The 56,046-nt window shown below is 56.8% G+C and carries 54 protein-coding genes, 2 tRNA genes and 1 riboswitch (2 of these 57 running past the window's edge); of the genes, 29 read left to right on the forward strand and 27 right to left on the reverse strand.

Annotated elements, in window-relative coordinates; translation table 11 throughout:
* The 3 genes from BMZ40_RS01815 to BMZ40_RS01825 all read left to right on the forward strand — a co-directional run.
* Nucleotides 1–39, forward strand: partial view of an MFS transporter gene (locus BMZ40_RS01815; RefSeq protein WP_245750998.1) — the 3' end only. 1,197 nt of this gene lie to the left of the window's left edge; the window shows 39 of its 1,236 coding nt (coding positions 1,198–1,236); the start codon falls outside the window, past its left edge; the stop codon is at nt 37–39.
* Nucleotides 40–122: 83 nt separating this feature from the next.
* A riboswitch (cobalamin riboswitch) is annotated at nt 123–278 on the forward strand.
* Nucleotides 279–343: 65 nt separating this feature from the next.
* Nucleotides 344–982 carry an anaerobic ribonucleoside-triphosphate reductase activating protein gene (locus BMZ40_RS01820; protein ID WP_092372414.1) on the forward strand — a complete coding sequence of 213 codons (639 nt, stop codon included), beginning with the start codon at nt 344–346 and terminating at the stop codon, nt 980–982.
* Nucleotides 983–1,015: 33 nt separating this feature from the next.
* Entirely contained in the window at nt 1,016–3,076 is a 2,061-nt protein-coding gene (locus BMZ40_RS01825; protein ID WP_092372415.1) for a ribonucleoside triphosphate reductase, read from the forward strand.
* A gap of 81 nt (nt 3,077–3,157) precedes the next feature.
* On the opposite strand, the gene BMZ40_RS19420 is transcribed toward BMZ40_RS01825, so the two are convergent.
* From BMZ40_RS19420 to BMZ40_RS01835, 3 genes are all read right to left on the reverse strand, one after another.
* Entirely contained in the window at nt 3,158–3,304 is a 147-nt protein-coding gene (locus tag BMZ40_RS19420; RefSeq protein WP_177192965.1) for a hypothetical protein, read from the reverse strand.
* A gap of 160 nt (nt 3,305–3,464) precedes the next feature.
* On the reverse strand, nt 3,465–4,220 hold the full coding sequence (locus tag BMZ40_RS01830; protein WP_092372416.1) for a FlgO family outer membrane protein: 756 nt from the start codon (nt 4,218–4,220) through the stop codon (nt 3,465–3,467).
* Nucleotides 4,220–4,939, reverse strand: a complete 720-nt coding sequence (locus BMZ40_RS01835; protein ID WP_092372417.1) for a hypothetical protein — start codon at nt 4,937–4,939, stop codon at nt 4,220–4,222. Before BMZ40_RS01835 ends, BMZ40_RS01830 begins: the two co-directional genes overlap by 1 nt.
* 108 nt (nt 4,940–5,047) lie before the next feature.
* On the opposite strand from BMZ40_RS01835, the gene BMZ40_RS01840 reads away from it, so the two are divergent.
* The 8 genes from BMZ40_RS01840 (at nt 5,048) to trxB (ending at nt 13,211) form a co-directional block, all read left to right on the forward strand.
* The gene (locus BMZ40_RS01840; protein WP_143075501.1) at nt 5,048–5,620 is read left to right on the forward strand and encodes a FlgO family outer membrane protein; all 573 of its coding nucleotides are present in this window, start codon (nt 5,048–5,050) and stop codon (nt 5,618–5,620) included.
* A gap of 89 nt (nt 5,621–5,709) precedes the next feature.
* The gene (locus tag BMZ40_RS01845) at nt 5,710–6,582 is read left to right on the forward strand and encodes an ABC transporter substrate-binding protein (RefSeq protein WP_092372419.1); all 873 of its coding nucleotides are present in this window, start codon (nt 5,710–5,712) and stop codon (nt 6,580–6,582) included.
* Nucleotides 6,583–6,713: 131 nt separating this feature from the next.
* Nucleotides 6,714–7,406 (forward strand): ABC transporter permease, encoded by a 693-nt coding sequence (locus BMZ40_RS01850; protein ID WP_092372420.1) that lies wholly within the window; start codon nt 6,714–6,716, stop codon nt 7,404–7,406.
* Nucleotides 7,403–8,431 carry an ABC transporter ATP-binding protein gene (locus tag BMZ40_RS01855; protein WP_092372421.1) on the forward strand — a complete coding sequence of 343 codons (1,029 nt, stop codon included), beginning with the start codon at nt 7,403–7,405 and terminating at the stop codon, nt 8,429–8,431. Before BMZ40_RS01850 ends, BMZ40_RS01855 begins: the two co-directional genes overlap by 4 nt.
* Nucleotides 8,428–9,330, forward strand: a complete 903-nt coding sequence (locus BMZ40_RS01860) for a hypothetical protein (protein ID WP_092372422.1) — start codon at nt 8,428–8,430, stop codon at nt 9,328–9,330. The genes BMZ40_RS01855 and BMZ40_RS01860 overlap by 4 nt, the downstream gene beginning before the upstream one ends.
* Before the next feature lie 27 nt (nt 9,331–9,357).
* Nucleotides 9,358–9,810, forward strand: a complete 453-nt coding sequence (locus tag BMZ40_RS01865) for an Hsp20/alpha crystallin family protein (protein WP_092372423.1) — start codon at nt 9,358–9,360, stop codon at nt 9,808–9,810.
* Complete coding sequence (locus BMZ40_RS01870) at nt 9,803–12,223, forward strand: Lon protease family protein (protein WP_092372424.1); 2,421 nt, start codon at nt 9,803–9,805, stop codon at nt 12,221–12,223. The genes BMZ40_RS01865 and BMZ40_RS01870 overlap by 8 nt, the downstream gene beginning before the upstream one ends.
* A 40-nt stretch (nt 12,224–12,263) precedes the next feature.
* Entirely contained in the window at nt 12,264–13,211 is a 948-nt protein-coding gene (gene trxB, locus BMZ40_RS01875; RefSeq protein WP_245750999.1) for a thioredoxin-disulfide reductase, read from the forward strand.
* Between the two features lie 263 nt (nt 13,212–13,474).
* On the opposite strand, the gene BMZ40_RS01880 is transcribed toward trxB, so the two are convergent.
* The 6 genes from BMZ40_RS01880 to BMZ40_RS01905 all read right to left on the reverse strand — a co-directional run bounded on the left by BMZ40_RS01880 (nt 13,475) and on the right by BMZ40_RS01905 (nt 19,925).
* Nucleotides 13,475–13,550: transfer RNA gene (locus BMZ40_RS01880), tRNA-Asn, on the reverse strand.
* 85 nt (nt 13,551–13,635) lie between these two features.
* Entirely contained in the window at nt 13,636–14,262 is a 627-nt protein-coding gene (locus BMZ40_RS01885) for a hypothetical protein (protein WP_092372426.1), read from the reverse strand.
* Between the two features lie 39 nt (nt 14,263–14,301).
* A complete protein-coding gene (locus BMZ40_RS01890) occupies nt 14,302–15,603 on the reverse strand; it encodes a radical SAM protein (RefSeq protein WP_092372427.1) in 1,302 nt (433 codons plus the stop codon).
* Nucleotides 15,604–15,646: 43 nt separating this feature from the next.
* Complete coding sequence (locus BMZ40_RS01895; protein WP_092372428.1) at nt 15,647–16,723, reverse strand: TOBE domain-containing protein; 1,077 nt, start codon at nt 16,721–16,723, stop codon at nt 15,647–15,649.
* Nucleotides 16,724–17,357: 634 nt separating this feature from the next.
* Nucleotides 17,358–17,433 (reverse strand) — tRNA-Asn (locus BMZ40_RS01900).
* A 41-nt stretch (nt 17,434–17,474) separates the two neighbouring features.
* Nucleotides 17,475–19,925 carry a diguanylate cyclase domain-containing protein gene (locus tag BMZ40_RS01905; protein ID WP_177192966.1) on the reverse strand — a complete coding sequence of 817 codons (2,451 nt, stop codon included), beginning with the start codon at nt 19,923–19,925 and terminating at the stop codon, nt 17,475–17,477.
* 123 nt (nt 19,926–20,048) lie between these two features.
* Here BMZ40_RS01905 and BMZ40_RS01910 point away from each other — a divergent pair, with 123 nt between their 5' ends.
* The 9 genes from BMZ40_RS01910 (at nt 20,049) to proB (ending at nt 27,845) form a co-directional block, all read left to right on the forward strand.
* Nucleotides 20,049–20,678, forward strand: a complete 630-nt coding sequence (locus BMZ40_RS01910; RefSeq protein ID WP_092372430.1) for an MBL fold metallo-hydrolase — start codon at nt 20,049–20,051, stop codon at nt 20,676–20,678.
* Between the two features lie 59 nt (nt 20,679–20,737).
* On the forward strand, nt 20,738–20,914 hold the full coding sequence (locus tag BMZ40_RS19425; protein WP_177192967.1) for a hypothetical protein: 177 nt from the start codon (nt 20,738–20,740) through the stop codon (nt 20,912–20,914).
* Nucleotides 20,911–21,471: a flavodoxin family protein gene (locus tag BMZ40_RS01920; RefSeq protein WP_092372432.1), complete on the forward strand. Its 561-nt coding sequence runs from the start codon at nt 20,911–20,913 to the stop codon at nt 21,469–21,471. Before BMZ40_RS19425 ends, BMZ40_RS01920 begins: the two co-directional genes overlap by 4 nt.
* Nucleotides 21,465–22,190: a ComF family protein gene (locus BMZ40_RS01925; RefSeq protein ID WP_092372433.1), complete on the forward strand. Its 726-nt coding sequence runs from the start codon at nt 21,465–21,467 to the stop codon at nt 22,188–22,190. The genes BMZ40_RS01920 and BMZ40_RS01925 overlap by 7 nt, the downstream gene beginning before the upstream one ends.
* A complete protein-coding gene (locus tag BMZ40_RS01930; RefSeq protein ID WP_092372434.1) occupies nt 22,187–24,823 on the forward strand; it encodes a hybrid sensor histidine kinase/response regulator in 2,637 nt (878 codons plus the stop codon). Before BMZ40_RS01925 ends, BMZ40_RS01930 begins: the two co-directional genes overlap by 4 nt.
* 151 nt (nt 24,824–24,974) lie before the next feature.
* The gene (gene rplU / locus BMZ40_RS01935; RefSeq protein WP_015775576.1) at nt 24,975–25,286 is read left to right on the forward strand and encodes a 50S ribosomal protein L21; all 312 of its coding nucleotides are present in this window, start codon (nt 24,975–24,977) and stop codon (nt 25,284–25,286) included.
* Between the two features lie 15 nt (nt 25,287–25,301).
* A complete protein-coding gene (rpmA, locus tag BMZ40_RS01940; RefSeq protein ID WP_015775577.1) occupies nt 25,302–25,568 on the forward strand; it encodes a 50S ribosomal protein L27 in 267 nt (88 codons plus the stop codon).
* 101 nt (nt 25,569–25,669) lie between these two features.
* Nucleotides 25,670–26,707: a GTPase ObgE gene (gene obgE / locus BMZ40_RS01945; protein WP_092372435.1), complete on the forward strand. Its 1,038-nt coding sequence runs from the start codon at nt 25,670–25,672 to the stop codon at nt 26,705–26,707.
* Nucleotides 26,691–27,845: a glutamate 5-kinase gene (gene proB / locus BMZ40_RS01950; protein ID WP_092372436.1), complete on the forward strand. Its 1,155-nt coding sequence runs from the start codon at nt 26,691–26,693 to the stop codon at nt 27,843–27,845. The genes obgE and proB overlap by 17 nt, the downstream gene beginning before the upstream one ends.
* A 387-nt stretch (nt 27,846–28,232) precedes the next feature.
* Here proB and BMZ40_RS01955 read toward each other — a convergent pair whose 3' ends face one another.
* The gene (locus BMZ40_RS01955) at nt 28,233–28,871 is read right to left on the reverse strand and encodes a thiamine diphosphokinase (protein ID WP_092372437.1); all 639 of its coding nucleotides are present in this window, start codon (nt 28,869–28,871) and stop codon (nt 28,233–28,235) included.
* A 163-nt stretch (nt 28,872–29,034) separates the two neighbouring features.
* Here BMZ40_RS01955 and BMZ40_RS01960 point away from each other — a divergent pair, with 163 nt between their 5' ends.
* Both BMZ40_RS01960 and BMZ40_RS01965 read left to right on the forward strand, forming a co-directional pair.
* The gene (locus BMZ40_RS01960; protein WP_092372438.1) at nt 29,035–30,429 is read left to right on the forward strand and encodes an aminopeptidase P family protein; all 1,395 of its coding nucleotides are present in this window, start codon (nt 29,035–29,037) and stop codon (nt 30,427–30,429) included.
* A complete protein-coding gene (locus BMZ40_RS01965; protein ID WP_092372439.1) occupies nt 30,426–31,280 on the forward strand; it encodes a histidinol-phosphatase in 855 nt (284 codons plus the stop codon). The genes BMZ40_RS01960 and BMZ40_RS01965 overlap by 4 nt, the downstream gene beginning before the upstream one ends.
* On the opposite strand, the gene BMZ40_RS01970 is transcribed toward BMZ40_RS01965, so the two are convergent.
* From BMZ40_RS01970 to BMZ40_RS02000, 7 genes are all read right to left on the reverse strand, one after another.
* Nucleotides 31,260–31,700 (reverse strand): hypothetical protein, encoded by a 441-nt coding sequence (locus BMZ40_RS01970; RefSeq protein WP_092372440.1) that lies wholly within the window; start codon nt 31,698–31,700, stop codon nt 31,260–31,262. The two genes, BMZ40_RS01965 and BMZ40_RS01970, sit on opposite strands and share 21 nt — an antisense overlap.
* A gap of 114 nt (nt 31,701–31,814) precedes the next feature.
* Complete coding sequence (locus BMZ40_RS01975; protein ID WP_177192968.1) at nt 31,815–36,035, reverse strand: pilus assembly protein; 4,221 nt, start codon at nt 36,033–36,035, stop codon at nt 31,815–31,817.
* A gap of 61 nt (nt 36,036–36,096) precedes the next feature.
* Nucleotides 36,097–36,621: a pilus assembly PilX family protein gene (locus BMZ40_RS01980; RefSeq protein WP_092372442.1), complete on the reverse strand. Its 525-nt coding sequence runs from the start codon at nt 36,619–36,621 to the stop codon at nt 36,097–36,099.
* Nucleotides 36,596–36,997, reverse strand: a complete 402-nt coding sequence (locus tag BMZ40_RS01985) for a prepilin-type N-terminal cleavage/methylation domain-containing protein (protein WP_177192969.1) — start codon at nt 36,995–36,997, stop codon at nt 36,596–36,598. Before BMZ40_RS01985 ends, BMZ40_RS01980 begins: the two co-directional genes overlap by 26 nt.
* A gap of 13 nt (nt 36,998–37,010) precedes the next feature.
* A complete protein-coding gene (locus tag BMZ40_RS01990; protein ID WP_092372444.1) occupies nt 37,011–37,616 on the reverse strand; it encodes a PilW family protein in 606 nt (201 codons plus the stop codon).
* 14 nt (nt 37,617–37,630) lie between these two features.
* The gene (locus BMZ40_RS01995; protein ID WP_092372445.1) at nt 37,631–38,107 is read right to left on the reverse strand and encodes a GspH/FimT family pseudopilin; all 477 of its coding nucleotides are present in this window, start codon (nt 38,105–38,107) and stop codon (nt 37,631–37,633) included.
* 641 nt (nt 38,108–38,748) lie between these two features.
* Nucleotides 38,749–39,879: an IS3 family transposase gene (locus BMZ40_RS02000; protein WP_092372446.1), complete on the reverse strand. Its 1,131-nt coding sequence runs from the start codon at nt 39,877–39,879 to the stop codon at nt 38,749–38,751.
* A gap of 108 nt (nt 39,880–39,987) precedes the next feature.
* Between BMZ40_RS02000 and BMZ40_RS02005 the strand changes: the two genes are divergently transcribed.
* The gene (locus tag BMZ40_RS02005; RefSeq protein ID WP_092372447.1) at nt 39,988–40,446 is read left to right on the forward strand and encodes a hypothetical protein; all 459 of its coding nucleotides are present in this window, start codon (nt 39,988–39,990) and stop codon (nt 40,444–40,446) included.
* Here the strand turns inward: BMZ40_RS02005 and BMZ40_RS20135 are convergent.
* From BMZ40_RS20135 to BMZ40_RS02035, 7 genes are all read right to left on the reverse strand, one after another.
* On the reverse strand, nt 40,443–40,676 hold the full coding sequence (locus tag BMZ40_RS20135) for an integrase core domain-containing protein (protein ID WP_425429349.1): 234 nt from the start codon (nt 40,674–40,676) through the stop codon (nt 40,443–40,445). The genes BMZ40_RS02005 and BMZ40_RS20135 overlap by 4 nt on opposite strands.
* Entirely contained in the window at nt 40,600–44,460 is a 3,861-nt protein-coding gene (locus BMZ40_RS19850) for a pilus assembly protein (protein WP_245751000.1), read from the reverse strand. The genes BMZ40_RS20135 and BMZ40_RS19850 overlap by 77 nt, the downstream gene beginning before the upstream one ends.
* A gap of 20 nt (nt 44,461–44,480) precedes the next feature.
* Nucleotides 44,481–45,026: a PilX N-terminal domain-containing pilus assembly protein gene (locus BMZ40_RS02015; RefSeq protein ID WP_092372449.1), complete on the reverse strand. Its 546-nt coding sequence runs from the start codon at nt 45,024–45,026 to the stop codon at nt 44,481–44,483.
* On the reverse strand, nt 45,004–45,474 hold the full coding sequence (locus tag BMZ40_RS02020; RefSeq protein ID WP_092372450.1) for a type IV pilus modification PilV family protein: 471 nt from the start codon (nt 45,472–45,474) through the stop codon (nt 45,004–45,006). The genes BMZ40_RS02015 and BMZ40_RS02020 overlap by 23 nt, the downstream gene beginning before the upstream one ends.
* Nucleotides 45,475–45,482: 8 nt before the next feature.
* Nucleotides 45,483–45,980 carry a GspH/FimT family pseudopilin gene (locus BMZ40_RS02025; protein ID WP_092372451.1) on the reverse strand — a complete coding sequence of 166 codons (498 nt, stop codon included), beginning with the start codon at nt 45,978–45,980 and terminating at the stop codon, nt 45,483–45,485.
* A complete protein-coding gene (locus tag BMZ40_RS02030) occupies nt 45,977–46,726 on the reverse strand; it encodes a PilW family protein (RefSeq protein ID WP_092372452.1) in 750 nt (249 codons plus the stop codon). Before BMZ40_RS02030 ends, BMZ40_RS02025 begins: the two co-directional genes overlap by 4 nt.
* Nucleotides 46,727–46,914: 188 nt before the next feature.
* Complete coding sequence (locus BMZ40_RS02035) at nt 46,915–47,103, reverse strand: hypothetical protein (RefSeq protein ID WP_092372453.1); 189 nt, start codon at nt 47,101–47,103, stop codon at nt 46,915–46,917.
* Between the two features lie 253 nt (nt 47,104–47,356).
* Between BMZ40_RS02035 and BMZ40_RS02040 the strand changes: the two genes are divergently transcribed.
* The 4 genes from BMZ40_RS02040 to msrA all read left to right on the forward strand — a co-directional run bounded on the left by BMZ40_RS02040 (nt 47,357) and on the right by msrA (nt 50,161).
* A complete protein-coding gene (locus tag BMZ40_RS02040) occupies nt 47,357–48,697 on the forward strand; it encodes a sigma-54-dependent transcriptional regulator (protein WP_092372454.1) in 1,341 nt (446 codons plus the stop codon).
* An 89-nt stretch (nt 48,698–48,786) separates the two neighbouring features.
* On the forward strand, nt 48,787–49,059 hold the full coding sequence (locus BMZ40_RS19045) for a hypothetical protein (protein WP_143075502.1): 273 nt from the start codon (nt 48,787–48,789) through the stop codon (nt 49,057–49,059).
* A 34-nt stretch (nt 49,060–49,093) separates the two neighbouring features.
* Complete coding sequence (locus BMZ40_RS02045; RefSeq protein ID WP_245751003.1) at nt 49,094–49,561, forward strand: LEA/WHy family protein; 468 nt, start codon at nt 49,094–49,096, stop codon at nt 49,559–49,561.
* Between the two features lie 63 nt (nt 49,562–49,624).
* A complete protein-coding gene (gene msrA / locus BMZ40_RS02050) occupies nt 49,625–50,161 on the forward strand; it encodes a peptide-methionine (S)-S-oxide reductase MsrA (RefSeq protein WP_245751001.1) in 537 nt (178 codons plus the stop codon).
* A gap of 88 nt (nt 50,162–50,249) precedes the next feature.
* On the opposite strand, the gene BMZ40_RS02055 is transcribed toward msrA, so the two are convergent.
* The gene (locus BMZ40_RS02055) at nt 50,250–52,382 is read right to left on the reverse strand and encodes an acetate--CoA ligase family protein (RefSeq protein ID WP_092372489.1); all 2,133 of its coding nucleotides are present in this window, start codon (nt 52,380–52,382) and stop codon (nt 50,250–50,252) included.
* Between the two features lie 40 nt (nt 52,383–52,422).
* On the opposite strand from BMZ40_RS02055, the gene BMZ40_RS02060 reads away from it, so the two are divergent.
* The gene (locus BMZ40_RS02060; RefSeq protein WP_092372457.1) at nt 52,423–52,650 is read left to right on the forward strand and encodes a hypothetical protein; all 228 of its coding nucleotides are present in this window, start codon (nt 52,423–52,425) and stop codon (nt 52,648–52,650) included.
* Between the two features lie 407 nt (nt 52,651–53,057).
* A complete protein-coding gene (gene gdhA / locus BMZ40_RS02065; RefSeq protein WP_177192977.1) occupies nt 53,058–54,404 on the forward strand; it encodes an NADP-specific glutamate dehydrogenase in 1,347 nt (448 codons plus the stop codon).
* A 43-nt stretch (nt 54,405–54,447) separates the two neighbouring features.
* Here gdhA and BMZ40_RS02070 read toward each other — a convergent pair whose 3' ends face one another.
* Together BMZ40_RS02070 and BMZ40_RS02075 are read right to left on the reverse strand one after the other, a co-directional pair.
* A complete protein-coding gene (locus BMZ40_RS02070) occupies nt 54,448–55,308 on the reverse strand; it encodes a transglutaminase family protein (RefSeq protein ID WP_092372459.1) in 861 nt (286 codons plus the stop codon).
* A gap of 3 nt (nt 55,309–55,311) precedes the next feature.
* On the reverse strand, nt 55,312–56,046 hold the 3' portion of the coding sequence (locus BMZ40_RS02075) for a proteasome-type protease (protein ID WP_092372460.1). Its footprint extends 24 nt past the window's final position; 735 of the gene's 759 nt are visible here — the last part of the coding sequence; its start codon lies off the right edge, out of view — the gene reads right to left on this strand; its stop codon occupies nt 55,312–55,314.

Here is a 56,046-nt window from a genome sequence, read left to right on the forward strand (position 1 = left end):
AATTTTTTGCGCCATAACCGTTCGCATTCATTGACCTGAATTCTTCTTCCACACGGTAAAGACGCCCCTGTGGAAAAGGTTTTGGTTGATCCCGTTGTCTCGATGTCCTAATACTCGACCTGTTCTGCGAAACTACTTCAGGAGCAAGGGAACCCGGTGCGAGTCCGGGGCGGTCCCGCCACTGTAATCCCGATTTCGCGCGTTAAAGGCCGATCCCGCAAAGGGAGACGCCGCGTGCGGGGGCAAGCCAGAAAACCTGCCTGAAGCAATTCTCTTAACCCTCTGCACGCGGATGCAGGGCGTTGAGTTGTTCAGAAAAACGTCATCACAACTTCGAGCGAACATGACTGACACGATTCCTTCATGGGAACGCGTGCGTGGCATGGTGCCGGTGAGTCTCTGCGACTGGCCGGGCAAAATCACGTGCGTGCTTTTTGCCGGCGGCTGCAATTTGCGCTGCCCGACCTGCCACAACGCATCCCTGGCCTGGAAATGGACCTTGTTGCCCAGCCTTGACCGGGAAGTTGTTCTGTCCGACCTGCGCCGCCGCAAGCGCTGGCTGGACGGGATCACCCTGTCCGGTGGAGAGCCGACCTGTCTGGCGGATCTGGACGGGCTGCTTGCGGATCTTTCCTCGACCGGCCTGCCGGTCAAGCTTGATTCCAACGGCTCCGCGCCGGATGTCCTGGAGCGCGTGCTAGCGGCAGGGCTTGTCCAGGCCGTGGCCGTTGACGTCAAGGGTCCCTGGTTCATGTATCCGGAGCTGACCGGGCAGGCTCTGGCGGCCGATGCGGCCCGCGACGCGCTGGAGGAGGTTTTCGGACTGGCCCGTGCGTATCCCGGACGCGTCTATTTTCGCTGCACCAAGGTGCCGAGCCTGACTCCCGAGGATCTGGAGACGACCCAGGCCCAGATGCCGCAAGGCCTGCCTTTGCTTTTCCAGGAATTTGTGCATCCCCGAAGCGATGACGATTTTTCCTGATTTTCAATTCGACCGAACTTTATTGGAGTATTCATGCCTCAGCAGATTGTGAAACGTGATGGCCGTGTAGAATCCTGGTCCGTGGACCGGATAGCCCAGGCAATTTTGAAATCCCTCAACGCCAGCGGCATCAAGGATCCCATCCTGGCCAAACGTCTGGCCGGCAAGGTCGAGTCCAAGCTTGAGTCCGAGGCCATGCCCGAGCAAGAGCTGGTTCAGGACACCGTCGAGCAGGTGCTCATGGAGTCCAGGCTTTATCAGGTCGCAAGGCGCTATATCGTGTATCGCGAAAAGCGCCGGGCGATTCGCAGCCAGACCGAAACCTTCCTGGACGTGACCGAGACCATCGACAGCTACCTGGATAAGTCCGACTGGCGTGTCAGCGAGAACGCCAACATGGCGCATTCCTTTCAGGGCCTGATGCTGCATCTGTCCGGATCCGTGCAGGCCCGCTATTCCCTGGAGAAATATCCCGAGGAAGTCCGGCAGGCCCACGAGCACGGCTATTTCCACATCCACGATCTTTCTTTTGGTCTGGCCGGATACTGCGCCGGTTGGTCCCTGCGCGATCTGTTGCTTGAGGGGTTCAATCTTGAAGGACGCTGTTCCTCTGGCCCGCCCAAGCATTTTGACGCGGCCCTTGGACAGATGGTCAATTTTCTGGGCACGCTTCAGAACGAGTGGGCCGGCGCACAGGCCTTCAACAACGTGGACACGTATCTGGCTCCACTGGTCCGTCATGACAGCATGACCTACGAAGAGGTCAAGCAGGCCATGCAGAAGTTCGTGTTCAACCTGAACACGACCTCGCGCTGGGGCGGGCAGAGCCCGTTCACAAACCTGACCTTCGACCTGGCTCCGCCCGCGCACATCGCCTCTGAGGCAGTCATCATCGGCGGCAAACTTCAGGACAGCACCTACGGCGAGTACGCAGCCGAGATGGAGATGATCAATCGGGCCTTCCTTGAGGTCATGCTGGTCGGCGATTATCATGGGCGGATTTTTTCCTTCCCCATCCCAACCTACAACATCACCCCGGACTTTCCCTGGGAGACCGAGGTTGGCGAGCTGTTGCTGAAGCTCACGGCCAAGTACGGCGTTCCGTATTTCCAGAACTTCATCAACTCCGACCTGAAGCCCGAGGACGTCCGTTCCATGTGCTGCCGTCTGCAGATGGACCTGCGCGAGCTGCGCAAGCGTACCGGCGGTCTTTTTGGCGCGGGGGATCTGACGGGGTCCATAGGTGTCGTGACGCTCAATCTGCCCAAGTTGGCCTATCTGGCCCAGGGCGAGGAAGATTTTCTGGACCTGGTGGGCGAGTATGCCTCCCTGGCCAAGGATTCCCTTGAGTTCAAGCGCAAGATGGTCACCGACAACATGGACAAGGGCATGTTCCCCTTTTCCAGCCGCTATCTCAAAAACGGCTTCCGCAGCCATTTCAGCACCATCGGCATTCTGGGCGGTCACGAAGCCTGTATGAATCTGCTCGGCAAGGGCATCGACACCGAGGCCGGGACACGACTCATGATCCGCACCCTCGAACATCTGCGGGAGATCACGGTGCGCTTTCAGGAGGAGACGGGCAGCCTCTACAACCTCGAAGCCACTCCGGCGGAAGGGACCAGTTACCGTTTGGCCAAGATCGACAAGAAGCTTTATGCGGACATCCAGGCCTCCGGAAACGGAGTGCCCTACTATACCAACTCGACCCTGCTTCCTGTTGGGCACACCACGGATATCTTTTCTGCCCTGGAGCACCAGAATCGGCTGCAGCCCATGTACACCGGCGGCACCGTTTTCCACAGCTTCCTGGGCGAATCTGTGCCGGACACGAAGGCCCTGAAGAGTTTTCTGGTGCGCGCCCTGACCGAGACCAAGATTCCCTACGTGTCCATCACGCCGACCTTTTCGATCTGCAAGGATCACGGCTATCTGACAGGAGAGCAGATCACCTGCCCGCATTGCGGCCAGGAAACGGAAGTGTACACCCGCGTGGTGGGCTACTACCGGCCGGTCAAGATGTGGAATCGCGGGAAACAGGCGGAGTACAAGGATCGAGTGGAATACTCCCAGACCTCCTGCTTCGGGCAATAGAGGGGAGAGGTTTCAACGCCAAAACGGCCGGACTGCGATGCAATCCGGCCGTTTTTTTGTTATTTCAGGGCGTGGGTGGTCTTATTTTCCGAGCGCAGATCTGCGCAGCCCGTTCAGAACGCCGAGCGCCGAGCGCAGCCGGCCAGCCAGGCTCATGATCGCGGTGGAGATGATCGGCTTCGGGCGCTGGATTTTTTGGGAATGCAAAAACAATGTGATTTCACGCATGGCGTACCTCTGTATTCGGAAATATGGTAAATTTTACGAACTTCGTTTTGAAACGACAGCTAGCTAGGCGCGAAAAGTCTGTTCGTCAAGTGAAATACTGACGATTATATTTTTGAGGATTGATTTTTTGGCAGGGCCTGGAGCAGGCCCTGGCGCGGGGTCAGGAGGTGGGCAGCAGGGCGGCCTGGGTGGCCGAATCCCATTCAGCAGTGGCCGGCATGGCCAGGGAGGCGCGGAAGCTTGCCAGGGCGGCCTTGGATCTTCTGCCCCAGATGCCGTCGATTTTGCCTCTGTAGAGTCCCTGGGCGGCAAGGGCATGCTGTACGCGTTTGGCGTCGGCCTTTGTCTTGAGGTTCAGGAGCACGGTGGGCTGGGCCAAAGCGGCGGGCGTGGGCTCGGCGGTCGCAAGCAGGCTTCGGACTTCTTCCGACAAACGCAAGCGGCAACTGGCGGTGGCAAGAACGGCGTGATCCGTGGGCTGAACCAGGCGAGCTGAGATGCGCAAGCCTCCATCGGCCAGCGCATAGGTGCCTGTCAGAATGGTGTGCAGTCCGGCCGTGGCTCCGGCCTGATCGGGTTCCGCTGAAAGGGCCGTCTCGCCCTGTTCCTTCAGCGAATAGGGCGACGGCATGAACACGCGGGTGTCCGCCAGACGGTATCCATGACGGGTGAGCGCGTTGCCCAGTTCTTCGGCCAGAATCCGGCCCAATGGGGAAGTGCTCTTGACGTCATGCAGGTCGGCGAAGGGGGCGGTCATGATCAACCCGGAGCGGTCCAGCCTGACCTGCAGATTGGAGACCAGCCCCGCAGCCAGGGAGTCACAGAGCATGTCGATGCGCGACGCTCCGCACTGCGCCTGCCCTGAAATGGGAAAGGCACACAGGAGAAGGGCCAGGAAGATTGCTGGGCGGATCATCAGTTCACCAGGGAGTAGCGTTTGAGTTCCACGCCGCCCTGCGGCGTCTGCGGCTGGTAATGGGCCCAGTCGGGGCTGCTGACGTAGAAAATGCTCGAGTCTCGGTACAGATAGGCTCCCTGATGGACGAGGGCCGAATTGATCTGGACTTCCGAGTCTGGAGTAGGTGCGTCAAAATAACCGCTCTCCTCCCCGATTTCCGGGACGGGTACGTAGCGCCCGGCACTGTCTTTGACCTGCCTGAAGCCCGGATCCGGAGCACGCCGCAAGCCCTTGGACGTTTTGTCGAGGACTCGTCGGTGCGTGACAAGGCCCAGATTGACCTCAAGCACGGCGGCTCCTTCCGGAGCAAAAGATACCGGGACGCCGTAGTCGATGAGATGGGTCAGCAGCGCTTCCCTGTAGGCCTTGGCGAAAGGCGTCGTGCCAAGAGGCGCGACATACACGCGCACATCCTGCTCGGGAAAGAAGTGCTCAAGGGCCTTGCCGCTGTTACGCGCGACCTTGTCCGCCAGCAGGTCCCAGTGGGCCATGGCCTGCATCTTGGGCTGGGTGCTGAGCAGGTAGCCGCTTGAAATGGGCGCCTGAGCCGTGACCAGTTGGGAGGATTGGCCGGAATTGACACTGACCGAAGAGCAGCCGGTCACGAGGCCAAGAGTTATCAGTGTGAGCAGGGCTGCGATGCGCATGGCGTGGTCCTTGATTTTGGTTCTTTCCATGATCAGATTATCGGCTGCGGCCTGGAAAACTTAAGGCCGTTTGGGGAAATGTTGGCACGCGGCATGCTCTGCATTCGGCAGTCGGCATTTTTCTCCGGAGGATCGGCAATGTCCAAGCTCTATGTCCTGCTTTTTTGCGTTTTCATCGGCGGCTGCGTGCAACTGCCCCCCTTTTACGAGGTGGGTTCGCGTACCAAGACACCGCCGCTCATCCCCTTGTCCTACAAGGCGGGCGATCACCTTCATCGGCAGCTTTCCGGGAGCGGGGTCGCGGGGTATCCGATGCTTGCGGCATCCTTTGTTGATTCCACCAATGTGGAAAACACCAATGATCTCGGGAGACTCCTCTCGGAGCAGGTTTCGTCCCGGTTGAGTCAGCTCGGATATTCCGTGACGGAGGTCCAGTTGCGTTCCGACGAGTTGCGGGTGCTGCCCGAAGGCGGAGTGCTCGCGCTCTCCCGGGACGTGTCGCGGATCAACACCGATGTGCCTGCCTATTCCGTGCTGGTCGGAACCTATACGATCATCGAACGCCAAATTTACGTCAACGCAAGAGTGTTGCGCACGGGCGACGGGGTGGCGCTGGCCTCTTCGGATTTCACCCTGCCGTATGTGCGTCCGAAAAAAATCGGCGGTGGCGGAGCCTCGGTCCAGCCTTCCGTCAAAACCAGTCTCGATTGAAGAATAAGCTGGTCCTTCCTTCTTGTCCTGGTGTCTTGTTTGGCATATGGGGAATCCAATATGTCGCTTTTCACTTAATAGGAGGAAGTATGAAGAAATTCTTGGTGTTGTTTGTTTTGTTGATCTTGCCGTGCGTGGGGCTCGCCCAGGACAAGGTGCTGAGCATGTCCACCACGACCAGCACGCAGTCTTCCGGCCTGCTTGATATTCTGCTTCCGGAGTTCAAAAAGGACACGGGGATCGAGGTCAAGGTCCTGGCCAAGGGGACGGGCGCGGCCATACGGGATGGCGTGGACGGGAATGTGGACGTGATTTTCGTGCATGATCCGGCCCGCGAGGAAAAATTCGTGGCCGATGGCTTCGGGACCAAGCGTTACTATGTCATGTACAACGACTTTTTGATCATCGGCCCCGAGGCGGACCCGGCTGGGGCCAAGAGTGGCGACGCGACCGTGGCCATGAAGAAGATTGCCATGTCGGAAGCAGTGTTCGTCTCCCGTGGCGATGACAGCGGCACCCACGCCAAGGAACAGGATCTTTGGAAATCCAGTGGCTTGCCCTTGAAGGAAGAGGATACCGTTTTCAAGTCCAAGACCAAGGAAGTGACCTTCAAGACCGTCCATCCGGAAGGGATGAAGAACTACATGTCCATAGGTCAGGGCATGGGCAAGACGCTTACCTTCGCCGAGGAGAAGCAGGGCTATACCATCACGGATCGCGGCACCTACGTTCAGTATAAGTATGGGCGCCCCGAGGGCTTGCAGCTTGTGCCCATAAGTGAAGGTGACAAGACCCTCTTCAATCCGTACGGCGTTATTCCGGTCAATCCGGAAAAACACCCTCATGTCCGTTTCGACCTGGCCGACACCTTCGCCAAGTGGCTGGTGTCCGAGCGCGGCCAGAAGGTCATTGGTGACTACAAACTCCTTGACAAGCAGCTCTTCTTTCCAGACGCAAAGTAGCTTCTAGCGGATGTGAAGAGTCGACCCCGGACCGTTTTTTTGAGTCTTGGGGGTGCTCAACGTGAGGTTTGAGACGGCCCGCTCCGGTAGCGGGCCTTTTTTTTACAACGCCTTCTTGATTCGGGGGCTGCATGTTTTTTCTGGACAGTTTTTGGGCCGCGCTCAGGCTGCTGCTCGAGTTCGATGCTGAACTCCTGCATATCGTCGGCGTGTCCCTGAACGTGAGCTTCTGGTCCACGGCGGCCGCGTGCATTCTTGGCGTACCTGCGGGGTTTCTGATCGGAGTCGGGCGTTTTCGCGCCAAGCAGGCCGTCATCACCTTTTTCAATACCATGCTGGCCCTGCCCACCGTGGTCATTGGCCTGCTGGTCTATTCCCTGCTTTCGCGGCGCGGCGTTTTGGGCTCCCTTGGTTGGCTGTACACGCAAAAGGCCATGATCTTCGGTCAGATCATCCTCATCACTCCCATTGTCATTGCCTTCACCATTGCCGCCGTGGGCCGCATCGACGATCGCTATCGCCGTACGGCCCTGACGCTGGGCGCTTCACCCTGGCAGGTCGCGCTGGTGATTCTGCGTGAGGCGCGTTTCAGCATCATGGCCGCCATTGTGGCCGCCTTTGGCCGGGTCATTTCGGAGATAGGCATCTCCATGATGCTCGGCGGCAACGCCAAGGGTTTCACTCGGACCATGACCACGGCCATGGCCCTGGAATACGACAAGGGCGAGTTCGTCCTCGCTCTGGGGCTGGGCATTGTGCTGCTGGCCATCAGCCTGGCCGTGAACGTACTGCTGGGCTACGCACAGGGGAGGACGCAGCGATGAGTCTTTTCGAACTGCACGACGTGCGCGTTGTCTACGACGGCCGGGTGGTACTCGATCTGCCGCGACTGAGCATCAAGGAGGGCGAAGCCTATTCTCTGCAAGGGCCCAACGGTGCCGGAAAGTCGACCCTGCTCGGCATCCTTTCCTTCTTGAATGCTCCGCATCAGGGGCAGATCCGTTTCGAGGGCAAGTCCGTGGTCTGGAAAGAACCCGCGCTCCGCTCCCTGCGCCGCAATGTCGGGCTGGTCGAGCAGCATCCGGTCATGTTCAGCCGAAGCGTACGCGAAAATGTGGGATACGGGCTGGCCATCCGGGGAGTGGAGAAGGACCGCCGCGAACATCTGGTCAACGAGGCACTGGACCTTGTTGGTCTCGCCCATCTGGCCGATAGCCATGCGCCGCGCCTTTCCGGAGGAGAAACGCAGCGCGTGGCCATTGCCCGCTCCCTGGCCAGCCGTCCCAAGGTTCTGCTTCTGGATGAGCCCACGGCCAGCGTTGACACCCAGAACCGAGTCATCATCGAGCAGATCGTGGCTGATCTGCGCGACCGGGGCGACACCACCATCGTGCTTTGCACTCACAATCGCTCTCAGGCTGCGGCGCTGTGCCCCGAGGTCATTTATCTGGAGGACGGCCGCCTTGCCGCCCGTCCCCTGAGCAACTCCTACGCCGGACAGTTCGCGGATGAAAACGGCCAGACCTGGTGTCGAATCGCTGCGGGCTTTCGCGTGCCGGTTCCACGGTGTGGACCGGGGCGGGGTCGGGTGGTCATTGAACCGGGCGCGGTGCGTCTTGGAGTGGCCAGGGAGCCCGGGCCGAATCAGGGGATATTGACCCGGATCCGGCTTGAAGGCGACATGGTCAGCCTGAGCGTTGATTTGGGCCGGCCGCTGCATGTGCAGATGGCGTTGAAGGAATTTTGGGGGGCAGGTCTTGAGATCGGGGCCTTGGTGCGTGTCGACATACCGTCTTCTGCCGTGGAGTGTTTTTTGGACTGCCCGGGCCGGATGCCCGAGACCGCATGAGCACGAGTCAGGAAGAAAGGGACGGGAATACGGCGCATACGGAGTTTCGAAAAAAAGCCCTTGAAGCGCAATGGCCGGAACTTTGCCGCCGCTGCAACGAACTGCGCCTGGATCCCCGGAGCTGGTGGGCGCGGATCATTGGGGATGTCGAGGCGGTTCCGCGCGTGGATGAAACCGGGATCACCGTACGCCTGCGCGGCAACGTCTTTGCGGAAGTCTGCCTTCACGGCCCGGCGCTGCAGTGTCGCATCGCGCCGGAGCATCTGCTTCTGTCGCATCCCGGTTCAATGGCCGTGCTTGGCGATGCCGAAGCCTTGCCTCGGCAACGGCGGGTTGAGTGCCTGGCCGATCTCGCCCGGTTCCATGAGCGCGTGCGGCGCCGGGTCTGCCGGCATGAAGATCGGCGGGCGGCCATCCTCGACCGGCTCTTTCTGAGACATTCCTGCGTCCTGGGCGTGGACGCCGTCTTGCCTTCCGGACGGGCCGACCTGGTCGTTCTCTCTCCCCGGGGCACGGTCGTTTTTTTTCTGCTTCGCCGTTACCAGGACGGTGATCTGCGTCTTGCGGGGCGAGGCGGGATCGTCTGGCGCATGCACGAGCTAGGTCGTCTCCTCGCGGACAAAGAGGTCATGGACTCCTGGTTCCATGATTTCCTTGAACGCTCCCGAGCGCTTGAAACGCCGCACTTGAAACGGTATCGTTTCGCCGGGAATCCCGTCATCCATCCCCGTGCCCGTCTGCTGATCGTCGATTTCGATCATGCCCAGCGTCTTGGCGGCTTGCCGTCCTTGCGCGCCGATCTTGAAACCGGACTTGACCAAGGCGCCATCCGGGATGATATTCACTGTATAGGCGACGCCGGAAACATTTCGTACACTACCTTGTTTTCCGGCATTTGATTGGCCCACTTTTTTGCGGAGGGAGATATGTCCAACCTGCATTTGTGGCACCGCACCGAACTCGGTAAGCTCAAACAGGACATGGAGGAGCTTTTCGATTCCTTTGTGCGCGATTTCTGCAACCCCATGGACCTGCGGCTGCTGCGTCGCGAGCCAGATGTGCGCGTGCTCAACGAAAAGGATGCCGTCATCGTTTCGGCGCATGTTCCGGGCCTTGATCCGCAATCCATCAAGGTTTCGATCACCGGCCATCAATTGTCCCTGGCCGGTGAAAAGATCGAGGAGGTCCGGGACGGCCGTGGACTGAGCATTTCCCATCAGGGATTTTCAAGCTCGGTGCGTCTGCCCGCGCCAGTGCAGACCGATCAGGTCCGCGCCAGTTATTCGGGCGGCGTGCTGCGCGTTGTCTTGCCCAAATGCAAGGACTGCACGCCCGTGCAGGTGAGTACGGAAGAACACGAGCGAGGTAGGAATGAGTGAATCTTTACGATTGACGACTGAGGAGCTGCGGTGGACCCTCGACACATCCACCCTGCCTTTTGCCACGACGGACGAGCTCGAACCCCTGGATGAAATTTTGGGGCAGGACCGGGGCGTGGACGCGCTCAGGTTCGGCATCGGCATCCAGCGTCCGGGCTATAACATTCTGGTCACAGGAGCTCCGCGTACCGGGCGCATGGATGCGGTGAAGAAGGTCCTCGCCAAGGTCGTGCAGGACGGGAAAATCCCCGGAGACCTCTGCTATCTGAACAACTTCAAGGATCCCGAGGCACCCATTCTGGTGCGTCTTGGCCCGGGCTTTGGCGCGAGACTGAAGAAAAACATGCAGCAGCTGGTCGAGGAACTCAAAAAAGAGGTGCCCAAGCTCTTCGAGAGTTCTGAATATCTGGCGCGCAAGAACGAGATCAACGAGGTTTACGAGAAAAAGACCGCCAGTTTCTTCATGAACCTCGAAAAGCAGGTCAAGGAGGCCGGCTTCACGCTGGTCACCTTTCAGGGCCGACAGGGTCAGCAGCCGGAGGTCATGCCCATCGTCGACGGCGAGCCCACTCCGATTCTGAAGCTTGAGCAGATGGTTGAAAAGGGGCGTTTTCCCAGGGAAGAATTCGACCGCATCAAGGCCAAGCATGTCGAGATCAAGACCGAGATAGATTCCATCTTTTTGCAGATTCGGGTTCTGCAGAAGGAAATCCAGGAAAAGAACCGGCAGGCCGACAAGCTCATGTTTTCCAACCTTGCAGGTGACCTCATCGCGCCGCTCAAAGCCGAATTCGTCTGCGCCGAGCTTGATGCCTATTTCCGGCACATGGTCGACGACATGGTCGACAACATCGCCATCTTCTTCAATCAGGAGCGCCCGCCGCACATACCCGTGGGAGACCCTTTCGAGCAGTATTCGGTCAACGTGCTGGTCGACAACGGCGAGCAGCAGGGCCCGCCAATCATCATCGAGGAGTATCCGACCTACCGCAATCTTTTCGGCAGCATCGAGCGCATCGTGGACCGCAGCGGGGTCTGGCGCACGGATTTTTCCCGCATCAAGGCCGGTTCCTTCGTGCGCGCCAACGGCGGATATCTGGTTCTGAACCTGCTGGACGCCATCATGGAACCGGGCGTGTGGCAGTCTCTGAAGCGGGCGCTCAAAAGCCGCAAGATGGAGATTCAGACCTACGACCCCTTCTATCTGTTCACCACTTCATCCATGAAGCCCGAACCCATCGAGATGGACATCAAGGTCATAGTTCTGGCCGACACCCATCTGTATCACCTGTTGCAGTATTACGACGACGATGTGCCCAAGATTTTCAAGATCCGTGCGGATTTCGACTCCACCATGGACAAGACCGGCGAGTCCGTGCTCCGCTTCGCGCGCTTCATCCACACTCAGTCCGAGGAGCATGGCCTACGGGCCTTCGACCGTTCCGCCGTGGCCGCGCTGGTGGAAGAGGCCGTGCGCATGGGCGGACGGCAGGAAAAGATGGCCGCGACCTTTCCGAAGCTGACCGATCTGCTCATGGAGGCCGATTATTTTGCCGGACAGGACGGCCGTGAGACGGTGCTCCGCGACGACGTTGTCCGGGCCATCGAGGCCCGCATTCATCGATCGAGCCTCATTGAGGAAAAGATCCAGGACATGATTGACCGCGGGTCGATCATGATCGATACCGACGGGGCCAAGGTCGGACAGATCAACGGTCTGGCCGTGTACAACATGGGCGACGTGATGTTCGGGAAACCCAGTCGCATCACCGCCGCCACGTCCATGGGCAAGGCCGGGATCATCAACATAGAGCGGGAAGCCGATCTTTCGGGAAGCACCCACAACAAGGGCGTGCTCATCCTTGGCGGGTACCTGCGCAAGATGTTCGCCCAGGACAAACCCCTGGCCGTCAGTGCCTCCATTGCCTTCGAGCAGAGCTATTCCGGGGTGGACGGCGACAGCGCCTCCTCCACCGAGATGTACGCGCTGCTTTCCAGCCTTTCGGGGGTGCCCATCAAGCAGGGAATTGCCGTGACCGGTTCCGTGAATCAGAACGGCGAGGTCCAGGCCATCGGCGGCGTCAATCACAAGATCGAGGGGTTTTTCGCCTGTTGCAAGGCCAAGGGCCTGACCGGGACGCAAGGCGTGATCATTCCAAGGGCCAATGTCCCGGATCTCATGCTCAAGGCGGAAGTGGTCGAGGCCGTGAGCCAGGATCGCTTCAACATCTGGTCCGTGGCCAATATCGAGGAAGGCATCGGGCTTTTGACCGGCAAAAAGGCCGGCACACGAAGAAAGGACGGCTCCTATCCCAAGGGCAGCATTTACGCCTTGGCGGATCAGCGGCTTAAAGAACTGGCCGAGAGCATGGCAAAATTCGGCAAGCAGGAAGATAAACAGGAACAGGCCTGATCAGGGATCAACCTTGGGGCCAACCTTGAAGGAGAATGTCTTGGAAAACGAAATGTATGATCTGGTTATTGTCGGCGGTGGCCCGGCCGGGCTCTCTGCGGGAATCTACGCCATGCGCGCGGCCCTGCACACGGTTCTGATAGAAAAGGGCATGCCGGGCGGCCAGATCGCCCTGACCAAGGACGTGGAAAACTATCCAGGTATCGAAGAGGTCGGCGGTTTCGAGTTGTGCGAGAAATTCCTGAATCACGCCAAGCGGTACGATCTGGAAATTCGGGAAAACGAAGTCGCCCGGGTCGAGCCCGGGGTGGATTATCATGAGGTGGTCCTTGGCGACGGCACGCGCCTGCACGCGCACTCGGTCATTCTCGCTCCGGGTGGATCGGCCCGCAAGCTGGGCGTGCGCGGCGAGATGGAGCAGTACGGCAAGGGTGTGTCCTATTGCGCCACCTGCGACGGGTTCTTTTTTCGCGGCAAGACCGTTGTCGTGGTCGGCGGTGGAGACACGGCCCTTGAAGACGCTCTCTACCTGTCCAAGATTTGCGCCAAGGTCTATCTGGTGCATCGCCGTGATGAATTTCGCGGCAGTCGGATCCTGCAGCAGCGGGTGTTCGCCGAGCCTCGTATCTCCCTGGTGCTTGATTCCGTGCTGGACGACATCGCCGCCGATGATCAGGGCGTGACCGGAGTGACGGTCAGAAACTTGAAGACCGAGGAGACCCACAATATCGCCACCGACGGCGTGTTCATCTTTGTGGGCTTCCTGCCCAACAACGCCCTCGTTCCTGCGGGCGTCAAGATGAACGCTGCCGGTTACGTCGTCACCGACGAGAAATGCGAAACCAACCTGCCCGGCATTTTCGCCGTGGGCGACCTGCGTCAGAAGTACGCCAACCAGATCGTCCTGGCTGCGGCCGACGGCTGTGTGGCTGCGCTGGCCGCCGCCCACTACGTGGAAGCGCGAAAAGCCCAGGCTGCCCGCAAATAGAGCGGCAGGCACAAGGCACGCTTTACGGCGCGGGGCTTCGGCTTTGCGCCGTTTTTTTTAGGCTGCCGCTATTTGCGGTATTTTCTGACCACGCGGGCAGACGTTTGTGGGGACGACAGTGTTTGGCCATGTGGCGGCGGTTGCAAGAATCGGAAACGGAAGTCTGGAAGGCAGTGAGCCTGAGCCTATGGGCATGTGACACGGCCAACAAAAAACCCCTTGAGAATTCAAGGGGTTTTGTCGCCGTATGGGCGGAAAATTCGTGGCTCCCCGGGACAGATTTGAACTGCCGACACGGTGGTTAACAGCCACCTGCTCTGCCAGCTGAGCTACCGGGGAACAAGAGCCAGAAAGCGCTTTTATGGAAAGGGAGGCGGACTGTCAACCATGTAGTTTTCCACTTCATTTTCAACAGGTTTCGTATCTAGAATGGTCGGTGATGGAACAATTCCCGGCGTTCCTGCGGGTACAGTTTGCCATACGCGGGCAGGGTGAGGTGCGCTTTTCCGGGGGTGAGTTCCATGATGCGGACCAGCGTCGTGTTCACGGGCAGTCTGTCCAGAACCCGGACCCTGTACTCCGGCGCCGGTGTAAGGCCTGCCGCGCGGATTTTTTCAAGATACTTTCCGTATTCCGGATCGGTCGAATCAGAACTCAGTCCATAGGCGGCTTCGCGGTAGGGGTAGCCTTCGATGTCTTTCTTGATTCCGCCAAGGTAACGGAAAATGTCAACCTGGCTGGTCTTGATCACCCGGGACAGGATCAGGATCGCGGGAGGCTCCTGCCCTTCGCGCACAAAGATGAGGGACCTGACCTCGTCCACCGGGGTCAGGATGGAATCCTGGATTTCGCCGCGCACCAAGACCTTCGCCTCGTCAAGATATCTCCAATCCGGCTCCAGAGGGATGGGTTCGTTCCGCCACAGGAAAACCGTGTCGGCTCCTGGCTGGTAGCGTTCGCTGAACGGAGTGTGCGAGCAGGCCAAGATCAGTGTCAGCAAGGCCGATATCGCTGCATATATGAAAACTTTGCGGGTCGAGAGAATGTTCATGGCTCCTCCAGGAAAAAATCAGGGAAAGCGGGTTTCTTTTCAAAAGTACACGCCAAGGCCTGGCGTGATCCATTCGTACGATTCTTCAAGACTGGGCTGATGCAGGCTCGCCGTGGCCGGATCAGCTTCAGGATGCTGAGCGACGGTGTCCGCTGTCGGCCTGGCGGGATGGCGTTCCAAAAACACAGCGAAATCCACGGAGATTGGTATCTCCCGGTGCTGGAACTCCGGGTTGGCCAGGGGGCGCACAAAGGCGGCCGCGTAGCTCGGGCGGCCTGCACGGTTCATTCCGAGCAGGTCTGCTTCCTCCTGGGCTGGCGGGTTTGAACCGGCCTCCGTCGCGGCCACAGCCGTCGCAGGGGTACGAATGAAGCCGTTCTCAGTCAGCAATTCACCATTTTCAAGCAGGCGCACTCCAAATCTCCTGCGGCTTGCTGCGGCCTGAAAGCGGTATTTGTAGACAAAGGAGCAGTAATTGACAGCAAGTTCCAGCTTGTTTGCGGCCGCATGGGCCACGAGCCCGAGGGCGCAGAGCTCCGACTCCAGCACAGTGACCTTGGGGCCATGAATGTACGTATAATCATGTTCAAGCAAATGTCTGGCATTGTGGGGGGTGAGGCGCAGCTGGTGCAGGTTCAGATGCGAAACTCCGACCGTCGACAGTTCGGGCAGCAAAGCCTCAAGGAGTCCGGCTTCTTCCGGCACGGCGGGAATTTCCACCGTGACTGTGGCCACGATGCCTGCTGCCTGACGCACGAATTTGAGGTCATAGTCCGTGGCCCCGATGTCGAAGCGGATCTCGTTCAGCCCGGCGGCCGCAAGTCTGGCGAGCTTCTCTTCCGTGACCAGCATGCCGTTGGTGTAGAGCCAGATGTGCAGTGCCGGGTCGCAGGTGCGGCGCAAGCTCTGCACGAAGGCGAGACTCTTGTCGAAGTCCAGAAAGGGTTCGCCGCCACTGACGCTCGCTCCTGCGAATCCGAAAAAGCGGACATAGTCGGCGTAGTCCTGGGCGCGATGGAACGGCACGCTCCCGGACATGGGCGGGTCATCCATGTTTTGGGGCGTCGGACAGTAGAAGCACCGCCCGTTGCATCGGCCGCTGATGAACAGGCAGGACCATGCCATTCCCGAGCACTGCAGGCATCCCGGTGACAACGCGCCGTGATGGATCTTGGTCCCAAGGCACGACACGCTGACGCCCGGCGCTTGCAGGAGTTGAATTCGTTCCTGATTCGCCAGCCTGGCGCGTTCCTCGGTGATCCAATTGATGTAATTGAAGATGGGGCCGTATTCACGGGCGTTCATCTCGATAAAGTGGTCTCTCGTCTGTTCATCGTTCATGGGATCAATGTCTCCTGGTTAAGACGATGCGACCTTGGACGGGTCAATCGACCCGTAGAATGGTGGCGTAACTGCCGAAAACTGCCCAGACAGCGTCCCTTTCCTGCAGCTCAAGACGGCGCAGGCTGTCAGTGGTCGTGATCACGCACAGCTCCGTGTCCGGGCCGATGCGCAGCAGGTACTCGGTGTTGACCCGGCCGCGCTTGATGCGGGTGATGACGCCGGGGATGCGATTTTCAGCTGTGCAGAGAGGCTCGTTCTCAGTTTTGTAGAGGGTCACCCAGGGCGCCTTGACCTCCACCGTGGCCAGTCGCCCGGTCTTGAGTCCCAGACGGTGCAGGCTGTCCAGGGTGATGACCGAAGAGATGATCTGGCCGTCAAGGGTGGTGAGCTCGACCTCGGCCTGGATGTCGGCGGGACGAATGCCCGTGATTTTACCGAAAAAGGAATTGCGTGCGCTGGTCTTGCGGTGGCTTTCCCGTTGCAGGAAGGACGAGGTGATGACTCGTATCTCGTCTTCGGAAAAGGATACGTAGGCGGAGGTCAGGTTGGGCGTGGAGTGCCCGAGATACATTTGTACGGCGGGCAGGGGCATGTTGGACTGCATCAGCTCCACCCCCCTGGACTTGCGGATCATTTCCGGACTGCCAAGGTTTTTGGGAAAGCCGCAGGCCAGGGCCCGTTCATAGAATTTGCGCCGAACAAAGGCGGGGTCAACGCCGAGCGTCTGCCCGGCAGTGTTGCGAAAGGCTTCATCGGTAAACAGGTCGCGGATTTCCAGGGCCAGAGCGTGCGCCAGGGGCACGGATCTGACCTGTTCCGGAATGGATTTGCCGAAAGTCACGATCAGGCGGTCATGGTCGATGTCCGACAGGGGGCTAAGGTCCAGCACCTCGTGCAGTTTGGCTCCGGTGTGGCGGATGAGCAGAAAGATGAGCAGGATGCGCTTGCGGGATATGGTCACGTCCGCGCGTTTGGAATCTTTGGCCCAGGTCCGGAATTCGCGCTCCAGGTGTTCAAGCTGCAGGGAGTCAAGACAGGGCAGGCCTTCCTCGACGATCCTGCCATGATCGGCGTGTCTGGAGGAGGGGCGGGGGGCTGGATTGTGCGAGGCTTTCATGATCTCCATCATGAACTGATGGGTGGCTTGAAGGCAAGCGTCTATTTTGGGTATTGCGCTGTGTTGTTTTTGCGGAACTACTCCGCGTCATCCCCTCGGCAATGCCACGTCAGCCTTTTGGCATAACGATGCGTCTGCTCCCGGTAGGTTCATGCGTCATCCCTCCGGCATCGCGACGTGTCATCCCCGCGAAGGCGGGGATCCAGGTTTTGTGTGGGGAGGTTCGGTTTTTTCGTCTGGCCTGCGAGGTGGGGCGGGTTGGCCCGGTCAGGCCGCCTCGAAACTCCCTCGCGGGCCTCGTACGGCTGAATCGTTGCGTGCAGGACCAACGAGGGTGGCGGGGTGGCTAGCAACGATTCTGCCAACGATGCCTGGCTCAGTCAGACAGTCGAAGCAACCTGCCCGGACCAACCCGCCCCACCACGGCACTGCGTGATATTCTCGGTATTGCTGATGCGTGGGCGTAGCAAGCTGTGCGCGGTCTCTTGGGCATTACCGAGGAGTCATCCCCGCGAAGGCGGGGATCCAGGCTTTATGTGGAGGAGATGCTCGGTTTTTTGGGGCGGAAGAGGAGAGCGTTTTATTGCGATGCGGCATAAAAAAAGGCCCTTCGAGTGAAGGGCCTTGAAAAGTCTGGCTCCCCGGGACAGATTTGAACTGCCGACACGGTGGTTAACAGCCACCTGCTCTGCCAGCTGAGCTACCGGGGAATGCGCGTGAGGAGCCTCTTTAGGCAAAGAGGGCTGCTCTGTCAACAGGTTTGAGCGGCGGCTCGAATTTTTGTCTGGTTCGCTTCCTCGGTTTTGCCTTGCTGTTCCAGGGCCGTGATCAGCACTTCCCAGAAGGCGGGGACATCGGTTTTGAGGTGCACGCTCTGCCGGGCCAGGGATTCGGCGATTTCCGGATCGTCGCCGCGCTCCAGATAGATCGTGGCCAGAAGGTGGAAGGAGTGGGCGTCCTGGGGATTGGCGGTGATGGCCTGGTGCAGGTATTCGCGGGCCGTGTCGCGGTCGTCGCGGCGAAAAGCAAGCCTGGCCAGGTAGCGGTAGGCCAGATTGTGCGTGGAGGCGAGGTGCTCTCCGTCGGACATGGCCCGGACCTGCTCGTAGAGGTTCCAGGCGCGCTCGAAGTCCCCTTCCTCTTCCGCCATGAGGCCGAGCCGGATCATGGCGTAGACGTGGTCGGGCTGGATTGTAAGCACCTGCTCGAAGGCCTGCCGGGCGGCCACGGGATCTCCATCCTTGAGACAGGCGCAGCCGAAATTGTAGAGCGGCATGATGTGATCGGGATGGAGGGCGATGAGGTCTTGAAAGATGGTTCTGGCCGTGGCGTATTTGTTCAGCCTTGCATAGCAGACTCCAAGGGAATTGCGGGCCAGCAGGTTGCCTTCGTCGACGGTCAGGGCTTTCTTGTATTCGGCGATGGCGTCGTAGGTTTCGCCCTGGGCGAAAAGGCGGTCGGCGCTGATGTTCAGCGAGACCGAGTCGAAGCAGGCAATTCTCTCGTCGTGCAGGAATTCGGCGTGATCCAGGGCCTTGCGCGCATTCTCCAGGATGTCGGAACGCGTGTAGTCCAGAAAGGGGAAGGCCGCGATGCCGACGGATTTTTCCAGTCCGGCGAAGCGCTCGTCCTCAAGTAGTTCGCGCACCATGCGCAGGCATTCTTCCTGATCCAGCCCAGGTACATGGTAGATGATGCAGTTCACGCTGAACCGTCCGCCAAGGGCTTCCGGTCCGAACAGGGTTTCGACCCGCCCGGCGAGGGTCTGGAAGAACTGTTCTTCCTTCATCTTGTCCATGGGCGTGCGTTCGGCATGGGGAGTTTCAAGACGCATGAGCACCATGCAGAAACTCTTTGCCTGGCCGCGGACGGATTGCCAGGCCTGCAGAAAGTCCCGGTAGGGATAGAGGCCGGTGAGGGGATCTTTTTGCGGAGTGCGGTCGCCGGGCTGGACTTCGCGCTGTTCCATGCGTCCGGCGTGGTCGTCGAGCAGGGTCAGCTTGTCGCCCTTCTCCACGGTCCAGTTCGGATCGCTCTGCACCAGCACTTCGGCGATGGACATCTCGTCCTGCACTTCGACCAGCGAAATCTCTGCCTTGTACATGGGTGGGTAGTGGCCGAAAATCGCGTCGCCCTGTGTCCCGACAATGGTCTCGCTGCCGTTGAACTTGCGGGACCAGATCAGGAAGCGTTGCCCTTCGTGGGCGTCCATGCTCCGGCCGAGGTTAATGACCAGACGGTTCATGGGCATCACGTCAAGGACCACGCCGCCCTGGGTGAGGATCTGCCGGAAGGAATAGATCTGGGAGCGGCCGCCGGCCTTGGCGGTGCTCAGGGCTTTTTCGGCTTTTTCCAGAATCAGCCAGGCCTGCTCCTCGGGAGCTTTTTGGAACTGCGCGCCCTGAAGATCCTGTGGATAGTTCACGTATCCGATACTGGCCGAAACGCCGACATCCTCGCGCAGGGGCGTGAAGCGGGCCGTGACCCGGGCCAGTTCGGCACCGAGGCTCACCGCCAGCTCGCTCATCCTGGCGCGGGAGGCTTGCGGCCAGAGCACGCCGAAGGAGTCTCCGTCCAGACGGCAGACCAGGGTCTGTTTGGGGCAGACGGCCCGCAGACGCTCCGCTGCCAGAACCAGGATTCTGTCTCCGAAGTTGTGTCCGAAATTGTCGTTGATCTGGCGGAAGCGGTCCAGGTCCAGGATGATGAGGCCGAAGCAGGCGCTGTGCCCTTGCAGGGAGTCGTCGGCCATGGCCTCCGGGCCGGGCATGATGGCGCCGACGATGCCGGAAATTTCCCGGATCAGGGCCTGGTGCATGCAGTGGCGGTTGAAGAGGCCGGTCAGGGGATCGGTGATGGCCGATTTGCGAATCTTGATCTGCTCCAGGCACAGGGAAGCCATGTGCGGCAGAAATGGCAGTGCCCGGGCTGTTTCCTCGGGGTTTACGCCCCGGGCTTCAAAGATCGCGAGCAGTCTGTCCGAATGCGTCAGAGGCAGCGAGAGACGGTCATTCTCCAGCGCCGCGCGTCCGAAAGGATGCACCGGGTCCGCTTCCATGTCTTCTGGTGTTTTGGCCGGAAACATGAGGCTGTAGGAGGAAAAGGGGATGATGGCCCTCAGGGCTGTCTTGAGCAGGGGCTCGTATTCGATGATGTCTTGTCTGCGCAGCGTGCCGGTCTCGATGGAAGTGGCCGTGTTCATAATTGACCCCGGTTGTTTTTGAAGCCATTGCCTCATGCCGGAATCCTTGTCCAGAAAGCAGAATTGTGTTTTGGGCCGAAGCTGGCTACATCTTGGGCTCAAAAATTTCCAAGGGAGGAATTGATGCTCAAAGTTACCGTCATGCCGCTTGGCCCGCTGGATACAAACTGCTACGTCGTGCACTCGGACCGTGAGGCCGTGGTTATCGACCCGGGGGGGGAGGCGCAGGAAATCCTGTCGTTTCTTGCTTCCGAAGAAGTCAGCCTGACCGCGATTCTGAACACGCACCTGCATTTTGACCATATCCAGGGCAACGCGGACCTGGTCGCGGCCACGGGGCTCCCGGTCATGGCCAGCGTCAAGGATGGATTTCTCCTGGAAACGGAACTTGGCGGCGGCGGAATGATGGGCTTCCCGCGCACTCCGTCCTTTTCGTTCACGCCGCTGGAAGAAGGCGAGCTGCCCCTGCTCGGCACGACATGCCGGGTGCTGGCCACCCCCGGGCACAGTCCGGGCAGTCTGTCCTTCTATTTCGAGGAACTGGGCTCGGTTTTTGTCGGTGATCTGCTTTTTTACCGCTCCGTCGGACGCACCGATTTTCCCGGAAGCTCGGAGCGGGAGCTGATCCGTTCCGTGCGAACCAATATATTCACCCTGCCCGAGGAGACGGTGGTGTATCCCGGCCACGGGCCCGAGACCACCGTCGGTCAGGAAAAGCTCAACAATCCGTTTTTTACCGAATTCATCCGTTAGGAGTGGCCATGATCCCCGAAGGCGAACATGATTTCCGCGACAAGTGCTGACACGTGGGAGTGGATGCCAGTTGGCAGCTGCGCTTCAGCCGTACGGACAGGCAGGTTTTTTGGGTCAAGCCGGGCGTGGTGCCCCAGCTTGAGAACGCTCTTTATGTGGAAACCGACTGGACCCTCAGCCTGAGCGAAGTCGGCGAATTCGTGCGTGCGGAATTCGTTCGCAAGCCACGTTCATGACTGAACCTCTGATCATGTCCATGAGCCCCCGGGCGGGGGGGAACAGCGATCACGCCGCCGCTCTTTTCGCGCGCAGTCTGGACCAGCCCCCTCGGCCCGTGTTTCTGCGGGATCATCGCATGGAACCCTGCACCGGATGCGGGTTCTGTTCCGAGGACGGATTGTGCAGAATTGGCCCGGATGGGGCGGAGGAGCTTTTTTCGCGGCTTGACCACGCCTCCGGACTGGTCCTGACCGCGCCGGTCTATTTTTATCACCTGCCAAGCCAGGCCAAAGCCTGGATCGACCGTTCCCAGTCCAGATACATGGCCAGACAAAACGGCCTGCGTGTCCCGAAGGCCGAGCGCCGGGCCTATGTCGTGCTGGTGGCGGGGCGGACACGGGGCGAGAATCTTTTCACGGGAATCATGCCGACCTTGCGTTATTTCTTGCAGATTTTTGATTATCGCATCGAAAAGACTCTCTTTCTGCGCGGCCTGGACGGAGCCGATGACTTTTCCCGGGACCGCGCGGCCGAGGACGCCGTGCGCGACCTGGCCGGGAGCAGCGGATGGTAGGGGCGGGACTTGCGCGCGGGCTGGCTGCCGTGCTGCATGCGGCTGGTCGCCGCTGCCAATTTTGCGCGGCGGTGCTCGAACATGCAGGCGATTTTCCTCTGTGCCCAGCCTGCCGGGCACTCCTTGCCCCGCGTGTCGGGGGGTACTGTCCCGACTGCGGCATCTGCTACGAGGACTCCGCCGCACCCGCATATTCATGCCTCGCCTGTCGCCTGGGCAAGCCCCCGTGGTCGGGAGTGGCTTTTCACGGACCCTACTCCGGAGCCCTGCGCGATCTTATCCATCAATACAAGTTCAATCACGATCACGGCCTGGGGCTGCTGCTGCGCGACTTGATCCGCCAAGCCTGGGACAGACACCGACTGCCCCGCCCCGACTGCGTCGTGCCCGTACCCATGCTGCCCGCAAGGGTGCTAGACCGAGGCTTCAACCAAAGCGCCGAGCTGGCGTGCATGCTCGGCAAGGTTATCGGCATAGCTCCTCTTCTTCGCGGTCTGTGCAAGATCCGGGATACCAGGGCCCAGTCGAGCTTGGGCCGGGCCGAGAGGCATCGCAACGTCGCGGGCGCTTTCGAGGCGGCCATGAATCTGTCCGGTAGGCATGTTCTGCTGGTCGATGACGTCATGACCACGGGGGCGACCCTGACGGCCTGCGCAAAGGCCTGCCTTGCCGCCAAAGCGCGGCGAGTGGACATTTTTTTTCTGGGCAGGGCGGTATGAAGAGCCTTTCCTCCATAAATCTGGAGCATCCGAACCAACGGCGGGTTTTGGCCTTGCTGGCGCTCATGTTGCTCGGGATCATCTTGCTGGGGATCAAGGAAGCCTATCGCTACCGTGTCATTTGGGAACATCAGTTGCTGATGAAGGCCGAGCAGGCCCATCTGGATCTGGTCCAGACTTTTCGGGTTGAAATGAACTCGGCCCGCCTGGGTTTTGACCGTCTGCCTCTCGTCTCGGACTTGCCTGGCCTTTTCGCGATTGAATCCACGATCGACAGGGCGCTCATGCGCTCGCGGGGATCCTTGGTCGTGATGCATCAGGGCGGCCAGCTCGGCGCGGGCGCTCCAGGCGGACGGGGTGCGGATCAGGGAATACATCTGGCCCGGCCCATGCCCCCGGAACTTCTGAGCGAAGCCTCGAAGCTCGTCCCTATGGTACGGGAAATTTCGGATCACGGGCATTTCATGGTTCGCAACCTCCTGCATGCCCTGGATGGGGCGGAAGCGGAGGAGGCGGCCGCCGACATGGCGTCCATCCACGAACAGGCCGAGGCCTTGTTCGATCAGGCGGAGACGACAGCCGACATTCTCCAGCGCGACATCAGGGCCCGGATCGCCCTGGCCATCGAAAATCATCAGGCCAATGCCGACAGGCTTCTGGTCATGACCTGTGGGCTGGTCATCTTCCTGCTGGCGGGCATGGTCACGCTGTGCGTGCGTATCATGTTTTCCTTTGCGGACATGCTCAGATCCCGGGAAAAAGACGGCGCGGCCGTGGTGGAAGCCAACGCGGGCATGGAAAGAATCCTGGAGGCCCTGCCGGTGGGTATCGCCATCCTGGGTCAGGACCGGATCATCCGCCGGGTCAACCTTGCTGCGACCAACCTCCTCGATATCGAGCCCGGCTGGTTTTTCGAGCGTCGCGTCCCGTGGGACATGTTCTATGAAAAAGCCCAAGACGACGACCCCGAACGGCAGCCCCGAGTCGAGTTCGAGCACGAGGTGCGCATGCGTGCCCTGGAAGGGCGAACCCTGGACGTGATCAAGAGTTCCATTCCGGTCATCCTCCAGGGCGAGACCCTGATTCTTGAAGTTTTCATGGACGTGACTCAGCGCAAGCAGGCCGAGCGCGAACTTCTGCAGGAAAAATCGCGCCTTGAGTCGCTTCTCTCGGGGATAAACGAGGGTGTCGCCCTGACCGACGAGCGCGGAGGGGTGCTCGAGGTCAACGACAGTCTGTGCCGCATTCTGGGCATTGAAGCCGCCGGCCTTCTGGGGCGGAAAATCTGGGACCTCTTCCCTGGCGGGATCCTCGGGACGCAAATGGCGCAGGGATTGCGCGCCCTGCAGGAAGATCCTCGAACCCGGCTGCGGGAAATCCAGCTGGAATCCTTCCGGGACATGGCTCTGGTGGTGCGCATGCAGCCTGTCCTGGGCGCGGAGGCTTTTGGCGGCATGATCGTCAGCGTCATCGAGGTTACCGAAATTGTCGATGCCCGGCGCAGGGCGGAAGCCGCATCCCAGGCGAAAAGCATGTTCCTGGCCAACATGAGCCATGAAATCCGCACGCCCATGAATTCCATTCTCGGTCACGGGGAATTGCTTGCCAGAACACGGCTCGATCCGGAGCAGACGGACTGCGTGCAGGGGATCCGCGTCTGCGCCGAGAGTCTCCTGGTCATCATCAACGACATTCTTGATTTTTCCAAGATAGAGGCCGGCATGCTGCGCATCGTGCCCGAGGATGTCGAACTGGGCGAGTTGCTTGCGCGTGTGCGGACCATGTTCAGCGATCAGGCGCAGAAAAAGGGGCTTGATCTGCGTTTGGTCACTTCCGGATTGCCACGGGTAGTGAGCACGGATTCCGGGCGATTGACGCAGATTCTGGTCAATCTGCTCGGCAACGCCATCAAGTTCACGGAACAGGGCGGCGTGGAGCTTTCCGTTCGCGGGGAGATTGGCGCAGGAGGAAAGGCCTCGCTTTGTTTTTCCGTGCGCGACACCGGGATCGGCATTTCTCCAGACCGGCAACAGGGTATCTTCATTTCCTTTGAACAGGCGGATGGCTCCCTGACACGCGAATACGGCGGAACGGGCCTGGGCCTGACCATCGCCAACAGCCTGGTGCGTCTGCTGGGCGGTAGCGGCATCTCGGTGCAAAGCCAGGTCGGCCAGGGCAGCACTTTCGCCTTCACTCTGGACATGAATGTCTCTGCGGCCGCTCCTGCGCGGCAGCTTGCAGCCAATGACGCTGATGAACGCTCCTTCGGACACGTCCGGGTCTTGGCGGCGGAGGACAATCCGTTCAATCGAAGTTTGCTGATGAAGATGCTGAGCAGTCTGAACGTGAAGGATGTCCAGCTGGTCGAGAACGGGCGTGAAGCGGTGGATGTCCTGGCGGCAGGGCAAGTTTTCGACATAGTGCTCATGGACATCCAGATGCCGGTCATGGACGGCCTTGAGGCCACTAGGAAAATCAGGTCCATGGGGCTGAGCGTGCCGATCATCGCCCTGACTGCCCACGCCCTGGAGTCGGACCAGCTCAAGAGCCTGGGGGCGGGCATGAACGGGCACCTGTCCAAGCCCTATTGCTTGCAGGATCTGCTCGAGACACTGGGAACCTGGTGTTCTTGAATTTTTTGTTGACGCTCATCAGGTTTCGTTTTATTTGCATCCTCCCTCTCGACAGCTGTCCTGCTCCGGACGGCTTTATAGCGTTATGAAAGTCTTGACGGGGCACCTCGGAAGAGGTAGCCACGTCGTTCAATATTTTGGAGGACGCAAGATGTTTGCAATCGTGGAAACGGGCGGAAAGCAGTTTCGTGTGGAAGAAGGCCGCAGTCTGAAGGTAGCCAAGCTTGACGTGCAGGCCGGTTCAGAGCTCACTCTGGACAAGATCCTGCTTGTCGGAACAGGCGCCGATGTCAAGATCGGCCAGCCTTTCGTCGACGGCGCAGCCGTGCAGTGCGAAGTGGTTGAGCATGGTCGTGACAAGAAGATCATCATTTTCAAAAAGAAACGCCGCAAGGATTATCGTAGAACCCAGGGTCACCGTCAGGATTATACAACCCTGAAAGTGAAATCCATTCAGGCCTAGTGTCGGGAGGAAATAATGGCTCATAAAAAAGCAGGTGGTAGTTCACGCAACGGGCGCGACAGTGCCGGTCAGCGACTTGGCGTGAAAAAGTTCGGTGGCCAGACGGTTTTGGCGGGCAACATTCTTGTGCGTCAGCATGGCACCAAGGTTCATCCCGGCGTTAACGTTGGCGTGGGCAAGGATTTCACTCTTTTCGCTCTGATCGACGGAGTCGTGAAGTTTGAGAAGTATACCCGCAAGAACAAGGTCAAGACCAGGGTCAATATCGTTCCTGCTGTCTAGGCTTTGTCCAGTACAAGCCTTTTTCAAGCCGCTTCAAGAGAGTGCTCTTGGGCGGCTTTTTTTGCTGTCCGGCGGTTTTGCCCCTCGGACCTGGAGAGAACATGAGATTTGTAGATGAGGCCAAGATCATCATCCGTTCCGGAAGCGGTGGTCAGGGCAGTGTTTCGTTCCGCCGGGAAAAATATGTGCCTCGGGGTGGCCCCGACGGAGGGGACGGGGGCAAGGGTGGCGACGTTATCATGCGAGCCAACAATAACCTGTTGACTCTTTACGATTATCGTCACGCTTCCTTCCAGGAAGCCGAGAGCGGGCGGCCCGGTGGCGGGCGGCTGTGCTACGGCCGCGCCGGCGAAGACAAGATCGTCGAGGTGCCCGTGGGCACCCAGGTCTTCGAGGAAGTGGATGGCCAGGAGCGGCTGATCGCCGACTTCACAACGGATGGCCAGGAGATCGTCGTGGCCGAAGGCGGGCGCGGGGGCAAGGGCAATGCGCATTTCAAGTCGTCCGTCATGCAGGTGCCACGTTTCGCGCAGCCTGGAGAACCGGGCGTGGAAAAATACATTCGCCTCGAACTCAAGGTCTTTGCCGACGTCGGCCTCCTGGGGTTGCCCAACGCGGGCAAGTCCACCCTCATTTCGCGCATCTCCGCGGCCCGGCCGAAAATCGCGGCCTACCCCTTCACCACGCTGGCACCCAACCTTGGCGTGGTCATCGACGAGCATGAGCGCAAGCTGGTCGTAGCAGACATTCCCGGCCTCATCGAAGGTGCCCATACGGGCCAGGGTCTGGGGCACACCTTTTTGCGTCACGTGGAGCGGTCCCGCTTTCTGGTTCATATCCTGAGCATCGAGGATGTGAATGTGGACGACCCGTTGTCCGGGTTCCATATACTTGACGACGAGTTGCGCATGTTCGATCCGGCGCTTGGCGAGAAGCCTCAGATTCGTGTCATCAACAAGATCGATCTGGTTGACGAGGAGCGTTTGGCCGAGGTGCGGGCAGCCTTTGACCAGCTTGGGCTCAAAGTGTACTTCATGTCGGCGTTGGACGAAACCGGAGTGGACGTGGTGCTGGATGCCATGTGGAATCTGCATCTGCAGACCGTCAAGGACGAAACCGAACATGGAACTATCGACTGATTGGCGCGAACAGCGCCGCCGGATTCTGGAGAAGGCCAAACGGGTCATCATCAAGATTGGCAGCGCCGTGTTGACCACGGAAAAGGGTCTTGACCCGCGCGTGGTGAACCGTTTGGCCGATCAGATCGCGGGGCTTCATGACCGGGGGCTTGAAATAGTCCTTGTGACCTCTGGCGCCGTGGCTGCGGGCCGCTGCGTGCTTGGCGCCGACAAGGCCGCCGGGTGCATGGTTCACAAGCAGGCCGCCTCGGCCGTGGGCCAGAGCCGTCTCATGCACAGCTATGATGAAGCTTTTGCCCATTATGAGAAGATCACCGCGCAGGTCCTCCTGACCAAGGACGACCTGCGCAGCCGCGAGCGCTTCCTGAACGCCCGTAACACCATGTGCCGTTTGCTTGACTGGAAGGTCATCCCCATCGTCAATGAGAATGACACGGTGGCCGTGCAGGAACTCAAATTCGGCGATAACGACGCCCTTTCGTCCATGGTCGCCAACCTGGTCGGGGCCGATGTGATCATCAATCTGACCTCCGCCGACGGCGTCTTCGACGACAATCCGCTGGAAAATCCCGACGCCCGCTTTGTGCCAATCATCGAAAATATTTCCGAGCTCAATCTGCAGTCCATGTGCCGGGGCAAGACCGGGGCTGGGACCGGCGGGATGCTCAGCAAGCTCATGGCCGCCCGCCGCGCCGCCACCATCGGCGTCCCGACGCTTATTGTTTCGGGCCGGCAGAAGCACGTGCTGGAGCGAGTTTTCGATCTGGAAGACCTTGGCACCTGGATCGCGCCAACGCAAAAGATGCTCTCGGGCCGAAAGTTTTGGCTGGCCTACCACCTGGACCCGGCCGGAACCATCGTGGTTGACGACGGGGCCGCGCGGGCGCTGACGGGCAAGGGCAAGAGCCTTCTGGCCGCAGGCATCGCCGGGGTGGAGGGTAACTTCGGCATGGGCGCCCTGGTCAGAATCGTGGGCCTCGATGGCGGCGCCGTGGGCGTGGGCCTCACGAACTTCAAGGCCGTGGAGTTGCGTAAGATCCAGGGCCTGAGCAGCCCCGAGATCGAAAAAATCCTGGGCCCCTGCCCGCATCAGGAGGTTGTGCACCGCGATAACATGGTGCTGGATAGCTCCCTGTAATGTGTCGGCATATTCTAAATACCGTTTTTGGGGCTGAGCCAAGTCGTAAGCATCCGCACCTTCTCGGTGTCATTCCTGCGTAGGCGGGAATCTATGTCGTTTCGGGTCGTTATTTGAAGTAGAGGAATGGATCCCCGCCTTCGCGAGGATGACGCGGTGGTAGGCGGGGCTTGCGTGAATCGGCTGGGCTCTTCGTCCAGATTCGACGAAACGCGTTATAATAGTGCTTGGTCCATAAGACTTCGTCAAAAACCTGTTTTCGCGTTGCCACCGGAACAATCGAGGCTCCCTGCATGATAGCGTGCATGGGGCCTTATTCATTTTTGTGGCCGCATCATGGCGGTGGTTGAGCACCATATGGGCTTTCCCGTGCGCCAGAGGGCACCGTCACGAACCGTAAAGGTGAAACACGAACAGACGCCCGCTGCCAATGGTGACAGTGGCCCGGTTTTCCACAAAGACGTTGCTCATGCCCCAACTGGTGCCGAAGGTCAGGGTGGCGTCATGGAGTGGGTATTCAAGGCCTGACAGGCTCACCCCGCGTGCCTCGGGCGTGGCGGGGAGCAGGGACAGCGTGTCACCCACGGTGCCTTCCAGGGTAAGGGGCTGGTCCGTGAGGTGAATGCATTGCTCCTGGTCCATGATGCAAGCCGGAATCCCGCCCGGCAGGCAGCGAGCCAGAAGAAAGAGATTGCCCAGGGTATGGTCGAGCCTGCCTCCGGTCGCCCCCAGTATCGAGATGCGCGTGGCGCCTTTTTCCAGAGCCAGTTCCATGGCCAGTTCGAGATCCGTGGCGTCTTTTTTGGGAGGATGGAGATGCAGCTCCACTCCCGCGTCCCTGTATCGGGCGAGCAGGTCGGTGGGGATGGAGTCCATGTCGCCGACGGCCAGATGTGGAAGCACGTCCATGGTGTGCAAATGCCTGCTGCCGCCATCGACGCCGATCAGCCTCTCGGCGGAAGAGATGAATCGGCGGATTGCGGGAGAAAGAGCGAGTGGCCCGTTGGCCATGAGAACCCAGTGCATTGTGCCTCCACGATCGAAAAGTGGCGTTCTTGCTGTTTCGGGCGCGTCCCGATACGAAGCCCCTAGTTAATCATGCGTGCCGAACAAGGCAAGGCGCCGGATGGTCTGCCTTGGTGGGTTTTGGCGCCTTGTCTTGTTCCGACAACCGGAAAAGGAGCCATCCATGTTCGATTCCTCTGTCTACGCAGCCCGCCGGGCGGCGCTGGCCCGACTCGTAAGAAGCGGCTGCATTCTTCTGCCCGGCAATGATTTCATCGGCATGAACTATCGCGCCAACACGTTTCCCTTTCGTCAGGACGGCTCTTTTCTGTATTTCACGGGCCTTGATCGGCCGGGGCATTGCTTGTGGCTGGACTGCGAGAGCGGCGAAGAGATTCTTTTTGGTCCCGAGCCGGGCATGGAACACACCATCTGGAGCGGAGCGGCCCCTTCTCTTTCGGAACGGGCGGATCTTTCCGGCATCGCCGTGAGCAAGGCCATGCACGAACTGGCGCATACCGTCAGGCAGGCAAAAGGCCAGGGGCGCAGCATTCATTACTCCCCAACCTATCAAGGCGAGACAGCCCTGCTCTTGTCAGGCGTCCTGGGCATCCCGGCCCTGGAGCTGGAGGCAGGTTTTTCAAGCATCCTTGTGCAGGGCATCGTGGAATTGCGTAGCGTCAAGAGCCCCGCAGAAGTGGCGCAAATCCGTCAGGCCATCACGATTTCCGCTGACGTTTACGACCGCCTCATGCAATCATGCGTTCCCGGTGCGAGGGAGATGGAACTATATGGTCGCTCTCAAGGGCTGATTTTTTCGCATGGCAGCCGGGAAGCATTCCCCATGATCCTGTCCCGCCGCGGGGAGGTGCTGCACAATCACACTCACGATCAGATTCTGCGCGACGGCGATCTGCTGCTGGTCGATTCCGGGGTGGTTTCGCCCTTGGGGTATGCCTCGGATATCACGCGCACCCTGCCTGTGGGCGGGCGGTTTTCCAGTCGGCAAAAGGAGATATACGAGATTGTGCTCGAAGCGCTGGCGGTCGGGACATTGAACATGGCTCCGGGCGTGCCCTTTGTGGAATGTCACCTCGCTGCCGCCAGGGTTGTGGCCAAGGGCCTTACGGATCTTGGGCTCATGCTGGGCGATCCGCTTGAAGCTGTGCAGCGGGGCGCGCACGCGCTCTTTTTTCCGCATGGGCTCGGGCACATGCTGGGACTCGATGTGCATGACATGGAGGCGCTGGGGGAGGATTTCGTGGGATATGACCATGAGTTCAAGCGCGCTGCCCAGTTTGGCCTGTCAGGCTTGCGCATGGCCCGCAGACTCAGGCCCGGGTTTGTCATGACCGTGGAACCCGGCATTTATTTTATCCCAGCTCTCATCAGACAATGGCGGGAGCAGCGGCGGCTTGAAGAGTTCATCAATTACGAGGCGCTGGATGCCTATCTTGATTTTGGAGGCATTCGCATAGAGGATGACGTGCTTGTTACCGAAGATGGCAGGGATGTCTTGAGTAAGGACATTCCCAAAAGCGTGGACGATATTTGCAAGCGAATGGGAGATGCGTCGTGAGAAAGATCAGTCTGCACGGCGGGCACAGCGGACAATACTGCGATCACGCCCGCGACACACTGGCGGATATCGTGGCGGCCTATCATGGAGCCGGATTTGAATGCATCGGCCTGACCGAGCACATGCCGCCTTTTGGCGACGCCGGACTGTATCCCGATGAAATCGAATTGGGCAGAACGTCGGGCTGGATGGAGGCTCGGTTTGCCCTCTATGTGGCCGAAGCCAGATCCCTTGCGCGCGCTTACCATGATCGGATGCGGATTCTGGTGGGCATGGAGACTGAATGGTATCCGGGTTGCACAGAATGGGTAAAGGAACTGCGCCAGTATTACGCGCTTGATTACGTAGTGGGCTCGGTCCATCACGTTCAGGGTGTTTGTTTTGATTTTTCCCGGGAGTCCTACTACAAGGTTGCCGCGCGGTGTGGTGGAACCAGCCGGATGTATGCGGCCTATTTCGACGAGCAGTTCGAAATGTTGCGGGAGATCAAGCCGGAGGTTGTGGGGCACTTCGATCTCATCCGACTCCACGACCCGGACTATTTGCAAACCATGGCGGAGCCGGAGGTCTGGAAACGGATCATACGCAATCTGGAATGGATTCAAGGCGCCGGCGCCTTCCTTGATATCAACGCGCGGGCCCTGCTGAAAGGCCAGCCCGAACCATACGTTTGCGCGCCGATCCTGGACGCTGCGGCAAAACTTGGGATTGGCGCAGCCTACGGCGACGACGCTCATGGGGTGGCGGATGTCGGGTACGGGTTTGCGCAGGTAGAAGAAGTGCTAGCAGTGAGAAAGATGCGAGGACCTGAGGCTTCAATCGCCCCGATTTTAGGGAGTCTCTGCGGCTGAGTTCTTCCATGCACGCCAGAGCAACCTGCTGGAATAGGCTAGGCCGCTGCCGACCATGACGTAGAGGCCGGTCTTTATTCCGGCTTCAATTGGAAGCACGCTCAGGGTGCGTCCGAATATGATCATGACCGCGATGAGCAACCAGTTCCGAACGGAAAAAAGCCCTCCCAGACAGGTACGCGAAGGTTTGGCTCCGATGTGCAGAATAATCCTGTCGGCTACTCGGTCCAGGATGAGTCTACTTTTGAACATCCCCAAAATCGCACCAGCCACGATCACCGCCAGCAGCATGCCCCAGGAATCTTCCTGGAAAAGATAAATTCCCTTTGCGGAGAGAAAAAAACCCACTCCTGACCACACAAGGGCGGCGGTGAGCTGGCGCGTGCGGGGGTAGGCTCGGGGGGTGATGCGTTCGAGCATTAGTGATAGCTTTCCTTTTGGAGCGATATTTTGAAATAGCATAGGGGAGTGTCAAACGTAAACAAGCCGTCTTGGAAAACCAAGACGGCATGCTTTCACTTATATAAAGCCGAGTTAATTAACGTTTTTTCGCCAGAAAAGTGTTTTGGCTCCAATATCAATAGTAGTTTCGATGGGGATGATAGCGCCAGAACTGGTTTGGATAAATGCGGTTGCGCCACCCTCGCCGACATGGATTGTCGGTGTCGTAGCCATGCCTTTTCCAAGACCGACAAAGGTGGCGAAGGTGTCGCCAACACCTCGGAAAATAGGATCATAATAGGCTGTCCCTGTTTTATAGTACAGGCCATAGAGCCGGCTTTGTCCTTCTACCATGCAGATATCAGTTCCAGGGAGGTAGCTTGTGAAAAGTACCGCGCCTCCTAATGCGCTGGCTTGGCCAAGTACTCGCTCCCAAGGTTCAGTGAAATCAAGTCTCCAGCCTCCTGTATGTTTGCCAGCCTCTTCTTCGAGTTTGTTCCAATCCCAAGGAGTTGTAGTATTTGTCCAGTTCTCATCTTTGTAATGGATGTTTACGCACTCCTTTGTGTACGTATAGTAGCACATTCCATTGTCTTCAAGATAAACTCGTGTGCTGTTAAAAAGATCGTTAGTGCTGACAGATCCTGCAGAGAATGGATCGGTTGCATTCCATATAGGGTCTTTTATTCCATAGAATGTCCTGTATTGTTCTGTGTCACCTTCTTGCGGAATATCATAGCTGTCGAAAAAGCGGCCAGCGCCAAAGTAAATCCATATATTTTTAGTTTTGTCAGTTACTATTGTTGGTGCGGCAACTACTGGTTGTTGTACATCTATCAAAAGAGATTGTTTCCAATTAGTTCCTTGAGCTTCGTTATTCGTAAGGAACCGATATAATTTTCCTGAATAATTGGTGTTGAGAATGCCCGAGACTGTTCCGTAATACAGGGCATCAGTTTTAAATTCTTTATTTATATTTTTAGAGTTAAAATCAAAGTCAACTGAAGCAATATCGCCAATAAATGATTTGTTTTCAGTGGTTGCAGCGCTTAAAGATGTGCTTGCAAAAGCCCCGTTTGAATTTTTGACGACAGTGCTAAATGTTCCACCATGAAGTACTTTTACTGCTTGTGCAGCGTCTACTGTTCTGGACAAGTCCATTAGGTCAAGAACAAAGAGTTGGCCTGGTTGGCTACTCGTGACGGTGTCGAGCTTCGTAAAGTGCGCTACTCCATTCTCGTCGGCAGGGCCTGAGCCGAAAACTAGGTACCACTTATTGTTCAAAGAAGTTGAGTTGGTGTGTGCGGTAGTCATTGGCATTATGGCGGGCGAGCACGTTGTAAAGCCAAGCCTAGGAACGCGCACTTCGCCAAGTAGCTTCGGAGGGTTTTCGGGGTTAGTTATGTCCATGATTACATATGCTGAGCCCGTGGTGCGATGGCCACTCGAACTGCCGCTTTTGGCTACATCAACCTCGATATTGCCGCCACCTAGGCCCATTCCGGCTACGAGTATTGTGCCCCATCCTTTTGGATAGTCAGGGTCGTTCTCATCAAAAATGCGAACATCAAAGGCGCGTGGCATGAGGTTCATGTATGGAACATGGAGTCCGCCTCCGTATTCCGGGCTCATGAGCCATCTCAGGTGTGGAAGTAAATTGAACGGAACATAAGCCCACAGTTCCGCGCCAAGTTCAAATGCAGTGTCTGAAATAGTCCTTGTCTTGTCGAAGCTTCTATTGGCAGGGTTGTAGAATCCGCCGTTAAATGCATGAAGCATCCCGTCGTTAGCGCCGACATAAACAACCTGTCGCCTGTCTTTGTATTTTTGATAAAACTCGGCAAAAGATTTGTCTTTGTATATTATATGATAGTTGGCTGATGGTGCGCCTACAATGAGTGGCGAAGATGTAACAATATCTCCAAGTCTCCATGTTGCTCCGTTGATTGTGCGAGATCTTACTGGATCAATAATTTCGTTAGTTACATTTTCATCTATATCAAGTCCGCGAATAAATTCAACTTGGCGCTTTGCAAGTTTTTGCTGAACACTATAGTTGCTAAAAGCAGCATTCAATGGCAAGCCAATTTGCCCGCTACTTGACTCAAAAAGTGTAAGGTAAGAATAAAAATTTGAAGGTAAATTAATATCTGCCGTGTCAGACGGGAGAACAAAGTCTTGTATGTTGCTCGCTGGCACCTGATGACCTGCATCATCAACGAATGTAAAAATGTAACGTTTTTTATCAATACTCTTGTATGCACGTTGTTGAAGAATAGAAGGAGGGGTTCCGTCAGTTGAGCTAATAGAATTGAGCCAATCTGTTGTTCTCCATAGGAATTTGATGTCTTGAAGTTTTACCTCTTCATAAGTATTTAATTCTTCGCCCGTCAGTAAAGAATCTCCATTTGAATCAGTATACCTGTATATGATAACCGTATTGCCCACGTCGATAAACTTAATAATCTTGTCGGCAGCTAGGTCAAGTTTCTTATTATTGTTAGAGTCTTCCCGCATGTTTCCTTTGGCGTCGACAAAAAAGGCGTGAACTTGGCCAGACCAGTCTGGCGCAATGATTTCGGCGCTGTTTGCGTCCGTTGGAGGGAAGAACAAGGCTTGATATACCGCTCCCGCTCCACTTCGAGTCTGTGAGGTTACGGCCGCAGCGGTTCCAGACATAAGATTTCGAGTTGCTAGATCGAAAGCGTTGGAAATGGCCATTTCCAACGCTGATCCGTCTTCGCCTTCAAAAAAATTGACCGGCTTTGTTGGTTGCGGATTGTCATAATTTTTGTCGATGACCTCAAATACGGCAGAAACTTCCGTTGTCTGCCATTTGATATTGGGGACTGTGATCTTTTTCCCTTTTGCTGAGACTTTGACTGGCATTGTATCGCCATTTTGATCGCGGAAGGCTCCAAAAATTGCAGCGTGCTGAAGTAGGTGGCTTCCCTTTCCAAAAGCTTGAACGACGTACAGAGTAGATGTTTGAGAGCCTTGTAAATCCTGTGGCCTCAGGTCGTTGCTCCGCATCCATCTTGCTGTGTCAATGACGTATGCTTTTGTATTTGGTTGCAAGTTTTGTCCAGTAATGGGATCTTTGTATGCTCCGCCAACAACAGGATATTCTCCGATAGGAGGAATAAGTTTGTTGTCTCCATAAGGTATGGAATCGCCGAATGTGCTTTCTCCAGGAGTAATCAAGATGACATTTTGTGGCGTGCAATATTCAAGCTTTCCAGAAGATTTGAAGTAAAAAGGATCGCCAAAACTCCCTTTTGTTACATTGAAACTGTCAGATTCATATTTTGGAGCATAGGTCGTTTCAGAAGAACTGGTAATATCCATCTGCATGATATAGCCAGCAACATTGTATAAAGTCTCCGCTAAAGGGGCAGTGCCTCCTAGCGGTTCTTTTGGATCGTCAGAAAAATTATTAATATATTCTTTAATTTTGGCAATGTTGTCGACGCCGTCGTCCATTGGGACAAGTAGTCTGCCACCTTTGTGGTTGTTGCCTGTGCCGAGATCGTAATATCTGAACAATGCTAGTCGTGCTTTTTCTGCGAAGGTGGCATTGCTATCATCTTTCTTTTCAAGGATGCCAATCGGATTTTCTCCTACAGCCTTGATGCGTAATTCAAAATCATGCAGTATCGGAACGTAAGTGTCCTTTCCGTTGACAACAACGATCTTCTCTACGACCATTGTTCTCGTATTAGGTTTTTGTCTCAATAAAATTTTTTCATCTTGTAGTTCAGTAATTCCTAAAGTTGTAAGCGGCAAGTTAATTGCTTCCGTTGTGACTTGTCGGTTAAGGCTGTTTGTCGTCACTACTTCGTAAAATCCATCAACGTATCTTCCGCCAGTCATTACCTTTCGCATTATGTCGATTCGGTGCATTGTTGCCCAATTTAAAAAATTGCCATTCCAACCAGTATTTCCGCTTGTCTCCTTGATGAAGTATCCTTTGTTTCCATCAGTGCCATTGATATATAAATATGTAGAGTTTCTGTCAAAATATCCATAATATCCTTTTGGATCAAGAGCATCGTAAGGTTTGCCGTAATTTTCATATAAATTCTGTTCACTCGTTTTTTCCGTCATTGTGGCATACGCCATACGGTGCATGCTGTTCGACGTGTCAAAAATAATGGTGATTGAAGGCTTGGCAGTCTGTGTGACGGTAAAAGGGGGGCGCCAATTAAAATCTTTTGCTTTGTAGGCGGATACAACAAATGGCATTGCGCACAGGGTGCAGGCAAGTAACGTGATTACTAGCCATGAGGAGGATTTTTTTGGTTTATTATTCATTGAATGCTCCTTTTTTAAACACATAAACATGCCTGCGCATGGTAAAGAGTATCATGTATGTTTACATAAGTGGTCTGTCACGCCAGGCAAGGTCAACTTCGGCGCGACTGTTTCGCTTGCCTTCATTGTGTGATCTGATGAGAAAAATGGGGGCAAGGCTTTTGCTGAGAGATGCACCTGGTGATATGTAATCATTGTACTGGATGCTGTGAGGGGCATCAACGTAATCAAGTAGCCCGGCTCTTACATGTGTGCCTTTTAAGGTGCTCTTGAAAAGAGTGTAGTCGCTTGGTGAGAAAATAGTGCTATTATACCACAATTTTGCATCATCCTCGAGAATGGTGGTATTTCCATTGTTCAACAATTCCTTGGTAAGTTCTCTGCCGATATTTACGCCCGAATCAGCATGAAAAAAAGCTTCTTTTGCATCCCTGTCGTTGGCAGCCATAAAAATGTTGAGGTCTGCGACCTCAAGTGCTGTAAGCCCAAGAGCTCCCAAGATGGCCAGAACGATCAATGCTATGACCAAGGCCGATCCCTTTACGTTGCGTTTCGATACTCTAGTTTCTACAGAAATCGTATACATAGCTTGTCCTGGCTGGCAATCCTTTGTTATTCCATGTTACAGTACATGTCATTTCTTTACAATAATCAAAAGGAGTGGCATTTTGAACAATGCAGTTCATTGTGTAATTGACGCCATCCACTGTTTCCGTAATTGGTGAGCTAAGAGTTTCTATTTGCCCAAAGCTGACATCTGAGTATTGTTTATGGCTTTCCTTTTCAAAAAATTCTTCAACCATCATGCTCGCTTTTGTGAGGTAGTAAGCCCTGCTGTCTTGGATTGTCGATTTGGCAATCATGCTCGAAACTGCGAGCAGGCCGACTGCAAGGATGGCTGTCGCTATCAAAACTTCTACCAATGTAAGTCCTTTTTGGGTACTGTTGCTAAATGAATCCATCATGGCCTCTTGATTAGAAATCCAGATTTCTCAGCCACACGCGGGTATGCATGTTTCTGCTGGTTATGCCCAGGGCTGACCTTTCTGGCGATGGTATTGCGGTGGCGTTAATCTCGATCATGCGGATGTTGCTGATGGTTGAGGCGTTGACGGGAGAGGCTACAATCGTTTCGTCCTCATCAAAGTAGGTAAAAATGAGATTGCTAATATTGCTTGCTGCAATTTCCCATGTATCGTTTTCAGAGTTGTATAAAAGGATTTGGTTTTGATTGTTTCTCCTGTACGCGATATGAACTGTTGCGCTTTCTTCCGAAGTACCGCCCCGTGTACAGTATACTGATGTTTCAGTAGTGTCCGTTCCGTTTGTCCCAGATTCTTTCATTCCAAATATTTTATCTTGATTAAGTGGTGTATATCCACACATCCGTAGGTCGTCTGATATTATTACTAGAGAAGTTAGCAATTCTTGCTGCATCATTGTTGTTTCTTCTTGTTTCGCGGCCATGAGATTGTGAACGCGGAACAAGTTGTAAATTCCGGTGATGATGATGCCCATCATGACCATGGCCACCAGAATTTCCACCAAGGTCATGCCGGACTGATTGTGCCGTTCAGGCATGTGAAAATCTCCTCTTAATTGGTCGCTTTTGTCATAATGCTGCCTGAAGTCCGTATCGTGACGCTCAAGATCTTTTCGGCGCTGTTTTTGATATCGAGAGTTTGAGTAGGAGTAGCGCGTCCTCGGCTATTGAAAGTAGTAGCGTAATCAGCTTCGAGTTGAACGCTACCTTTCAAACTGGATAGATTAAACTGTCTCAAGAGCGTGTTTGGAGCGTCGGCGAGACGAACTTCGCAAGAATTGTCAGTGCAGTTGAAAGTTACTGGCGCGTTCCGTTTGATGGCTTCAACTCTGGCGCTCTGGCACATGCTGACAATAGTTCTTGCCGCACGCTTCAAGTTGGCTTGAGGTATCCATTTCATCAGCGCAGTTCCCGAAATGCCTGCCAGAATCGCGATGACTGCTAATGTGACCAACAACTCCGCCAAAGAAAATCCCTTTGGCTGGTTGCGTGTATGTTGATGATTCAACCTAGGAGCTTTGATTTTCATAATTTTGATAGCTATCTTATATTTCAGGTGATTTGAAATAATGCTTCTTGAGTTACGAAATTTTGTCTTTTTTTGTCCTGATTATGTCACTTGGGATTTAAAGATTCTGGCTCCTTTCGCCGTTTCGGTGCGACTTTTGTTGAAACTCATTTTCTCATCAAAGACTTGGTGAGTGCAAATAATACTTATTTTTTTGATCTTTTTTTAATCATAAACCCGTATCTTTTTGTTGTCAAAGACTCCTTGTTTATCTCGTCTGCTCAAGTATTATATTATGAGCAGAAACTGTGCCGGTATTGGGGGTGTGGCGAGTTAATTCGTTATTTTGTAGGCTTAGAGATCGGAAATAGAGGCGAAGTCCTGTATTATGTTATGTTGTGTGATTAAGGACACGCTACGCAGTGGCGCTGAATCGTGTAGATGTGATTTTTGCCTAGGAAACGAATATCCGTGAGTTTCAGAAGCTTGAGTTACCAGCGAACTCTCCAATCGCTACATATGAAGATAAGAAATATCTCGCTCCGCCGCCTACGCTGCTTGATGGAGTTGTCCCTAAAATTTGCACGTGTCTTCAGGTGGAAACAGAGGTGCTCCCCAATCGTTGGACAGGGGATCGCCGTTATTAAGCTTGAGATTTCTCTTCAGGCCGCCTTTTGCAGGTTGTCCTGGTAGAATTGACCGGGAGTCTTATCCATCAGGCTGCTATGAGGCCTGACCGTGTTATAGAACTCCAGCCACTTGCCAATGCCGGCTCTGGCCTCTGAGCCTGTCTCGTAGGCGTTGAGGTACACGTTTTCATATTTCAATGATCGCCAAAGTCGTTCGATAAATACATTGTCCATCCAGCGACCGCGGCCATCCATGGATATGCGGCTCCCTCTCTCCTGCAAGACCTTGATGAAGGCATAGCTGGTAAACTGGCTGCCCTGATCAGTGTTGAATATCTCCGGAGGGCCATACTTATCCAAGGCCTCTTCAAGGGCAGCAACGCAAAAGTCCGTATCCATGCTGTTGGAGAGCCGCCAGGACAGAACGGCCCGACTATGCCAGTCCATGATCGCCACCAAGTACAGGAAGCCTTTACGCATGGGAATATACGTGATGTCGGTGCACCAGGCCTGATTACTTTTTTCGATCACAACATCCCGTAATAAATAGGGGTATTTCTTGTGCATGGGGTTTTGAATGCTGGTTCGAGGCTTCTGATACACAGCCATGATGCCCATGAGGCGCATGAGCCGCCGAACCCGCTTATCTCCCACGCAATGCCCCAATGACCTAAGATGGCGACGCATTTGCCTCACGCCAAAGAAAGGCCACTCCATGAATATTCGATCTATTTCCTGCATCAGCATGAGATTACAGGAAGATTCTTCTTTGGCTTTGTAGTAGTACGTCGCTCGATTTAAGCCAAGCAACATACACTCACGGTTGATACTAAGCGCCGTGTGCTCTGGCTCAATCTTCTCTCGCCTGCGGGAAGCACTTAACGGCCGCAGGCTTTGACTAAAAAAATCACGTTCCACCGTTAACTGGCCAATTTTAGCGTGCAAATCATGGAGTTGTTTCTCAGCGTTCACGTCTTTGCTCGTTTTTGCACCGGAAAAAATTTCGGCTGCTTCGCTTTTGAGCTGCTTGAGCCATTTATTGATCAGCGTTTGATGCACTCCATGTTCGGCGCTGAGCTGGGCGATGGTTTTCTCTCCCGAAAGGGCCGCGAGGGCGACTTTCGCTTTGAACGCCGGGGCGTGATTTTTCCGTTTGGACATGATGATTCTCCTTGTGTGAGGTTAAGCTATCATACCTGTCCAAATTTTGGGGAGCACCTCTAACCCCACTAGGCCGCACACCTTCCAACAGAAATAATTAGAGAGCAGGGAATGACCAAGTGGATGAGACGGAAGCACTCAGCAGAATTCAAGGTCAAGGTGGTGTTGGTGGCGATGGCGGGTGACAAGACGCTTGCTGAGCTCGCATCGCGTTTTGAGTTGAACCAGATTACCGAATGGAAGCGGCAATTCAGCGAGCGAGCCGCCGCAGTCTTCGGTGAATCGGTCGATAGTGAACAGGCGGTGAATTTGACGGTCTTACATGCAAAGATCGGTCAACTGACGTTGAAAAATACTTTTTTAGAAAGGTGTATTCAGCAAGGTAAAACTGCAGAAAGCAAATGGATGATTCGCAATGACCTCAAGGTTCAAAACCATCGCCTGATCAAACTGGTCAGGATACGTCGTGGGTGCGTTTACTCTCAGCTGAGATCTGTTGGAGAGACGTTCTCCACGGTTCAAGTTTTTACGTATTGCCGACAGAAGTGTCCGGGTGTTGTTCATTTTTAAGTAAGGCGAACGGTGTTATCGTGCCGCAGCCATGTCTCAATCATAGCTCTTTGCTCGGTCTGAGAGCGGAACCATTCTATCAGCAGATACGCATTGCGAAATTTGCCATCAAAATTCTCGTTAGAACAGTTCTGACATGGCGGGTGATCGTACTCATTCCGTATTCTTTCGCCAAAATAGGCTGCCGGATTTGAAGGGTATGGGCGTGTCGATCTGGGTGTTTGTGAGATCGCCGGTGTTTGACTGGGTGAAGGCGGTTGCTGTTTGTTTTTCGCCAATGTGCAGCGTCGGCCTTGCGGCCAGGCCTGGGCCGAGTTCGACGAAGGTGGGGAAGTTATCGCTCGTGTGCTTTAGCGAGGGCCAGAAATACGGGGTGCCCGTTTTGTAGTAGAGCGCCCAAAGCCGGCTTGATCCTGCTGAAGAGCAGGCTTCGCTCGTTGGGATGTAGCTTGTGAAAACGACGGATCCTCCAAGAACGGCGGCCGGACTCAGAATCCTTTCGGTCGCAGCCGTGAATGTGTGTTTCCAGCCTGAAGCTGAATCCATGCTGCTGCGTAGCCATGCCCAGTCCCTAGTGGAATTCGAGTCCGTGTTTGTCTGAATTATCCCGACGCAGTTTTCAGAAAATTCTCCTTCGCCGCAGGTGCCTTTTGTCACGGCGATCTTGTTGCTTTCGAAGAGGTTGTGGCTCGCGATAGTTTCCCAGCTTTTTACTCCGTCAGTTTCCGGTTCCCTGATTCCATAAAAACTCATAGGCGAAGATTGAGGAATGTCGGCGCGGTTCAGGAAGCTCCCGGTTCCAAAGAATATCCAGAGTCTGTTGGCCTCGTCCAATGCCGTCGTCGGGGCCGCGCTTACGGGACCTGCGGCGTCGATGAGCGTCGAGGTTGCCCAGTCCCAGGGCTCTTTGTTTCCGGTTTGAAGCCTGTGCACTCTTCCGGCCGCTGCGCTTTGATCCCCGCCCACCGTTCCGTAATAGAGAATGTCAGTCTTGAATTTTCCGGCTTCGCTATTGGGCCCGATATCCAGATCCAGACAAATGGGATCACTGATGAATGAGTTCTCTTCCGCGAAGGCAAAAGGTTTGGGTGTCGCCGAGATCAAACCATCGCTGTCCACGGTTTTGACGGTTTTTTCCGTGTACAGCGCGCTGAGATCCAGGACGAAGAGCTTGCCTGGCTGGCCGCTGGTCTCGGCCCCGAGCTTTGAGCGGTCGGCTCGTCCCGTAGAATCGGCCGGGCCGGAGCCGAAGACCATGTACCATCTGTTCTGGTCCGCAGTGCTTGCATTGGGGCTGCTCATGGGCATGACCGCAGGAGCGCAGGTCGTGAATCCCTGTCCGGGCAGGGATATTTCAGCCAGCACGTTTGGCGGTGATTCCGGGTCGGTGATATCCATGATCAGGTAGGCTGAGGTCATCGTTCGGTCGATGTCCGCATTCAGGCCATTGCCGTCGGTTTTGTCGATGTCCGCCTGTATCGCCGCTCCGCCGAGACGCATGCCCGCGACCAATATGGTTCCCCAACCGCCGGGGTAGGTGGTTTCGTCCACCGGCGTGACCCCGTCGGACATGAAAAAAATCCGGGCATCGAAAATTTTGGGCGTAAGGTCCATGTAGGCGACATGAAGCTTCTCGCCGTAGTCAGGGTTCATGAGCCATTTGAGATGTGGCAGAAGATTGTAGGGAACGTAGGCCCAGAGTTCCATGCCCAGTGGAAATTGCGTTTGCGCGTCCCGCGCCAAGTCAAAGCTTCCGGTCTTGCTGTTCCAGAATCCGCCGTTGAAAGCGTGCAGCATGCCGTCATTGGCCCCGGCATAAATGACCTGACGGCGGTCCAGGTATTTTTTCAGGAATTTTTCGTAGCTCTTGTCATTATATATGAGGTGGTAGTTCTCGGCGGGTTGCCCTACCACGCGGGGCGAAGAGGAGACGATGTCGCCCAGTCTCCAGATGGTATTGCCGTGTCTGCGGCTTCGCGCCGTATCGGCAATTCCTTCGATGGTCGCGTTGCCGATTTCTGCTCCGCGAATGAAGTCAACCTGCCGCTTGGCCAGAGTTGCCTGCAAATTGGAGAAGCCGGATGGATTGTCTTGCCGCAAGGCATTGATCGCATCCTGGCGCGGATCGAAAAGATCAAACCCGATCATCCCCGATGCCGACTCGTACAGAGTCAGAGAATTGTGAAAAAATTCCGGAGAATTGAGAGTTTTTTCCATAGGCGTGGCGGGGAGTTCGAAGTGCTGGATTTCACCGGCGCCTGCATCCGCGATCATGTCCTGATTCTTGTCCGTGAAGGTCATGATGTATCGGTTGGGCGTCACGCTGGCATAACGTCCACGTTGCGTCACCACTTGCTGGTCGGTCAGGCTGTTGAGCCATGTGCTTGATGACCAAAGAAATTCAATGTCCCCGATGTTGCCAAGCGCTGTGGCGTTTCTTTCTCCTGTATCGATTACCCCGTCGCCATTGGCATCGACATGGGCATGGATCAGATCTTCGCCAAATTCGATGATCCTGTCGCTGGTTGGGTCCAGGCGCTGGTTGGCGTTGGTGTCCTCGCGCAGATTGCCTTGGGCGTCGATCAGGAAGGCATGCACCTGTCCTGCCCACCAAGGCGCGATTTTGTCTGTTCGGCTCGGAGGAAAAAAGATGGCCTGATAGGCAGCCCCCTCTCCGCTGCGCGCGTGGGATGCAATGGCCGTGGCCGCGCCGGATGCAATACTCCCTGTGCTCAATTGAAGGGCGCGGGTGATTTGTGTTTCCAGGTTTCGCCCGGACCTCGCCGTGAAAAAGTTGTCAGGCAGTCCGTCGCAGTTGACGTCGAATTCCGTCTGAAGAGAGGGCAGCAGGTCGCCATCCAGATCGTTGAATTTTCCATGGCGGGCGGCATCCTTTATAAGATAGCCGCCATCTTCACCAAGGCAGACCGCGTAAAAATCCCAATTCTGAACGCCGTCCATGCCGGGCTCGGGGCGCAAATCCGTCGTGTGCCCTGTGTAGGCGACATCGATGAGGAACGTGCTTCCGTTTGCGGGCAGCCCATAGTCTTCATCGGGGCGGGGGCGCGGCACAATGTTTTTCAAAAAGGCAGGGATGTTCTGATCCTGTGAACTTTTCCCGGCAGTCACCAGGATGACGTTTTGTTTTGAGCATGGCACGTTTTGTCCATGGGACGGATGGTGGAATGGATCCGGGACTTGAAGCCCGCTCTGGCCGTTCTGGCCGAGATAACCAAGTACCTCATGGAGCGCCGTCGCCAGCGGAGCCCACCCCGTCGGCCGGACATTGTTTATTGTAATGATCATGTCATTGAAGCTTGCCTCGTCTTCGCTCATGGGCTGCAGGATTCTGCTCGCTCCACCGAACGCGAAAAGAGCAATGCGCGCCTTGTTCCTGATGGAATGGAGCAGCGCCCTGTCCGGTTCAACTTTGACGCGAAGTGCGTATGCCGTTCCGGCATCGGGTCCAGACACGAGCATCATGTCGTTGTCATCCCGCTGCGTCATGGTGAGTTGGCGGTGATGGGGTGTCATGTGCGCGATTCGTCCTTCAAGATCGCTTTTGGGAATCGTGTCGTCGTATTCAAGGTGCTGCGCTTTGCCTTGAGTGTCTGGTGCCTCCATTTCAAGGCAGCCGTTTTTGGGATTGTATTTCCCGCCAGTCATCAGTTTGCGCGCGAGATCCATGCGCCGCATCGTTGCCCAGTTCAGAAAATTTCCGTTCCATCGTCCTGTATCGTTGTTTGGATAAAAATGGGGCGCGGCCGCGCCTGCGTCATAATTGTAGTACGATCTGGAATCGAAATATCCGTAATATTCGTCTGTTGAGTTGAACGGCCCGTCATAAGCCCGCTCAAGCATGTTTGCCGAAGTATCCAGGACGAAGGTCACTGAGGGTTTTTCCTCCGTGGCCAGAAATGGAGGAACCCAATGAAAATCGCTGGCTTGGAAGGGGGCGCCCTTTGCCGGGAAAAGCAGGCACGCCGTAATGATCAGCAAAAATAATTTTTTCACGGCAGGCATCCCTCTGCTGCTTAATGGTTTATGTGCCACCAACCCAGATCCACTTCGGCCGCGCTGCCGCGCAAACCTTGTCTGTGCGAGCGGACAAGATAGGTGGCAAAGGTGCCGCCCAAGGCCGCTCCCCTGCCGGTGCTTTCGTATCCCGAGGCCATCTGCATGGCGCTGCCCGGAACAATGCCCGTCGCAATGAGCCCGGCCCGGACATGAGTGGCCGCAGCCCCGTGCCGGTGCCATTTGACGGGATAATCATCGGGGTTGAAGGAAGTCTTGTTTTCCCAGACCGAGGCATTGGTGGCGGAGGTTCCATCATCGTAGAATGTCGAATTCGCGGCGGCGATGGCTCTTTCCAGAAATTCGTGCCCTGCGTTTACGCCCGCTTCCGCCAGGAAAAAGGCGCTTTTGGAGTCGCGGTCATTGGCGGCGATCAGGCTGTTCAGATGCGCGGTCTCATGGGCCGCGAGTCCAAGGACTCCAAGCAGGGCAAGGGTGACGATGGCCAGGATGAAGACCATGCCGGATTCGTGTCCGCCGGATCTAGAATTTTGGAGATAAAACATGAATGTATCGGACGGTTGAGTGATGTCCCTTGTTGTTAAAGGACAGATCACAGGTCATTTGCCTGCACCTTTCCACGGGAGTGTCGTCGGTCAGGGCGCAGGTCATGAAAAATTGGATGCCGTCTATGACGGTGCTTGCGTTCATGGCCGTGAGGGCGCGGAACGCTTGGGGCGAATATTGCGCGCGGGTCGCTCTTTCCAGAACTTCCTCGACCAGCAGGCTGCCCCGGGAGGCATAGTAGGCGCGGCTATCCTGGATGGCGGCGCGGCTGATCAGGGTTGCGACGGCCATCAGTCCGACGCCCAAAATGGCAGTGGCAACCAGAACTTCGATCAAGGTGAAGCCCTGGCTGCGGCGTTTTTTTCGAATGATGCCGTTCATGGCTTTCGGAATGGCGATCCGATCATGGTGCAAGGGCTTGGCGGCGCGAAAATTGGGCCTGTGCATTTTCCCGGCTACTCCGTCACCACGCTGCCCGAAGGCCGCACGATCACCGAACGGGACAGTCCGGCGCTGTTGTGGATGATGATCGTCCCGGCCATGGAGGCTCGGCCCCGATCGTTGAAATGGGTCGTGTAGGATTTTTCAAGGAAGTGCTGATGTTTCAACTCGGTGAGATTGAAGCGCCGCAGCAGCGAATTGTCTTTCTTGATTCTGACTTCGCATGTGTTCTGCCCCTTGTCGCATTGGAGGCGGATCTGCTCGTTTCGTTTGATGGCTTCGAATCTGGCGTGTCTGCACATGGAGACAATGGTCCTGGTTGCACGGTTCATGCTCGCTTCCGGTAATAGTCCAAGAAGCGTCGTGCCCGAAACGGCCGAGAGCACGGCCACGATGGCCAGGACAACCAGGGCTTCGACCAGGCTGAAGCCCGAACAGTATTCAGGATGCAGGCCTTTCTGCGCGGTCAGTTGTTGTACTGCGGGCATTGCCGGGTCAGTATGATCGGTCATGGGATGCTGCTCGAAGCGACGACAGCCAGGTCCGCATTCACGGAGTCGGTATTGAAGGGATTCCTTCTGTCCGTTCCGAGATTTCTGCACCACACCATCGTAGACATGGTGCGATTGCCTATCTTGAGGCTTGCGCGCAAAGGCGAGGGTATGGCCGTGATTGCAACCTTGACGCCGCGAATGATCCCGGGGTTTGCTTGCGGATCGGGGATGGCAGCGCCTTCGGCGTTGAAATAGGTGAAGCGCAGGTCGCCGATGTTGGTGCTGATCGGCTGCCAATGTACGGCGCCCGTGTCGTATTTGCGTAGCACGTTGTCGGGGACTGCTTTTGCGGAGCCGTCATTGGTGACATTGAGCCTGAAGCCCGAGTGTTCGCGAAGACTTCCGCTTCCACTTTCGTTCAAGATTCCGTCGTTGTTCCAGTCCCGGCTGCAATAGACGGCTGTCTGGTTCGTGGCTCGCCCGTAATCCGGCGCGCCCGCCTGCGGCCTGTGTAGAAAGCCGAACCCTGGCGTCCCTTGCGCCGAGTAGCCGCACATGCGCAGCTCTTCCGAGATGAGCGACATGGCGGACAGCAGCTCCTGCTGCATGAGGCTTGTCTGCTCCTGTTTTGCGGCGATGCGTCGGTGTGTTTGAAAAATGGAATGGATGGCGCCCACGACAAGGCCCGAGATGGCCATGGCGACCAGGACTTCGATGAGAGTCATGCCGGATTGGCCGAGGAGACCTTGTTTGTTTTTGATCATGCATCGTACCTTTGAACACGACGGAATGTTGTTCAAAATCGAATGCACGATAGGCTGTGAATACCAATAATCCAATAATGGTAAGAACTAGTATTGAAGGCTTGAAAGGTTGGTAGGGCTGGGGGGCAAAAAAAATGCGGTCTGGGCATCCTCTGCCCAGACCGCGCTTTTCTTGCCGTACGTGACAGCTATTTGTCCACGACCGCGCAATCGGGATTGGGACACCACCATTCCTCGCCTTCGCCGGTGATGGCCTTCACTTCATTTGATTCAAGCATGGCGGCTGTATGTGAATCCAGCTCCTTGCATTTGCGGCCGGTAAGTTTTTTCTTGGTGTCGCCGGCCAGGGGCAGGATATTTTCCTGTTTGTCCGTCATGGTGGACCTCCTTTGGTTGTTTCCGTCAATATACCCGTGAGCGCCGTGACTGACAACAACCAGACCGGGGCAGTGCCCCACGGGAGCGCGAGTCGGCCATCCTGAACACGTCGCAAGGCCGTCCGCTCTTGTTTGAGTCTTCTTGAAGTTTCGGATATATCGGCGAAATGGAGATAATCGATCCTCGGATATTGATCGGGCTTTCAACGACTTGTCGCGTGGGCCGCGCTGTGGGCTCCGGCGGGATTGCGCGGTGAATGCCGAAAAAATCGTTCTGGTCGCGGATGCCGATCAGGCCCGGCGGCAAGCCCTCATCGACCTGCTGGCAGCGGACGATTACGTTGTTCCGGTCGCGTCCGATGGCGAAGAGGCGCTGCTCAAGCTTGAGGGCGGGCAAATCGATCTGGTGATCGCCGAAGAGGACATTCCGGGTATGACCGGCAGAGAGCTCCTGTGGGAGTGCGTCCGGCGCTGGCCGGGCCTGCCGTTCATCATGCTGACCGGCAGTGGAACGGTGCGAGGCGCCGTCGCGGCCATCAAGGACGGGGCTACGGATTATCTGACAAGGCCCGTGGACGGGCAGGAACTGCTCCGGGGAATTGCCCGGATTTTGGCCGCAAGTGGAGGGCGCACCTGGGCGAGCAGTGGCAATCTGCTGACCGAGGAGCTTTGGGGCGGAAAAAGCCCTTCCATGCAACGCCTCTGCAAGTTGATCGAGCGGGTGGCCCCGACGGAGGCCACGATCCTGCTTCTGGGCGAGAGCGGCACGGGCAAGGAAAAGATCGCCGGGCTTCTGCATCGCCTGAGCCAGCGCTCGCGGGGTCCGCTCGTGATCGTCGATTGCGGTTCAACTCCCTCCACCCTGCTTGAGAGCGAGCTGTTCGGACATGCCAAGGGCTCGTTCACCAATGCCTACAAGGACAAGAAGGGGCTCGTGGCCGAGGCGCATGGCGGAACCCTGTTCCTTGACGAGATAGGCAACATCTCATCGGAAATGCAGCTTCGTCTTTTACGTTTCCTGCAGGAACGAAAAATCCGGCGGGTTGGCGATCTGGCCGAGACCGCCGTCAATTGCCGCGTCATCGCCGCGACCAACGCGGACCTGGCCGAGTTGGTGCGCAGCGGCGAATTTCGCGAGGACCTGTACTACCGGCTCAAGGTCATCACCATTCAGGTGCCCCCCCTGCGCGAGCGCAAGGCCGACATCCCCGTTCTGGCCGAACGTTTTCTCCAACTCTTCGCCGAGGACGGGCCTTTGTCCCGTCTTGACGCAGAAGTGGCCGAGGCCATTCTCGACTACCCCTGGCCCGGCAATGTGCGTGAGCTGCGCAACATGCTGGAAGCCGCGGTCATTTTGTCCTCTGACGGGCTTATCCGGCTGGAGGACATGCAGTTCGAGGACAGCTTCGATGACACGCCCCTGCCCGGCAATCTTCTTTCCCTGGCCGGAAGCGAGAAGCAGGTGGTTCTGAACGCCCTTGAGCGAAGCTCCTGGGTGGTCAAGGACGCCGCCGATCTGCTCGGGGTCAGCCGTCGGACCATGCACTACAAGATTAAAAAATTTCAGATTGATACGGCAAAACGTTCTGCCTGAGCGAGAGTTGCGGCTCCCGGTATTTTTTCATTTGTCATCCCGCCCACAGTGATTAGCAGGGGAAAAGACACTTGAAGCTGGAGGTGCCTATGAAAAACATGAATACCTTGCTGCACTTTATGCGATATTTTGAACCGCATTGCATAGAAAAGGGTGGAGAGCGCATTTGTTACGTTTCAGCCCTTGAATATCCTGATAAGAATGAAGTACTCGAAGTCTTTGGCGGAAATGGTTTTTTTGCCAGCGGACCAACGGTAGTTGTTCTTAAATATGCAGGGAGAAAGAATGTCGACGGTGACGACCAGTGGTGGTTGTCCGATGAGCAATTACCTGAAACTTTTCCCGTCTGGGAAGCACGTTGAAATATTATCTGATCATGTTTTCCCAGGGGGTAGAATGAGATTTATAATTTTATTTCTTGTAATATCTTTTTTCGTCGCGGTTTCCGGATGTGCTCATTTTGGAAAAAAAGTGGAACCCCCGACGGTAAGACTGGTCAATGTGGTTCCGGCAAGCAGTACTCTCTTTGAACAAAGAGTGGTTTTAACTCTTCGTATAGTCAATCCCAATCCTTTTGCGTTGTCGTGGACCGGTATCAGGGTCAATGCCCGTTTCAACGACATGAATCTTCTGCCGGCCGTGTCTTCGGAAAACGGCCGCGTGGAGGCCTTGAGCGAGGCGGTGTTCAAGGTTGAGGCTTCCGCCTCGACGTTGGATTTGTTGCGTCAGATCATGACCCTGCAGAACGGTCCGGGAAAGCTGACCTACGCCCTGGACGGGGTTTTGTATCAGGGCGGGCTGAGTTCCGGAGGGGTCCCGTTTCTTGCGGAAGGGGCGCTCTGGGATTCTGGAACGGAACTCTAAGGAGGCCTCATGGGAAAATCATTGATTTTGGCCCTTCTGATTTTAGGCTTGTTAGGAGGTAACGTGGCTGCACAGACAAAAGAGGCCGTATTCGCGGGCGGATGTTTCTGGTGTCTTGAAGGACCCTTTGACGCTCTGCCCGGTGTCTTGGGAACAGAGTCGGGATACACGGGCGGACAGCTCCCGAATCCGACCTACGAACAGGTTTCGTCCGGAACCAGCGGGCACATTGAGGCCATGCGGGTGAAATATGATCCGGAGCTGGTCGATTTTGGGAAGCTTCTTGATGTTTTTTGGCGTAACATTGATCCAACCGATGCCGGAGGACAGTTCTGTGATCGCGGTCCGCAGTACAGGTCTGCCGTGTTTTTCGCGGACGAGGCCGAAGAATCCATCGCGCGGGCGTCGAAGGCCGAGCTTGAGGCGGCTCGGGGATTCAAAATCGTAACCGAGATTTTGCCTCGAACTGAATTTTATGCCGCCGAGGAATATCATCAGGATTACTACAAGAAAAATCCCCTGAGGTATCATTTCTATCGCCAAGGCTGTGGCCGCGATCAGCGCCTGCGGCAGCTCTGGGGAGCGGAATCCAAAAAGTAGCCCAGGGACACACCAAAAACGGGAAACAAAACCCGGCCGTTGCAATTCGCAAAGGCCGGGTTTTCTTGTGCACGCGTGGCAGCGCTCTTCAATCTTCCCGGAGTTCGGCTTCGCTCATAAAATTGCGGTCGTAGCGCTCCCAGATGTCCAGCGCGATGCTGAGCGGTTTGACCATCGGCACGGTGTAGGTGTGGAAGCGTTTGGCGTAGAGGGATTCGCGGAACCTGGTCACATGGGTGCACAGCCCGCGTGGGGAAACGATGAAGGGTTTGTCGATGGAGCGCCTGAATTCGACCAGCCGTTCGGCCAGATATTCGGAAAGGTAGGGCACCTGCAGGTAGATGGCGGCCACGATGACGTCGGTGTCCGGGTCATCGGCGATGATCTCCAGCGCACGGATGAGCCTGCGGTCATCGCAGTTGCCCAGAAGATCAAGCGGATTGTTGCCGACGTTGACAAGCATCTGCTCCAGGTCATCGGGGTTCGAGGCCTTGATGTTTTCGCGCAGCAGGTCCTGCAGGCGTCTTCTGGTTTGCGGGGTGAACCGGGCCAACTCCAGGCCTTCGGCCGTGATCTGATCGGCCAGCAACACCGCCGCGCCGCCGCCGACACTGACCACCGCCGTGCGCTTGCCCCTTGCCTTGGGCTGCGTGGTCAGGATGGAAAGCACGTTGACCATGATCTTCGGATCTTCGGTCAGATCCTCGATGAGGTAGAATCCGGCCTGGGAACAACAGGCCCGAAAGGCTTCGTGACTGCCCGCCAGCGATGCGGTGTGGGACATGGTCGCTTCCTTGCCGCCACCCGAGCCGCCCTTGATGATGACCACGGGCTTTTGGGCTGCCACCTGCCGTCCGATTTCCATGAGCTTGAGCCCCTCGGACAGCCCTTCCAGATAGATGGCGATGACCTCGATGCGCTCGTCCTGTCCCATGTGCGCCAGGATCTCCGCCACGCCGACGCTGCTGGAGTTGCCGCAGGATACCCATTTGCCCATGCCTACCCGGTCGGCTTCGAGCATCTCCATGAGCTCCATGCCGATGCCGCCGCTTTGGGAGATGATGCCGATTCCGCCCTGTTCGCGGATGACTCCCGTGCGGTGAGGAGGAATGAACATGGTGTTCACTCCCGAAAAATTGTCGATGATCCCGAGACAGTTGGGGCCGATGTAGCTGACTCCGTACTCCAGGCTGAGGTTGCGCAGCCTCTCTTCAAGCTCCCGCCGTCCGGATTCGGCAAAGCCGTCGCTGATGATGATGGCGCCTTTGCCTCCGGCCACGCAGAATTTCTCGAATTCGCGGACAACCGTTTCCGAGTTGATGACGAATACCGCCAACTCGGGCACCTCGGGCAGGCTTTCAAGGCTTGGGTAGCAACGCATGCCATGCAGCGAGGCCGTGCGCGGGTTGATGGGATAGATGCGGTCCAGGCGGCGCAGGTTTTGGAGTACGATGCCGCCCACCGTGCCGGTGTTGGAGGCGCCGTACAAAACCACGGACTTTGGATTGAAGATTGTATGCAGGCTGCTCATTTTTTGCGGCGAGACATCGGTCTGACGGGGGTAATGGACCGGTTCGCCGGCAATGAGGCGGGCATCGACAATGGCGAAGCCCTCTTCGTAGACGATGACGGGATTCAGATCGAGCTCATGGATTTCGGGGTGTTCGGCCATGAATCGCGACACGTTCACGGCCAGTCGGATGACGGCCTGTTTGTCCAGGGCCGGTCCGCGAAAGCCGTCCAGAATGCGCCCGGCGCGGGTCCTGTCCAGCATGGCCATGACCTCGCCTTCCTCCAGAATGCCGATGCCTGGTGCCACATCGCCCAGCAGTTCGACAAAACGCCCGCCGGATCCGATCATGGTCATGGGGCCGAAACTGACGTCCTGGGTGGCGCCGATGAGCACCTCAAGACCTGGCCTAACCATGGGCTGGATCAGGATGCCGTCGATTTCCGTCACTCCGGCGGCGCGGACGTTGTCCATGAGTCGGGCGTATCCGGCTTCAAGCTCGGTCTGATCCTTGAGGCTCAGGAGCACGCAGCCCAGATCGGTCTTGTGGATGATCTGGCTAGAGACCGTTTTCATGGCCACCGGGAAACCGAGTTCCCGGGCGGCGTCCACTGCCTGTTCCAGTGTACGGATCATGCGGCCCAGAACGGGGATGTCGTAAGCATCCAGTAGGGTTCGGCTTTGTTCAAATCCAAGCTGTATCGGTTCCATGGGGGCTCCTGAGGTGCTGGTGTAGTTTTCGATTTTCATCATGAGGGGCGCGGCGTTTTTTTGCAAGAAGGTCCTGGGAGTGACTGGGGGGGACGGGGTGTGGCCGGGAGTGCGGCGGGTCGGGTTGGCCCGGTCAGGCCGCCTCGAAACTCCCTCGCGGGCCTCGTACGGCGGAATCGTTGGGTGCAGGTCGCGCGAGCGAGGCGATGCGGCCAGCAACGATTTCGCCAACGATGCCAGGCTCGGTCAGACAGTCGAGGCCGCCTGACCGAGCCAGCCCGACCCGCCACGGCACTGCGATGCTGTAAATTTCCGGAAGAACACTGTGAAATCCACGCGGCACGTTTATGCTTCGGTCCTTCGGCATCACGACGTGTCATCCCCGCGCAGGCGGGGATCCATCCGGTGTTGGTGTGAAGGGCGCGGTTTTTTGTTTGTTTAGAGCGCGGCGTGGCGGGTTGGCTTGGGCAAGGCTTCCGTTGAAATTACGGGAAACGTGCCGATAATCAAGATATTGTGCGAAATAGCGCTCCTTTGGCGAAAAAAACGCCGGACTCCCTTGACCTTGGCTTCGCTTGGGGGAAGAAGGGCGGCAAGGTTTTTATATTTTTTGCTTCGAATGAGTACAGACCGAACATGCCTGCAACAGCTTACTCGCGGAGGACTTTCATGAGCATGGAGATTCTTGAACTGGTCAAGCGGCGGGATCCGGGCGAAGTGGAATTTCATCAGGCCGTGACGGAGGTCATGGAGTCCATCGAACCGGCGCTTGAGCGCAATCCCGAGTATCGCCGGGCGGGGATTGTCGAACGCATGGTCGAGCCGGAGCGCGCCGTCATCTTCCGGGTTCCGTGGGTTGACGATCACGGAGATGTCCACGTCAATCGCGGGTTCCGGGTTCAGATGAACAGTGCCATCGGGCCCTACAAGGGCGGCATCCGTTTCCACCCTTCCGTCAATCTCGGCATTCTCAAATTTCTGGCCTTTGAGCAGGTCTTCAAGAATTCCCTGACCACTCTGCCCATGGGCGGGGGCAAGGGCGGCGCGGATTTCGATCCAAAGGGCAAGTCCGACAACGAGGTGCAGCGATTCTGCCAGAGCTTCATGCTCGAACTCTTCCGGCATATCGGGCCGAACACGGATGTGCCCGCCGGAGATATCGGCGTGGGCGCGCGCGAAGTGGGTTTCATGTTCGGCATGTACAAGAAGCTCAAAAATGAATTCACGGGCGTGCTGACCGGCAAGGGCGCATCCTGGGGCGGCAGCCTGGTCCGGCCCGAGGCCACGGGTTACGGTGCGGTCTATTTCGCGGGCGAGATGCTCGCGGCCCAAGGGAAGACGCTGGAGGGAACACGCAGTCTGGTTTCCGGATCGGGCAACGTGGCCCAGTACACCATGGAAAAGTTGTTGCAGCTGGGTAGCTCCCCGATCACGTTTTCGGATTCGTCGGGCTACATCTACGACGAAGCCGGAGTCACGCCCGAGAAGCTCGCCTTTATCAAGCACCTCAAGAATGTGCGCCGGGGTCGGGTGCGTGAGTACGTGGATGCGTATCCCGAGGCCGTCTTCACTCCGGCGGACTATGGGCTTGGGTACAATCCGCTCTGGGCGCACAAGGCCGAATGCGCATTCCCATGCGCGACACAGAACGAAATAGGCAGGCTCGATGCGGAAAACATGGTGGCGGGTGGCGTACGGGTCGTGACCGAGGGCGCGAACATGCCGACCTCGCACGAGGGCGTGCATATCTTCCTGGACAATGGCGTGCTCTTTGGCCCCGGCAAGGCCGCCAACGCTGGCGGGGTCTCGGTCTCGGGCCTGGAGATGACCCAGAACAGCATGCGCCTGAGCTGGACCCGGCAGGAAGTGGACGACAGGCTGAAGCTGATCATGAAGACCATCCACAAGGTCTGCATGGACACCGCGGCGGTCTACGGCAAACCCCTCAATTATGTCGTGGGTGCCAATATCGCCGGATTCGTGAAAGTGGCCGACGCCATGCTGGATCAGGGTGTGGTCTGATGTAGGCGGAAAATTGCTTGATTTGTTCGTTGCGGCTGATCCTCTAAAGAGGGTCAGCCGTTTGTTTCTCAGGTATGGTTTCAAGGTGGATTTTGTGGAGAAGTTCGTTTGTTGCGTTGCCTCTGTACGTGCCGGTTATAGGAGCGGTCAGCTCCGGTTCGGAGGCGGCGCAGAGGGCAAGATGGCCTCCGACGACCGTAAGTCCGAGAGTGGGATCGTAGCCGCGCCAGCCCGCTCCGGGGAGATAGACTTCCGGATACGCGTGCAGGTCGCGCTCGGTTTGACCGGGGTCGCCGATCTGGTAGCCGGAGACGTACCGGGCGGGGATCCCCGCCCCCCGGCAGACCTCCATGAAGACGAGGCTGACATCGCGGCAAGCGCCGCGGCCATGCAGCAGCGTGGTCTCCGTGGTAAAGATGCCTGGTTCGAGTCGGGGGATGATTGTAATGTTCTGATAGATCCAGGCATTGAGGCGGTTCAAGAATTGGATGCTGTCGCCACCTGCCTCGGCCATGAATTTCCTGGCAAGGCCGCGCGTTGAAGGGCTGCCGGACCCAAGAGACGGCAGCAGGGCTTCGCGTTCAAGGGCGGGTAGATCAAGAGGGAGTGTGAATGCGCACGGGTGCAGCAGATAGTCGAAGGGGTTGTCGCGCAGAGTTCGAGCCGTGAATTCCGTACGGATCAGCAGTTCCTCCCACATGCCCTCAAACCACAGCCAGTGGGCGGCGTTGCCGCACGCATCAAGGATTTCGCACTGGCCAGCCGGATCGGGGCTGACCTTGAGGCTGAAATCTTCAAGCATCTGCCCGGCATCTTGCCGGGGCTTGAGCCGGATCAGATGCGGCTCAAGGAAGACGGGCCCGCTGAAGCGATAACTGGTTTCGTGCTCCACCCGGATGCGCATCGCTCAATCCTCGGTTTTGGAGTGCAGCTTGCGGCTGCTGGGGGAAAGGCTGGCCGCGATGGCATCGATCCATTCCGAAGGCAGCGCGTGGACGCCCGCGCGCAGGCGCTCCTGCCACCAGGTGGAGATGTGCGCCAGATCATTCTGCTCGAAGCGGTGTTCGATGAGCGAAAAGGATCCCTTGGAATAGACCACTACATCAAGGGGGAAATCCACGTCGGCGGCGCTGATGCGAGTCGAATCGAAAGCCAGACAGCCGACCTTGAGGGCAAAATGGATGGAGTCCGCGTGCTTGAGGGTGCGATCAAGGACCGGCTTGCCGTACCCGGTTTCTCCAATGATATGGTAGGGCGTGCCGGAGGTGATCTCCACCCAGTTGCCCTGTGGGTAGATCAGGAACAGCTTGTGCGTGGCGTCGGCCGAGAACTGTCCGCCCATGATGGTGTGGATGTTGAACTGCAGCCCCGAGGCGTCGAGATATTCCTTGTCTTCCTTGGCCACGCGCCGGACGAGGTCGGCAAAGAGGTTTACGGCCTTGTAGAGCTTGTCCGGAGGCGGCCCGGATTCCAGCGCCTCCTCGAAGTAGGTGGCCACCTTGTCACGCAGGGAGCGCAGGCCGGAGGTCATGAAGAAGACCGCTCCGCTCTGGGTTTCATAAGTGCTCAGTTTCTGCGCCGTGGTCATTTCATTGCCTGCAGTGATGCGGGTGTCCGCCAGACCGACCAGCCCGTCTTCCAC

The organism is Desulfomicrobium apsheronum, assembly GCF_900114115.1.
In the GTDB taxonomy this organism is placed as follows: domain Bacteria; phylum Desulfobacterota; class Desulfovibrionia; order Desulfovibrionales; family Desulfomicrobiaceae; genus Desulfomicrobium; species Desulfomicrobium apsheronum.

What these genes read in the sequence shown, in the direction of transcription:
- BMZ40_RS01820 (WP_092372414.1), top strand. Translation starts at nt 344, where the DNA reads ATGACTGACACGATTCCTTCATGGGAACGCGTGCGTGGCATGGTGCCG.
- BMZ40_RS01825 (WP_092372415.1), top strand. Translation starts at nt 1,016, where the DNA reads ATGCCTCAGCAGATTGTGAAACGTGATGGCCGTGTAGAATCCTGGTCC.
- BMZ40_RS19420 (WP_177192965.1), bottom strand. Translation starts at nt 3,304, where the DNA reads ATGCGTGAAATCACATTGTTTTTGCATTCCCAAAAAATCCAGCGCCCG.
- BMZ40_RS01830 (WP_092372416.1), bottom strand. Translation starts at nt 4,220, where the DNA reads ATGATCCGCCCAGCAATCTTCCTGGCCCTTCTCCTGTGTGCCTTTCCC.
- BMZ40_RS01835 (WP_092372417.1), bottom strand. Translation starts at nt 4,939, where the DNA reads ATGGAAAGAACCAAAATCAAGGACCACGCCATGCGCATCGCAGCCCTG.
- BMZ40_RS01840 (WP_143075501.1), top strand. Translation starts at nt 5,048, where the DNA reads ATGTCCAAGCTCTATGTCCTGCTTTTTTGCGTTTTCATCGGCGGCTGC.
- BMZ40_RS01845 (WP_092372419.1), top strand. Translation starts at nt 5,710, where the DNA reads ATGAAGAAATTCTTGGTGTTGTTTGTTTTGTTGATCTTGCCGTGCGTG.
- BMZ40_RS01850 (WP_092372420.1), top strand. Translation starts at nt 6,714, where the DNA reads ATGTTTTTTCTGGACAGTTTTTGGGCCGCGCTCAGGCTGCTGCTCGAG.
- BMZ40_RS01855 (WP_092372421.1), top strand. Translation starts at nt 7,403, where the DNA reads ATGAGTCTTTTCGAACTGCACGACGTGCGCGTTGTCTACGACGGCCGG.
- BMZ40_RS01860 (WP_092372422.1), top strand. Translation starts at nt 8,428, where the DNA reads ATGAGCACGAGTCAGGAAGAAAGGGACGGGAATACGGCGCATACGGAG.
- BMZ40_RS01865 (WP_092372423.1), top strand. Translation starts at nt 9,358, where the DNA reads ATGTCCAACCTGCATTTGTGGCACCGCACCGAACTCGGTAAGCTCAAA.
- BMZ40_RS01870 (WP_092372424.1), top strand. Translation starts at nt 9,803, where the DNA reads ATGAGTGAATCTTTACGATTGACGACTGAGGAGCTGCGGTGGACCCTC.
- BMZ40_RS01885 (WP_092372426.1), bottom strand. Translation starts at nt 14,262, where the DNA reads ATGAACATTCTCTCGACCCGCAAAGTTTTCATATATGCAGCGATATCG.
- BMZ40_RS01890 (WP_092372427.1), bottom strand. Translation starts at nt 15,603, where the DNA reads ATGAACGATGAACAGACGAGAGACCACTTTATCGAGATGAACGCCCGT.
- BMZ40_RS01895 (WP_092372428.1), bottom strand. Translation starts at nt 16,723, where the DNA reads ATGAAAGCCTCGCACAATCCAGCCCCCCGCCCCTCCTCCAGACACGCC.
- BMZ40_RS01905 (WP_177192966.1), bottom strand. Translation starts at nt 19,925, where the DNA reads ATGAACACGGCCACTTCCATCGAGACCGGCACGCTGCGCAGACAAGAC.
- BMZ40_RS01910 (WP_092372430.1), top strand. Translation starts at nt 20,049, where the DNA reads ATGCTCAAAGTTACCGTCATGCCGCTTGGCCCGCTGGATACAAACTGC.
- BMZ40_RS01920 (WP_092372432.1), top strand. Translation starts at nt 20,911, where the DNA reads ATGACTGAACCTCTGATCATGTCCATGAGCCCCCGGGCGGGGGGGAAC.
- BMZ40_RS01925 (WP_092372433.1), top strand. Translation starts at nt 21,465, where the DNA reads ATGGTAGGGGCGGGACTTGCGCGCGGGCTGGCTGCCGTGCTGCATGCG.
- BMZ40_RS01930 (WP_092372434.1), top strand. Translation starts at nt 22,187, where the DNA reads ATGAAGAGCCTTTCCTCCATAAATCTGGAGCATCCGAACCAACGGCGG.
- rplU (WP_015775576.1), top strand. Translation starts at nt 24,975, where the DNA reads ATGTTTGCAATCGTGGAAACGGGCGGAAAGCAGTTTCGTGTGGAAGAA.
- rpmA (WP_015775577.1), top strand. Translation starts at nt 25,302, where the DNA reads ATGGCTCATAAAAAAGCAGGTGGTAGTTCACGCAACGGGCGCGACAGT.
- obgE (WP_092372435.1), top strand. Translation starts at nt 25,670, where the DNA reads ATGAGATTTGTAGATGAGGCCAAGATCATCATCCGTTCCGGAAGCGGT.
- proB (WP_092372436.1), top strand. Translation starts at nt 26,691, where the DNA reads ATGGAACTATCGACTGATTGGCGCGAACAGCGCCGCCGGATTCTGGAG.
- BMZ40_RS01955 (WP_092372437.1), bottom strand. Translation starts at nt 28,871, where the DNA reads ATGCACTGGGTTCTCATGGCCAACGGGCCACTCGCTCTTTCTCCCGCA.
- BMZ40_RS01960 (WP_092372438.1), top strand. Translation starts at nt 29,035, where the DNA reads ATGTTCGATTCCTCTGTCTACGCAGCCCGCCGGGCGGCGCTGGCCCGA.
- BMZ40_RS01970 (WP_092372440.1), bottom strand. Translation starts at nt 31,700, where the DNA reads ATGCTCGAACGCATCACCCCCCGAGCCTACCCCCGCACGCGCCAGCTC.
- BMZ40_RS01975 (WP_177192968.1), bottom strand. Translation starts at nt 36,035, where the DNA reads ATGAATAATAAACCAAAAAAATCCTCCTCATGGCTAGTAATCACGTTA.
- BMZ40_RS01980 (WP_092372442.1), bottom strand. Translation starts at nt 36,621, where the DNA reads ATGTATACGATTTCTGTAGAAACTAGAGTATCGAAACGCAACGTAAAG.
- BMZ40_RS01985 (WP_177192969.1), bottom strand. Translation starts at nt 36,997, where the DNA reads ATGGATTCATTTAGCAACAGTACCCAAAAAGGACTTACATTGGTAGAA.
- BMZ40_RS01990 (WP_092372444.1), bottom strand. Translation starts at nt 37,616, where the DNA reads ATGCCTGAACGGCACAATCAGTCCGGCATGACCTTGGTGGAAATTCTG.
- BMZ40_RS01995 (WP_092372445.1), bottom strand. Translation starts at nt 38,107, where the DNA reads ATGAAAATCAAAGCTCCTAGGTTGAATCATCAACATACACGCAACCAG.
- BMZ40_RS02005 (WP_092372447.1), top strand. Translation starts at nt 39,988, where the DNA reads ATGACCAAGTGGATGAGACGGAAGCACTCAGCAGAATTCAAGGTCAAG.
- BMZ40_RS02015 (WP_092372449.1), bottom strand. Translation starts at nt 45,026, where the DNA reads ATGTTTTATCTCCAAAATTCTAGATCCGGCGGACACGAATCCGGCATG.
- BMZ40_RS02020 (WP_092372450.1), bottom strand. Translation starts at nt 45,474, where the DNA reads ATGCACAGGCCCAATTTTCGCGCCGCCAAGCCCTTGCACCATGATCGG.
- BMZ40_RS02025 (WP_092372451.1), bottom strand. Translation starts at nt 45,980, where the DNA reads ATGACCGATCATACTGACCCGGCAATGCCCGCAGTACAACAACTGACC.
- BMZ40_RS02030 (WP_092372452.1), bottom strand. Translation starts at nt 46,726, where the DNA reads ATGATCAAAAACAAACAAGGTCTCCTCGGCCAATCCGGCATGACTCTC.
- BMZ40_RS02035 (WP_092372453.1), bottom strand. Translation starts at nt 47,103, where the DNA reads ATGACGGACAAACAGGAAAATATCCTGCCCCTGGCCGGCGACACCAAG.
- BMZ40_RS19045 (WP_143075502.1), top strand. Translation starts at nt 48,787, where the DNA reads ATGAAAAACATGAATACCTTGCTGCACTTTATGCGATATTTTGAACCG.
- BMZ40_RS02045 (WP_245751003.1), top strand. Translation starts at nt 49,094, where the DNA reads ATGAGATTTATAATTTTATTTCTTGTAATATCTTTTTTCGTCGCGGTT.
- BMZ40_RS02055 (WP_092372489.1), bottom strand. Translation starts at nt 52,382, where the DNA reads ATGGAACCGATACAGCTTGGATTTGAACAAAGCCGAACCCTACTGGAT.
- BMZ40_RS02060 (WP_092372457.1), top strand. Translation starts at nt 52,423, where the DNA reads ATGAGGGGCGCGGCGTTTTTTTGCAAGAAGGTCCTGGGAGTGACTGGG.
- gdhA (WP_177192977.1), top strand. Translation starts at nt 53,058, where the DNA reads ATGGAGATTCTTGAACTGGTCAAGCGGCGGGATCCGGGCGAAGTGGAA.
- BMZ40_RS02070 (WP_092372459.1), bottom strand. Translation starts at nt 55,308, where the DNA reads ATGCGCATCCGGGTGGAGCACGAAACCAGTTATCGCTTCAGCGGGCCC.